Origin of the sequence: Flavobacterium sp., assembly GCF_044361015.1 — a bacterium.
Lineage (GTDB): Bacteria > Bacteroidota > Bacteroidia > Flavobacteriales > Flavobacteriaceae > Flavobacterium.
Map to the genome: position 1 here is coordinate 1 of NZ_JBIKJL010000008.1, position 57,671 is coordinate 57,671.

The 57,671-nt window shown below is 33.5% G+C and carries 55 protein-coding genes and 2 tRNA genes (1 of these 57 running past the window's edge); 27 read left to right on the forward strand and 30 right to left on the reverse strand.

What is annotated here, in order from left to right; all coding sequences use genetic code 11:
• The 8 genes from ACIQ2Z_RS03915 to ACIQ2Z_RS03950 all read right to left on the reverse strand — a co-directional run.
• Nucleotides 1–772 (reverse strand): FAD:protein FMN transferase (locus ACIQ2Z_RS03915; RefSeq protein ID WP_396182855.1); only part of this gene is annotated, 772 nt, incomplete at its 3' end.
• Nucleotides 750–1,115, reverse strand: a complete 366-nt coding sequence (locus ACIQ2Z_RS03920) for a Na(+)-translocating NADH-quinone reductase subunit F (protein WP_396172555.1) — start codon at nucleotides 1,113–1,115, stop codon at nucleotides 750–752. The genes ACIQ2Z_RS03915 and ACIQ2Z_RS03920, both read right to left, overlap by 23 nt.
• Before the next feature lie 150 nt (nucleotides 1,116–1,265).
• Nucleotides 1,266–2,561, reverse strand: coding sequence for an NADH:ubiquinone reductase (Na(+)-transporting) subunit F (gene nqrF / locus ACIQ2Z_RS03925; RefSeq protein ID WP_396182856.1), 1,296 nt, complete (start codon nucleotides 2,559–2,561; stop codon nucleotides 1,266–1,268).
• Nucleotides 2,562–2,579: 18 nt separating this feature from the next.
• Nucleotides 2,580–3,197 carry an NADH:ubiquinone reductase (Na(+)-transporting) subunit E gene (gene nqrE / locus ACIQ2Z_RS03930; protein WP_396182857.1) on the reverse strand — a complete coding sequence of 206 codons (618 nt, stop codon included), beginning with the start codon at nucleotides 3,195–3,197 and terminating at the stop codon, nucleotides 2,580–2,582.
• A 30-nt stretch (nucleotides 3,198–3,227) separates the two neighbouring features.
• Complete coding sequence (locus ACIQ2Z_RS03935; RefSeq protein WP_396182858.1) at nucleotides 3,228–3,902, reverse strand: NADH:ubiquinone reductase (Na(+)-transporting) subunit D; 675 nt, start codon at nucleotides 3,900–3,902, stop codon at nucleotides 3,228–3,230.
• A 5-nt stretch (nucleotides 3,903–3,907) separates the two neighbouring features.
• Nucleotides 3,908–4,627 carry an NADH:ubiquinone reductase (Na(+)-transporting) subunit C gene (nqrC, locus tag ACIQ2Z_RS03940; RefSeq protein ID WP_396182859.1) on the reverse strand — a complete coding sequence of 240 codons (720 nt, stop codon included), beginning with the start codon at nucleotides 4,625–4,627 and terminating at the stop codon, nucleotides 3,908–3,910.
• Nucleotides 4,628–4,629: 2 nt separating this feature from the next.
• Entirely contained in the window at nucleotides 4,630–5,787 is a 1,158-nt protein-coding gene (locus ACIQ2Z_RS03945; protein WP_396182860.1) for an NADH:ubiquinone reductase (Na(+)-transporting) subunit B, read from the reverse strand.
• Between the two features lie 11 nt (nucleotides 5,788–5,798).
• On the reverse strand, nucleotides 5,799–7,148 hold the full coding sequence (locus tag ACIQ2Z_RS03950; protein WP_396182861.1) for a Na(+)-translocating NADH-quinone reductase subunit A: 1,350 nt from the start codon (nucleotides 7,146–7,148) through the stop codon (nucleotides 5,799–5,801).
• Nucleotides 7,149–7,502: 354 nt separating this feature from the next.
• On the opposite strand from ACIQ2Z_RS03950, the gene ACIQ2Z_RS03955 reads away from it, so the two are divergent.
• The 5 genes from ACIQ2Z_RS03955 (at nucleotide 7,503) to ACIQ2Z_RS03975 (ending at nucleotide 14,397) form a co-directional block, all read left to right on the forward strand.
• Nucleotides 7,503–8,756 (forward strand): DUF5103 domain-containing protein, encoded by a 1,254-nt coding sequence (locus tag ACIQ2Z_RS03955; RefSeq protein ID WP_396182862.1) that lies wholly within the window; start codon nucleotides 7,503–7,505, stop codon nucleotides 8,754–8,756.
• Between the two features lie 7 nt (nucleotides 8,757–8,763).
• Nucleotides 8,764–9,861, forward strand: a complete 1,098-nt coding sequence (locus ACIQ2Z_RS03960; protein WP_396182863.1) for a DUF3667 domain-containing protein — start codon at nucleotides 8,764–8,766, stop codon at nucleotides 9,859–9,861.
• Between the two features lie 3 nt (nucleotides 9,862–9,864).
• Nucleotides 9,865–10,251, forward strand: coding sequence for a Co2+/Mg2+ efflux protein ApaG (gene apaG, locus ACIQ2Z_RS03965; RefSeq protein ID WP_396182864.1), 387 nt, complete (start codon nucleotides 9,865–9,867; stop codon nucleotides 10,249–10,251).
• Between the two features lie 140 nt (nucleotides 10,252–10,391).
• Nucleotides 10,392–12,017, forward strand: coding sequence for an L-glutamate gamma-semialdehyde dehydrogenase (pruA, locus tag ACIQ2Z_RS03970; protein ID WP_396182865.1), 1,626 nt, complete (start codon nucleotides 10,392–10,394; stop codon nucleotides 12,015–12,017).
• 103 nt (nucleotides 12,018–12,120) lie between these two features.
• Nucleotides 12,121–14,397: a T9SS type A sorting domain-containing protein gene (locus tag ACIQ2Z_RS03975; protein ID WP_396182866.1), complete on the forward strand. Its 2,277-nt coding sequence runs from the start codon at nucleotides 12,121–12,123 to the stop codon at nucleotides 14,395–14,397.
• Between the two features lie 57 nt (nucleotides 14,398–14,454).
• Here ACIQ2Z_RS03975 and rsmG read toward each other — a convergent pair whose 3' ends face one another.
• Nucleotides 14,455–15,084: a 16S rRNA (guanine(527)-N(7))-methyltransferase RsmG gene (rsmG, locus tag ACIQ2Z_RS03980; protein ID WP_396182867.1), complete on the reverse strand. Its 630-nt coding sequence runs from the start codon at nucleotides 15,082–15,084 to the stop codon at nucleotides 14,455–14,457.
• A 108-nt stretch (nucleotides 15,085–15,192) separates the two neighbouring features.
• On the opposite strand from rsmG, the gene ACIQ2Z_RS03985 reads away from it, so the two are divergent.
• The 7 genes from ACIQ2Z_RS03985 to ACIQ2Z_RS04015 all read left to right on the forward strand — a co-directional run bounded on the left by ACIQ2Z_RS03985 (nucleotide 15,193) and on the right by ACIQ2Z_RS04015 (nucleotide 21,741).
• Entirely contained in the window at nucleotides 15,193–16,287 is a 1,095-nt protein-coding gene (locus tag ACIQ2Z_RS03985) for a fatty acid desaturase family protein (protein ID WP_396182868.1), read from the forward strand.
• A gap of 32 nt (nucleotides 16,288–16,319) precedes the next feature.
• Complete coding sequence (locus tag ACIQ2Z_RS03990; RefSeq protein ID WP_396182869.1) at nucleotides 16,320–17,504, forward strand: pyridoxal phosphate-dependent aminotransferase; 1,185 nt, start codon at nucleotides 16,320–16,322, stop codon at nucleotides 17,502–17,504.
• Nucleotides 17,505–17,560: 56 nt separating this feature from the next.
• A complete protein-coding gene (gene purT / locus ACIQ2Z_RS03995; protein WP_396182870.1) occupies nucleotides 17,561–18,727 on the forward strand; it encodes a formate-dependent phosphoribosylglycinamide formyltransferase in 1,167 nt (388 codons plus the stop codon).
• Entirely contained in the window at nucleotides 18,727–19,302 is a 576-nt protein-coding gene (locus ACIQ2Z_RS04000; protein WP_396182871.1) for a Crp/Fnr family transcriptional regulator, read from the forward strand. The genes purT and ACIQ2Z_RS04000 overlap by 1 nt, the downstream gene beginning before the upstream one ends.
• Nucleotides 19,303–19,458: 156 nt before the next feature.
• Nucleotides 19,459–20,172 (forward strand): pirin family protein, encoded by a 714-nt coding sequence (locus tag ACIQ2Z_RS04005; RefSeq protein ID WP_396182872.1) that lies wholly within the window; start codon nucleotides 19,459–19,461, stop codon nucleotides 20,170–20,172.
• Nucleotides 20,173–20,412: 240 nt separating this feature from the next.
• A complete protein-coding gene (gene fabD / locus ACIQ2Z_RS04010; protein WP_396182873.1) occupies nucleotides 20,413–21,285 on the forward strand; it encodes an ACP S-malonyltransferase in 873 nt (290 codons plus the stop codon).
• A gap of 60 nt (nucleotides 21,286–21,345) precedes the next feature.
• A complete protein-coding gene (locus tag ACIQ2Z_RS04015) occupies nucleotides 21,346–21,741 on the forward strand; it encodes a hypothetical protein (protein WP_396182874.1) in 396 nt (131 codons plus the stop codon).
• Nucleotides 21,742–21,781: 40 nt separating this feature from the next.
• Here the strand turns inward: ACIQ2Z_RS04015 and ACIQ2Z_RS04020 are convergent, their stop codons facing one another.
• The 4 genes from ACIQ2Z_RS04020 to ACIQ2Z_RS04035 all read right to left on the reverse strand — a co-directional run bounded on the left by ACIQ2Z_RS04020 (nucleotide 21,782) and on the right by ACIQ2Z_RS04035 (nucleotide 24,509).
• Nucleotides 21,782–22,111, reverse strand: a complete 330-nt coding sequence (locus ACIQ2Z_RS04020) for a hypothetical protein (RefSeq protein ID WP_396182875.1) — start codon at nucleotides 22,109–22,111, stop codon at nucleotides 21,782–21,784.
• Nucleotides 22,096–22,275, reverse strand: coding sequence for a hypothetical protein (locus ACIQ2Z_RS04025; protein WP_396182876.1), 180 nt, complete (start codon nucleotides 22,273–22,275; stop codon nucleotides 22,096–22,098). Before ACIQ2Z_RS04025 ends, ACIQ2Z_RS04020 begins: the two co-directional genes overlap by 16 nt.
• A gap of 78 nt (nucleotides 22,276–22,353) precedes the next feature.
• Nucleotides 22,354–23,367 carry a UDP-glucose 4-epimerase GalE gene (galE, locus tag ACIQ2Z_RS04030; RefSeq protein WP_396182877.1) on the reverse strand — a complete coding sequence of 338 codons (1,014 nt, stop codon included), beginning with the start codon at nucleotides 23,365–23,367 and terminating at the stop codon, nucleotides 22,354–22,356.
• Nucleotides 23,368–23,378: 11 nt separating this feature from the next.
• Entirely contained in the window at nucleotides 23,379–24,509 is a 1,131-nt protein-coding gene (locus ACIQ2Z_RS04035) for a DegT/DnrJ/EryC1/StrS family aminotransferase (protein WP_396182878.1), read from the reverse strand.
• 138 nt (nucleotides 24,510–24,647) lie between these two features.
• Here ACIQ2Z_RS04035 and ACIQ2Z_RS04040 point away from each other — a divergent pair, with 138 nt between their 5' ends.
• From ACIQ2Z_RS04040 to ACIQ2Z_RS04055, 4 genes are all read left to right on the forward strand, one after another.
• Nucleotides 24,648–25,934, forward strand: a complete 1,287-nt coding sequence (locus ACIQ2Z_RS04040) for a 3-deoxy-D-manno-octulosonic acid transferase (protein ID WP_396182879.1) — start codon at nucleotides 24,648–24,650, stop codon at nucleotides 25,932–25,934.
• Nucleotides 25,921–26,367, forward strand: a complete 447-nt coding sequence (locus ACIQ2Z_RS04045; RefSeq protein WP_396182880.1) for a GNAT family N-acetyltransferase — start codon at nucleotides 25,921–25,923, stop codon at nucleotides 26,365–26,367. The genes ACIQ2Z_RS04040 and ACIQ2Z_RS04045 overlap by 14 nt, the downstream gene beginning before the upstream one ends.
• Before the next feature lie 24 nt (nucleotides 26,368–26,391).
• Complete coding sequence (locus ACIQ2Z_RS04050) at nucleotides 26,392–28,548, forward strand: S46 family peptidase (protein ID WP_396182881.1); 2,157 nt, start codon at nucleotides 26,392–26,394, stop codon at nucleotides 28,546–28,548.
• A gap of 191 nt (nucleotides 28,549–28,739) precedes the next feature.
• The gene (locus ACIQ2Z_RS04055) at nucleotides 28,740–28,955 is read left to right on the forward strand and encodes a hypothetical protein (RefSeq protein WP_396182882.1); all 216 of its coding nucleotides are present in this window, start codon (nucleotides 28,740–28,742) and stop codon (nucleotides 28,953–28,955) included.
• A gap of 136 nt (nucleotides 28,956–29,091) precedes the next feature.
• On the opposite strand, the gene ACIQ2Z_RS04060 is transcribed toward ACIQ2Z_RS04055, so the two are convergent.
• Entirely contained in the window at nucleotides 29,092–29,643 is a 552-nt protein-coding gene (locus ACIQ2Z_RS04060; RefSeq protein ID WP_396182883.1) for a hypothetical protein, read from the reverse strand.
• A 472-nt stretch (nucleotides 29,644–30,115) separates the two neighbouring features.
• Here ACIQ2Z_RS04060 and ACIQ2Z_RS04065 point away from each other — a divergent pair, with 472 nt between their 5' ends.
• Complete coding sequence (locus ACIQ2Z_RS04065; protein ID WP_396182884.1) at nucleotides 30,116–30,574, forward strand: hypothetical protein; 459 nt, start codon at nucleotides 30,116–30,118, stop codon at nucleotides 30,572–30,574.
• A 383-nt stretch (nucleotides 30,575–30,957) separates the two neighbouring features.
• Here the strand turns inward: ACIQ2Z_RS04065 and ACIQ2Z_RS04070 are convergent.
• From ACIQ2Z_RS04070 to mutS, 3 genes are all read right to left on the reverse strand, one after another.
• Nucleotides 30,958–31,043, reverse strand: a tRNA-Leu gene (locus ACIQ2Z_RS04070).
• A gap of 37 nt (nucleotides 31,044–31,080) precedes the next feature.
• Nucleotides 31,081–31,153: transfer RNA gene (locus tag ACIQ2Z_RS04075), tRNA-Gly, on the reverse strand.
• Nucleotides 31,154–31,288: 135 nt separating this feature from the next.
• Entirely contained in the window at nucleotides 31,289–33,859 is a 2,571-nt protein-coding gene (gene mutS, locus ACIQ2Z_RS04080; RefSeq protein WP_396182911.1) for a DNA mismatch repair protein MutS, read from the reverse strand.
• Between the two features lie 158 nt (nucleotides 33,860–34,017).
• Here mutS and ACIQ2Z_RS04085 point away from each other — a divergent pair, with 158 nt between their 5' ends.
• Both ACIQ2Z_RS04085 and ACIQ2Z_RS04090 read left to right on the forward strand, forming a co-directional pair.
• Nucleotides 34,018–34,551 (forward strand): RNA methyltransferase, encoded by a 534-nt coding sequence (locus ACIQ2Z_RS04085; RefSeq protein ID WP_396182885.1) that lies wholly within the window; start codon nucleotides 34,018–34,020, stop codon nucleotides 34,549–34,551.
• 53 nt (nucleotides 34,552–34,604) lie between these two features.
• Nucleotides 34,605–36,740 (forward strand): T9SS type B sorting domain-containing protein, encoded by a 2,136-nt coding sequence (locus ACIQ2Z_RS04090; protein ID WP_396182886.1) that lies wholly within the window; start codon nucleotides 34,605–34,607, stop codon nucleotides 36,738–36,740.
• A gap of 1 nt (nucleotide 36,741) precedes the next feature.
• On the opposite strand, the gene folK is transcribed toward ACIQ2Z_RS04090, so the two are convergent.
• A complete protein-coding gene (gene folK / locus ACIQ2Z_RS04095) occupies nucleotides 36,742–37,875 on the reverse strand; it encodes a 2-amino-4-hydroxy-6-hydroxymethyldihydropteridine diphosphokinase (RefSeq protein WP_396182887.1) in 1,134 nt (377 codons plus the stop codon).
• A 158-nt stretch (nucleotides 37,876–38,033) separates the two neighbouring features.
• On the opposite strand from folK, the gene sppA reads away from it, so the two are divergent.
• The 3 genes from sppA to ACIQ2Z_RS04110 all read left to right on the forward strand — a co-directional run bounded on the left by sppA (nucleotide 38,034) and on the right by ACIQ2Z_RS04110 (nucleotide 43,271).
• The gene (gene sppA, locus ACIQ2Z_RS04100) at nucleotides 38,034–39,803 is read left to right on the forward strand and encodes a signal peptide peptidase SppA (protein WP_396182888.1); all 1,770 of its coding nucleotides are present in this window, start codon (nucleotides 38,034–38,036) and stop codon (nucleotides 39,801–39,803) included.
• Nucleotides 39,804–39,923: 120 nt separating this feature from the next.
• Nucleotides 39,924–40,613, forward strand: coding sequence for a queuosine precursor transporter (locus tag ACIQ2Z_RS04105; RefSeq protein ID WP_396182889.1), 690 nt, complete (start codon nucleotides 39,924–39,926; stop codon nucleotides 40,611–40,613).
• Between the two features lie 69 nt (nucleotides 40,614–40,682).
• Nucleotides 40,683–43,271, forward strand: coding sequence for an AsmA-like C-terminal region-containing protein (locus tag ACIQ2Z_RS04110; protein ID WP_396182890.1), 2,589 nt, complete (start codon nucleotides 40,683–40,685; stop codon nucleotides 43,269–43,271).
• Between the two features lie 28 nt (nucleotides 43,272–43,299).
• On the opposite strand, the gene ACIQ2Z_RS04115 is transcribed toward ACIQ2Z_RS04110, so the two are convergent.
• From ACIQ2Z_RS04115 to ACIQ2Z_RS04130, 4 genes are all read right to left on the reverse strand, one after another.
• Nucleotides 43,300–44,094, reverse strand: a complete 795-nt coding sequence (locus tag ACIQ2Z_RS04115; protein ID WP_396182891.1) for a DUF2797 domain-containing protein — start codon at nucleotides 44,092–44,094, stop codon at nucleotides 43,300–43,302.
• A gap of 153 nt (nucleotides 44,095–44,247) precedes the next feature.
• Nucleotides 44,248–44,772: a hypothetical protein gene (locus tag ACIQ2Z_RS04120; protein WP_396182892.1), complete on the reverse strand. Its 525-nt coding sequence runs from the start codon at nucleotides 44,770–44,772 to the stop codon at nucleotides 44,248–44,250.
• Nucleotides 44,773–44,781: 9 nt separating this feature from the next.
• Nucleotides 44,782–46,095, reverse strand: coding sequence for a hypothetical protein (locus ACIQ2Z_RS04125; protein WP_396182893.1), 1,314 nt, complete (start codon nucleotides 46,093–46,095; stop codon nucleotides 44,782–44,784).
• Nucleotides 46,096–46,142: 47 nt separating this feature from the next.
• The gene (locus ACIQ2Z_RS04130; RefSeq protein ID WP_396182894.1) at nucleotides 46,143–46,712 is read right to left on the reverse strand and encodes a YceI family protein; all 570 of its coding nucleotides are present in this window, start codon (nucleotides 46,710–46,712) and stop codon (nucleotides 46,143–46,145) included.
• A gap of 357 nt (nucleotides 46,713–47,069) precedes the next feature.
• Between ACIQ2Z_RS04130 and ACIQ2Z_RS04135 the strand changes: the two genes are divergently transcribed.
• Together ACIQ2Z_RS04135 and ACIQ2Z_RS04140 are read left to right on the forward strand one after the other, a co-directional pair.
• A complete protein-coding gene (locus ACIQ2Z_RS04135; protein WP_396182895.1) occupies nucleotides 47,070–48,596 on the forward strand; it encodes a GH3 auxin-responsive promoter family protein in 1,527 nt (508 codons plus the stop codon).
• A 1-nt stretch (nucleotide 48,597) separates the two neighbouring features.
• On the forward strand, nucleotides 48,598–48,762 hold the full coding sequence (locus ACIQ2Z_RS04140; protein ID WP_396182896.1) for a hypothetical protein: 165 nt from the start codon (nucleotides 48,598–48,600) through the stop codon (nucleotides 48,760–48,762).
• 16 nt (nucleotides 48,763–48,778) lie between these two features.
• Here ACIQ2Z_RS04140 and clpX read toward each other — a convergent pair whose 3' ends face one another.
• The 7 genes from clpX to ACIQ2Z_RS04175 all read right to left on the reverse strand — a co-directional run bounded on the left by clpX (nucleotide 48,779) and on the right by ACIQ2Z_RS04175 (nucleotide 55,524).
• Entirely contained in the window at nucleotides 48,779–50,014 is a 1,236-nt protein-coding gene (gene clpX, locus ACIQ2Z_RS04145; protein ID WP_396182897.1) for an ATP-dependent Clp protease ATP-binding subunit ClpX, read from the reverse strand.
• Between the two features lie 65 nt (nucleotides 50,015–50,079).
• Nucleotides 50,080–50,739 carry an ATP-dependent Clp endopeptidase proteolytic subunit ClpP gene (gene clpP / locus ACIQ2Z_RS04150; protein WP_290858375.1) on the reverse strand — a complete coding sequence of 220 codons (660 nt, stop codon included), beginning with the start codon at nucleotides 50,737–50,739 and terminating at the stop codon, nucleotides 50,080–50,082.
• A gap of 92 nt (nucleotides 50,740–50,831) precedes the next feature.
• Nucleotides 50,832–52,157 carry a trigger factor gene (tig, locus tag ACIQ2Z_RS04155; RefSeq protein WP_396182898.1) on the reverse strand — a complete coding sequence of 442 codons (1,326 nt, stop codon included), beginning with the start codon at nucleotides 52,155–52,157 and terminating at the stop codon, nucleotides 50,832–50,834.
• A 101-nt stretch (nucleotides 52,158–52,258) separates the two neighbouring features.
• Nucleotides 52,259–52,603, reverse strand: a complete 345-nt coding sequence (locus ACIQ2Z_RS04160; protein ID WP_396182899.1) for a phage holin family protein — start codon at nucleotides 52,601–52,603, stop codon at nucleotides 52,259–52,261.
• Nucleotides 52,604–52,637: 34 nt separating this feature from the next.
• The gene (locus tag ACIQ2Z_RS04165; RefSeq protein ID WP_396182900.1) at nucleotides 52,638–53,402 is read right to left on the reverse strand and encodes an alpha/beta fold hydrolase; all 765 of its coding nucleotides are present in this window, start codon (nucleotides 53,400–53,402) and stop codon (nucleotides 52,638–52,640) included.
• Between the two features lie 80 nt (nucleotides 53,403–53,482).
• The gene (locus ACIQ2Z_RS04170) at nucleotides 53,483–54,565 is read right to left on the reverse strand and encodes a glycosyltransferase (protein ID WP_396182901.1); all 1,083 of its coding nucleotides are present in this window, start codon (nucleotides 54,563–54,565) and stop codon (nucleotides 53,483–53,485) included.
• On the reverse strand, nucleotides 54,565–55,524 hold the full coding sequence (locus tag ACIQ2Z_RS04175; protein WP_396182902.1) for a lysylphosphatidylglycerol synthase domain-containing protein: 960 nt from the start codon (nucleotides 55,522–55,524) through the stop codon (nucleotides 54,565–54,567). The genes ACIQ2Z_RS04170 and ACIQ2Z_RS04175 overlap by 1 nt, the downstream gene beginning before the upstream one ends.
• A 59-nt stretch (nucleotides 55,525–55,583) precedes the next feature.
• Between ACIQ2Z_RS04175 and ruvC the strand changes: the two genes are divergently transcribed.
• The gene (gene ruvC / locus ACIQ2Z_RS04180) at nucleotides 55,584–56,135 is read left to right on the forward strand and encodes a crossover junction endodeoxyribonuclease RuvC (RefSeq protein WP_396182903.1); all 552 of its coding nucleotides are present in this window, start codon (nucleotides 55,584–55,586) and stop codon (nucleotides 56,133–56,135) included.
• A gap of 87 nt (nucleotides 56,136–56,222) precedes the next feature.
• Nucleotides 56,223–56,591, forward strand: a complete 369-nt coding sequence (locus tag ACIQ2Z_RS04185; protein ID WP_396182904.1) for a four helix bundle protein — start codon at nucleotides 56,223–56,225, stop codon at nucleotides 56,589–56,591.
• A 10-nt stretch (nucleotides 56,592–56,601) separates the two neighbouring features.
• On the opposite strand, the gene ACIQ2Z_RS04190 is transcribed toward ACIQ2Z_RS04185, so the two are convergent.
• Nucleotides 56,602–56,763 carry a hypothetical protein gene (locus ACIQ2Z_RS04190; RefSeq protein WP_396182912.1) on the reverse strand — a complete coding sequence of 54 codons (162 nt, stop codon included), beginning with the start codon at nucleotides 56,761–56,763 and terminating at the stop codon, nucleotides 56,602–56,604.
• Here ACIQ2Z_RS04190 and hemW point away from each other — a divergent pair.
• Nucleotides 56,701–57,671, forward strand: the 5' portion of a protein-coding gene (gene hemW / locus ACIQ2Z_RS04195; protein ID WP_396182905.1) for a radical SAM family heme chaperone HemW. Its footprint extends 157 nt past the window's final position; 971 of the gene's 1,128 nt are visible here — the first part of the coding sequence; it begins with the start codon at nucleotides 56,701–56,703; its stop codon lies off the right edge, out of view. The two genes, ACIQ2Z_RS04190 and hemW, sit on opposite strands and share 63 nt — an antisense overlap.

Consider the following 57,671-nt stretch of genomic DNA (forward strand, 5'->3'; position numbering starts at 1 on the left):
ATTTTTGACCTGTTAAAGAATCTTCTTTCACTTTTCTATAGTTACCGGATGTTGCCATTCCAAGGTTTTCTAATTTGATTTTAGCAATTAGTGTTCGCTCTTCAGGTGATTGGGTGGGATCATCGATTCCAACCACCCAATTTTTATTTTCTAAACTATTCGAGCCAAAGGCAAAAATCTCACCTCCAATTTCCACTATGCCGTTTTGGATACCTTTTGATTTCAAAAAATCAGTAACTACATCTACCGAATAACCTTGTGCAATGGCATTGAAATCAAAATAGGTTTCCGAGTGTTTTTTGGAAATAGTCCTATTGTTATTCAACTTGACTTTGTCAAAACCTACAAATGTTAGCAAGCTATCAATTTTTGAGGAGTTTAAATCAATTTTTTCATTGGTGGGTCCAAATCCATAGGCATTAACTAAAACACCGATTGTCGGGTCGAAAAATCCATTGGTGACTTGATAGATATTTTGCGACGTTTTAAAAGTTTCAACAAAAAAGTCATCTACAACAATTGCAGAATCACCGGCATTGATTTTGGAAATTTTCGAATCTGGCCGATAGGTTGAAAGTGATAGATCAAAAGCCACTAATAGTGAATCAATAGCTGCTTTTTTTATTACTTCACTTGAATGAATATATTTTATTGCATAAGTACTTCCCTGAGCTTCCCCTTGAACAACAAAAATTTTTTCTTTCTGATTTTCGTTACATCCAATCAGAAAAAAAGCACAAACGAAAAGGCTAACTAATTTCTTTAATTCCATTGTAATTGATGATATAATCTTCGTTTTTGTTGACGGGTTTTTCATAATCTGACGCATTGGCAATTCCAACGCCTGCATAAAGGATTTTTGCTTTTAATTTGATGGCGTGTGTTTTGAATTTTTCCATCCAAATTTCGTCGTACTCCTCCGGATTATCGGGATAATTATACACAGTAACCAAAACAAAATGAAGGGTATTGGTAGGTTTGTCGACACAAACAAATTGCGGATGTCTTTTTAACTGACTATTTACCGCAAGGAACTCAAAACCCTCGCTTTCGAGTTCTTTACCCACATGATTCATAGCCAAATTGTGAAGTTCTTGTTGTGATAAAATTTCCATAGAACAAAAGTAACTAGAATTAAAAAAAACAATTCTTAATTAAATCAAAAAAGGAACATTAACTTGAAAAAATAAACCATTAAGAAATTAAGCTTGATTACTTAACTGCTTAATGGTTTAAAATAAATTAACCTTATTGTTTATAAACTATTATCCTCCGAAGTCGTCAAAACGGATGTTTTCTAATGGAATTCCAAAATCTTCGCCCATTTTTTGGACAGCAACGTTCATCATTGGTGGACCACAGAAATACAATTCAATATCTTCAGGACTTTCGTGTTTAGACATATAATTGTCGATAACAACATTATGGATAAATCCAACAAATCCATCGCCTTCACCCTCTAATCCATCTTTTACTTTCCAATTGTCCTCTGGCATCGGTTCTGACAGGGCTAAATAGAATTTAAAATTAGGAAAATCTTTTTCCAGTGCTCTAAAATGATCTACATAAAATAGTTCTCGTTTAGAACGACCACCATACCAATAGGTAACTTTTCTTCCTGTTTTCACCGTTCTGAAAAGGTGATATAAATGTGAACGCATGGGTGCCATTCCGGCTCCACCGCCCACATAAAGCATTTCTGATTCACTTTCGTTGATGAAAAACTCACCGTAAGGTCCTGAAACAGTCACGGGATCACCCGCTTTCATTGAAAAAATATATGACGATGCAACACCGGGATTAACGGCGGCCCATCCATTTTTAGCTCTATCCCAAGGCGGGGTTGCAATACGCACATTCAACATGATTTTTCTTCCTTCAGCAGGATACGAAGCCATTGAATACGCTCGTTCCACTAATTCCGGATTTTTCATTACCAACGGCCATAAATTAAATTTATCCCATTCAGCTTTGAACTTCTCAGGTTCACCCGGATGTTCTTCAGGATGTGCAGTGATATCAATATCGGAATATTTTACTTCACCTTTAGGAATTTCAATTTGAATATAACCTCCTGCTTCATAATGCATATCGTCCGGCAATTCAACAATAAATTCTTTAATGAACGAAGCTACATTGTAATTTGAATATACTTTTGCTTCGAATTTTTTAATTCCGAATACCTCTTCAGGTACTTCGATAACCATGTCATTTTTTACTTTTACTTGACAACCAAGTCTCCAACCTTGAGCAATTTCTTTTCGGGTAAAGTGCGGTTCTTCTGTTGGAAGAATAGATCCTCCTCCAGTAGTAACAATACATTTGCATTGGATACATGTTCCGCCGCCGCCGCAAGCTGATGGAAGGAAAATTTTGCTATTTCCAAGTGTAGAAAGTAAGGTGCTGCCAGATTCAACCTCGATTTCGCTTTCGCCGTTGATTTTAATTTTTACCGGACCAGAAGGTAACAATTTCGCTTTTGCACCCAATAATATTCCCACTAAAAGAAAAACTACTAAGAGAAAAACCACTACACTAGCTATAATAACTGAATACTCCATTTTTATCTGTGTGTAAAATTATATTTTAATTCCCATAAAACTCATAAACGCAATAGCCATCAAACCTGTAATTAGGAAAGTGATTCCCAATCCACGTAAGGGAGCAGGCACATGTGAGTAAGCTATTTTTTCTCTGATAGCGGCAATAGCTAAAATAGCTAAAAACCACCCCACACCTGAACCAACACCGTAGGTTACTGCTTCTGTTAGCGTTCCAAAATCTTTTTGTTGCATAAATAATGAACCTCCTAAGATCGCACAGTTTACTGCAATTAGTGGAAGAAATATACCTAAAGCCCCGTAAAGAGCCGGTGCAAATTTTTCGACAACCATTTCAACTAATTGAACCATTGAGGCAATAACAGCAATGAACATAATAAAACTTAAAAAACTCAAGTCATATCCTGCATATTCTTCACCTAACCATGACAAAGCACCCGGTTTCAATAAATAATTGTCTAATAAGTAATTGACAGGAATAGTAATCGCTTGAACGAAAACTACTGCTACACCTAACCCTACGGCAGTTTTTACTGTTTTTGACACCGCTAAATAGGAACACATCCCTAAAAAGTAGGCAAAAATCATATTTTCTATGAAAATACTTTTTACAAATAAACTAACTAATTCTTGCATTGTAATATTTTTTAAATAGCGAGGCTATGATTAGTGTTTTTCAATTAATTTTCTATTTTTCGAACGTTGTAACCAAATGATGATTCCAACCACGATTAATGCCATTGGTGATAATAACATCAAACCGTTATTTTCATAACCCATAGCATACAACCCTGTGGATTCTGCTAAAGTCACACCTTTGTGGCCCAGAACTTCCATCCCAAAAAGTTTACCAGAACCAAGCAACTCTCTAAAAAACGCAACAACTACAAGTAATATTCCATAACCTGCACCATTTCCAAGTCCGTCCAAAAAGGAAGGCCACGGTTTGTTTGCCAAAGCAAAAGCTTCTAAACGCCCCATAACAATACAATTCGTTATAATTAGACCAACGAAAACCGAAAGTTGTTTACTTACGTCATACGAATAGGCTTTTAGCACTTGGTCCACTAAAATTACCAAAGCGGCAACAACAACCAACTGAACGATAATACGTATTCTGTTCGGAATTAAATTTCGTAATAACGAAATAGCAACATTACTAAATGCAGTAACAACCATTACCGACAATGCCATTACAATTGCCGGTTTTAACTGAACAGTAATTGCCAATGCAGAACAAATTCCTAATACTTGAACAGTAATTGGGTTGTTGTCATTTAAAGGATCTGACAGCAAACTTCTATTTTTCTTCGAGAACAAAGATTCTTTTACTTCTGACATAATTTCTAGTTATTTACTGCTAACTTTTTCTGTTTAGCAAAATAATTTTTATAATTGGATAGTCTCTCTTTAATCATTGCTGTAACTCCATTACCTGTGATTGTTGATCCAGAAATAGCATCTACTTTATTATCATCTTTGGATTGGGAGGTATTTCCCTTCGCAACTTCAACGCCAACAATTTCTCCCGATGGATTCATGATTTTTTCACCAACAAAACGGTCTTGAAACCATTTTTGCGTAATCTCTGCTCCTAAACCAGGTGTTTCACCTTTGTGGTCAAATACAGTTCCTTTAATGGTGTTTAAATCTTCTTCTAAAGCAACATAACCCCAAATGGCATCCCACAAACCAGCACCACGTAAGGGTACGATATAGAATTTTTTGCCATCTTGTTCAGCCACATATAAAGGAAAACGTTGGTCTTCTACTTTTTTAGAAAGTTCACTTTTTAAATCAATAGAAAAGGCTTGTGTCGATTCATCTACCGAACCATCAACTTTAAGAGCCAACTGTTCCTTTATTACCGATGTAAATTGATTCGGAGCTTGCTCTCTTTCAACCACAACTCCAACTGAAGCTAAAATGTTTTGCATTTTTTCCTTCTTCACATTTTCATCTTGCAAATCTTTTAATGATGTTGCGGCTAAGGCCAATAAAGCTCCAACCACGGCTACCATTATGGCAGCAAACATAAACGTGTATCCGTTACTATTTCTATCCATGATTAGGCTGTTTTTAATTGTTTAGCAACTCTTTTCTTTCTTCTACTAACATTTCCTTCTACCACATAATGATCGATTGTTGGAGCAAATACGTTCATTAGTAATATTGCCAGCATTACACCTTCTGGATATGCCGGATTAAATACGCGAATCAAAATACTGAACAAACCGATTAAGAATCCGTAAATCCATTTTCCTTTATTGGTTTGGGCTGCAGAAACCGGATCGGTAGCCATAAATACAATACCAAAAGCCAATCCACCTACTAGTAAGTGCAACATTCCGAAATTCATTAATGGATTTGCACCCCACAATGAGAATAAATAGGCTGTAAACGCAGCTCCAAGAAATCCGCTTACTATAATTCTCCAACTTCCTACGCCGGTTATAACCAAAATAGCGGCACCTACCAAAATCCAAAGTACAGATGTTTCTGAAATAGAACCGGGAATCGTACCCATGAACATTTCCATAGGTGAATAATCACTATACACTTCTTTACCTGCCGCTAATTTCCCTAATATAGTTTCTCCGGAAATAGCATCCATGGTTGTTGCATTAGACACCCAAACTTTGTCACCAGACATATACGTTGGATAAGCAAAGAATGCGAATGCTCTTGCAGTTAAAGCCGGATTTAAAATATTCATTCCGGTTCCTCCGAAAGCTTCTTTACCAATAATTACAGCAAAAGCAACCGACAATGCCAGCATCCACAATGGTAAATCAATTGGCATAATCATAGGAATAAGTAATCCAGTGACCAGATAACCCTCGTTTACTTCGTGACCTCTTACAATGGCAAAATAGAATTCAATTCCTAATCCTACACCATAAGAAACTACAATCATCGGAAGAACTTTCCATAAACCGTGCATAAATGCATCCATAAATGGAACAACCTCTTGCACTTGTGACAAATTTTGGTAACCGGCATTCCAAATACCAAAAATCAAGGCAGGAACTAAGGCCAAAACTACAGTAATCATAGTTCGTTTTAAATCAACTGCATCTCTTATGTGTGCTCCATGCTTAGTGGTATGATTAGGCACATATAAAAAAGTGTCCAATGCATTTACCGCAGGTGCAAACTTTTCAAATTTTTCGCCTTTTCCGAAAGGCTTTTTTATTTGGTCAATTTTATCTCTTAAAAACTTCATAGCTATTTATTTTAACCTACTTCGTTAATCATTAAATCCAAAGCTTCTCTGATAATTACTTGTGCTTCTAATTTTGAAGTATTTGAGTAATCAATCAATGCAAAATCTTCTGGAGCCACTTCGTAAATTCCTAAATTCTCCATTTTTTCAATGTCATTTGCCAAACAAGCTTTTAGCAATTGCATTGGGTAAATATCTAAGGGCATTACTTTTTCCATTTCTCCTGTTACAACCAAAGCTCGTTCTTCACCATTCAAATTGGTATCTGCTTTGTATTTTTTGCCCGGTGTTAAAAATGATAATGCGGTACGTTGCATACTGTGTTTATCGGCACCAGCAAAAGGCATCCATCCAAACATACGGTAGTGATTTCCTTCCGGAATAACCGTTACAGTATTTGCAAAATATCCTAAATTTCCACTGGTGGTAACTTTAGCACCGGTTAAAACATCACCGGAAATAATACGTACATTGTCAGAAGCTAATTTACCGCTAACAATTTCTTTCATTTGAGCCCCAATTCTAACGGCATAATACTGAGGATTTGAGACTTCTGAACCTGCCAATGCAATTATTTTTGTTGCATCAAATTTTCCGGTTAAGAATAAATCACCAATAATGGCAACATCTTGTGGAGCAACCACCCAAACTCTTTCGCCAATATTAATCGGATTAATTTTTGCAATTTGAACACCCACGTTTCCGGAAGGATGCGGACCAAATACTTTGTGCAATTCAACACCGGAAATACCACTTAAAATTGAGTTTGATTTGCCGTTCACTGAAAGATGAACTTTCCCTGAAGTTAGTTTTCTCAAAGCGTCTACGCCTGCTTGAAAAGATGCTACTTTGTCTTTCAAAGCTACCTCAACATCAGACGATAATGGAGCAGAACTATAAGCTGAAATAAAAATTGCTTTGGGAGAATCACCTGAATGAGCCACAACATCATACGGACGTTGTTTGATAAATGGCCAACAACCCGAAGCTAATAAATGAGCTTTCACTTGGTCGGCTGACATTTCATTTGGATTGTTCTTCCAGTGTTCAACGAAAGTATCTTGAGCATCAGCTTGTATTCTGATTTCCAAAATCACACGTTTTTCACCTCTTTTGATTTCAATAATTTTGCCACTCACAGGAGATACAAACTTTACAGCCTCGTCATCTTTTGAATAAAAAATAACTTCTCCAGCTTGTACTTCTGCTCCTTCTTTAATCACCAATTTAGGTGTAACTTTGTGAAAGTCAGAAGGTTTTACGGAATAAACTTGAGAACGGGGAGCTGCAGAAACTTTCGGCTCTGCCTCTCCAACTAATTTCAAGTCTAAACCTTTCTTGATTCGAATGTCTGTAGACATATGTTATGAAGATATGATTAGTAAAAAATTTACATAATTTAAAACGGTGCAAATTTAAAAATTAAAAAACAATAGACATAAAGGATTAACAAATGTATAAACGATTTTTATTTATTTATATTAATTCTAAATAAGTTATTAATTTCACTTTCAAATTAGTATTTGTAAATGACATAATTAAAAGAAATTTAAAGACACTTTAATTATGATTTTCAGCCAAAAAAAGAAATTCGTTACTATAATATAAACTGAATTGATTTGTAAATAAAAAACATAGAACCAAATTAAAATTTGGCATCTTTTATATAAACAAATAATATTATATTTACTTTTTTGTTTTAAACAATCAACAACATGATTCAAATACGCCTTATACTTATTCTCAGTTTTATTTCATCTTTTTTGTTCGCTCAGCCCGTACAAGAAACAAACCCGCCTTTTAACATTAAAACCATTTCTTTTATTCAAAATAATCAAAATGTTATGCCCATTTTTAAATTAGGCGAACAATTTCAATTTGTTTTTGATGATTTATATGGAGATGAAGCCAATTATTATTACACCATAACCCATTGCGATTATGATTGGACTAAATCCGATTTAAATTTAAATGAATACCTAGTTGGGTTAGATAACCAACGAATAATAACATATGATAATTCTTTTAACACCTTACAAATGTATTCAAGGTACCGAATTATGTTCCCAAATAGTATTACAAAAGGTTTTAAGGTTAGTGGAAATTACATCATTACTATATTAAACAACAATCAAGAAATTGTTTTCTCTAGAAAATTCATATTATACGAAGAATTAGTTAACGTACCCATGTTGGTTAAAAATCCACGTGATGTTAGGGATTTATATTCTAAACACAATCTAGAATTTTATGTAAAACCCGCTAATATTGCCTTGCAAAACCCTATCCAAAATGTAAAAATTGTATTGTTGAAAAACAATATTTGGCACACGGCCATTACAAATATAAAGCCAATGTATACCCTTGGCCCCGATTTATATTATAAATACGATAAAGAAACACAGTTTTGGGCCGGAAATGAATTTTTATATTTTGAAAACAAAGACATTCGAAATGCCGCCAACAATGTCAGAAGTATAACCCTTACCGGAATTTATAACACTTTTTTACAAACCAATTTTCCCCGTTCCACTTTAAAATATACCTATGCACCCGATGCCAATGGTGTTTTTGTTATTCAAAATATTGATGCTCGGGATGATGTAAATGTAGAATCTGATTATTCTTGGGTGTTTTTTTCACTAAGTGCTCCGACTTTTTATGAGAATAAAGACATTTATGTAACCGGAATGTTCAACAACTACGACTTAACTTCTGAGAACAAGATGGATTATAATAAAGATAAAGGAGTTTACGAAAAAGCTATCATCATCAAACAAGGATTTACCAATTATGAATACACTGTTGCCGATTCAAATGGGAAAGTAGATTATGAAAAGGCAATTGATGGTAATTTTATTCAAACAGAAAACAATTACACTTGCTTAGTTTATTATAGAGGTAATAATGATCGATATGATCGAATTATTGGCAGAGGAATGACCAATTCAATTTACATGACAAAATAAATCAAACGTGTCAACAAAGAGACTTAAAGACTACCGTGGTATTTCTTGCCTGAATTGCAATCATCCATTGGATATTTCAGATAAATTTTGTCCAAATTGCGGACAAAAAAACACAACCAAACGATTAGCATTAAGAGATTTTATTGATGAGTTCTTGGCAAATTTTTATGCCTATGATTCTAAAGTAAAACACACCATAGTTTCTTTGTTCACAAAACCCGGAAAAGCGGCTAAAGAATTTATTTTTGGCAAAAGATTATATTATGCAAATCCTTTTCGATTTTACTTAAGTGTATCATTAATCTATTTTATTTTTAGCGGTTTAGTTGAAAAATTCGGAGAAGTTGATACTTCAATTACTATTGGAGACAATCTATCGAATAGCAAAGACAGTATTTCAAAACATCAAGAAGTTGATTATTTACAAGCAAAAATAGACTCCGCAACAGCTAAAAGAAAGAAAGAAAGAAATGATATTTTTTTTGACAGTTCATCGCAAAAGAATGACACTTTGTACACCGAAAAACAAATAAAAAGTAAAAGTATTTTTAAAAGAACTTTTCTCAAGATAGACACTTATACCACTTTTTTAGAAAAATCAAAGGAAAAAGATTATGACAAAATATTAGATTCGCTCAAACACGAAAAAAGTAATTGGAATAAATTTTTATTAAAAAAAAGTTTTCAAGTCAACGAATTTAACAGCAAAGATGATTCAGCTGTTGAAAAATTCGCAAACTATTTAGATGAAAAACTACCTTTTATCCTTTTCATTTCGCTGCCTTTTCTAACCATTGTCTTTGCTATTATTTACTTTAGAAGTAAGCTGAATTATGCAGAACACATGGTTTTTGTTTTTAGTGTCATGAGTTTTGTTTTTTTATTATTTTTTCTTGCTGAATTGATTAATTTGCTGATTAATATCGACTTATCATCCTTCATCCCTATTGTATTATTATTTTATTTGTATAAAGCTTTAAGAAATTTTTATCAACAAAGCCGTTTGAAAACAATTTTAAAATTTGTACTTTTGACCTTTATGTTGCCAACTACTGCACTTTTTGTGGCAGTAATTATGGTTTTTATTGGTTTTATTTTATATTAATTTATGGTTTCACAAATAACAAGAGGCATAAAAATTTCAGTTTCAACTAGTTTTGAAGGCACCTACTTCAAGAACTATAAACTTCATTTTGCTTTTAGTTATCACATTACCATTGAAAATCATAGTAAAGATTCTGTACAACTCATGTCTCGCCATTGGGAAATTTTCGATTCTTTAAACAATGTTGAGATTGTTGATGGAGAAGGAGTTATCGGTAAAAAACCAGTGTTGAAACCCGGTGAAAATCATACCTATAGTTCCGGTTGCTTGCTCTCTTCACCCTTCGGAGCGATGAAAGGACATTTTAATATGATTAATTTTACTACCACTAAAAATTTTAGGGTAATTGTACCAACGTTTAAATTGAGTGCTCCTTTTGCATTGAATTAATTCAACTATTTCCATATTAGCTTTGTAACTTTTGTTATCAAAAATTCAAAAAAACCTTTGTACTTTTGTGTTCTAATTTATAATTCTTAAGAATTACAGGTTTTTTTTATCAATTTGTTTAATTTTAAACACACTTTATTATGTTAAAAGGTTTTTTTCATGTTCCAAAAGCGGTCAATGAACCCGTTAAATCATATGCTCCAAATAGCCCTGAAAAGGCAGCTGTATTAGCAGCTTATAAAGAAATGTGGAATACTAAAATTGATGTTCCATTATACATAGGTAGTGAAGAAATTCGTACCGGTAACACTAGGAACATGAGTGCTCCACACGACCATAAACACATCGTTGGGACTTATCATTTAGCAGAAAAAAATCATGTAGAAAAAGCTATTTCAAATGCATTGGAATCCAGAACAGCATGGGCTGCGATGCCTTGGGAACAACGTGCTGCCATTTTCTTAAAAGCGGCTGAACTGATTGCCGGTCCATATCGTGCAAAAATAAATGCCGCAACTATGATTGCTCAATCAAAAACTATTCATCAGGCAGAAATTGATGCTTCTTGCGAATTAATTGATTTTTTGCGTTTCAATGTACAATTCATGACCCAAATTTACAACGACCAACCATCTTCTGATTCTTCTGTTTGGAATCGAGTGGAATACCGTCCGTTAGAGGGTTTTGTCTATGCCATTACACCATTTAATTTTACCGCAATTGCAGCTAACCTTCCCGCTTCTGCAGCCATGATGGGTAATGTTGTAGTTTGGAAACCAAGTGACAGCCAAGTATTTTCTGCTAAGATTATAATTGATGTTTTCAAAGAAGCCGGTGTTCCCGATGGCGTTATTAACGTTGTTTTTGGAGACCCGGTAATGATTTCAGATACCATTTTTGAACACCCATCTTTTGCAGGAATTCATTATACCGGTTCTACTTTTGTTTTTAAGGAAATTTGGAAGAAAATTGGATCCAACATTCATAAATACAAAACTTATCCACGAATTGTCGGTGAAACAGGCGGAAAAGATTTTATCATAGCTCATCCAAGTGCAAATGTGAAACAAGTTGTAGCTAATTCTATTCGAGGTGCTTTTGAATTCCAAGGTCAAAAATGTTCTGCGGCATCAAGAGCTTACTATCCGAAAAGTTTATGGCCGGCTATCAAGGAAGAAATGGCGAAAGAAATGGCAACCATAAAAATGGGTTCTCCTGAAGATTTTTCCAATTTCTTCACCGCTGTAATTCATGAAGGTTCATTTGACAAATTGGCAAAATACATCGAACAAGCAAAAAGCGATGCTGATGCAGAGATTTTATTTGGTGGTAATTATGATAAATCAAAGGGTTACTTTGTTGAGCCTACCGTTATATTAACTAAAAATCCTCATTATGTAACTATTGAAACTGAATTATTTGGTCCTGTTTTAACTGTTTATGTTTATGACGATGCAAATTGGAAAGAAACTTTAAAATTAGTTGATCAAACATCAGAATACGCTTTAACCGGTGCTGTTTTTAGTCAAGATAGATATGCTATAACTGAAGCAACTCAGGCTTTAGAAAACTGTGCCGGAAACTTTTATGTGAATGATAAACCTACCGGAGCTGTCGTAGGAATGCAACCTTTTGGTGGTGCTCGTGCTTCCGGAACCAATGACAAAGCCGGTTCTGCCCAAAATTTATTGCGTTGGGTTTCGCCAAGAACAATCAAAGAAACCTTCGTAACTCCTGAAAATTATCGTTATCCGTTTTTAGGTTAATCGATTTAAAAATAATATTTTATGAAGTCCGAGCTGTTTGTTCGGACTTTTTTTTATATTTGAAAGAAGTAAACCATTCACTATCAAAACAAACCATTGGCTAATGAAAACAAAAATTACTCTTATATCCCTTTTTACTATTTTATTTTCATTTGCTCAAAATGGAAAATACGAACTATTAAAAGACAAAACAGAAACAAACATCTTATTTGATCAAGTTTTTGAACTTTCTAAAATCACCACTGAAAAAAAAGAAATTATTTCATCTCTATATTTCAAACAGGTTTATCACGAAATTCAAAGAGCTGATTATTTAAAACGTTTACCTAAATATGACATTTTAAAAAAAGAGGCTGAGAATGCTTTTTTTTCAAAACAAATTCCTTTAGCACTTTTAATTTCAGAAGTTGAAACGATCAAAACGGAAGTTTTTGAGAACCATCAAATCACCAAAAATAATCGGGAACAACTTGTTTTAGACCCATTGGTCTCAGATGCTTTTCAAAAACATAAAATTGAATTGATGGCTCCGTTAGTTTCCAAATCAAAAAACAAAACAGTTGAATTTATTCTGAAAGACAAAAATATTTTCAACACAACTTCCAAAACTATTCAGGCAATTTACATGAGCTTTACCGAAAATGATCTTTGGTTAACTGTTTCTGTAAATCAACCCATTAAAGTCGATTTTAACACTTACGGCAAAAAATCAATTTCATTTAAAATTGAATTTACAAACGGAGAAAGTAAAGTTATCAAATCAACATTTGAAATAAAAGGAAGTTCAAATTTGGCTAATCGAAACGGAAACGAAATTTTAGCTGAAACAATTACGGCAACAATTCCTTTTCAAGGATATGGAGAAAGTGCCGCTTATTTGGGTCAAGGCGAATATGAAATTTATTTAGACAACGTTGACCAAGTTTTAGACAAACCTATTTTTCTTGTAGATGGATTTGACCCAGGCGACACAAGAGACACAAACCTCATCTATTCCTTGCTAAATTATGGAACTTCTGGCGAAAATTTAGGCGACATCGTTCGAAACGAAGGATTTGATGTTGTCGTTTTGAATTTCCCTCAATATTCGCCTGAGGATGGAGTAATTATAGATGGTGGTGCCGATTTTATCCAACGAAATGCGATGATTTTAGTGGAACTCATCAATCAGATCAATGCTCAAAAAGTAGGTAATGAACAAAATGTAGTGATTGGCCCAAGCATGGGTGGCTTGATTTCCCGTTATGCTTTGCGTTATATGGAACAAAATCAAATTGAACACGATACGCGCTTATATCTTTCTTTTGACTCCCCTCATTTAGGAGCAAATGTTCCTATTGGTTTTCAACATTTATTTAATTATATGGCTTTTGGCCCGCTTGGTGATGTAACATTGCAAGGTGTTGTAAATGAAGTTTTCAAAAGTCCGGCTGCCAAACAAATGCTTTTGGATCATTTTGAAGGACATCTTCAAAGTGGCAGTTTAACGGAATTTAATAACTCAAACCAACTTCCCACCGGTGCTCCAAATTTCAGAACTCCATTTCAAAATGAGTTAACTGCAATGGGCTTCCCTACGGAAACGAGAAATATTGCTATTTCGAATGGTAGCGGAAACGGGACAATGACCGGAACTCCCGGTATGTTTGTCTTAAATGATTATACCGTTGATGCCAGTTCAACACAACGAGCAAAATTTGATGTTCGTTTTACTCCACCTGCAGGTATTTCAAATCAACTGGTAAGTCGGTTTAGAGCACAGCAATATATTTTATTTTGGTTAACTGTTTTTTCAAGTACCGCTAATGCCGCTTCGCCCTCAACTTCTTCCGGTTTAGACTCTGCTCCCGGCGGAATGTTTAACGTAGCTGATTTTGGCACAGGCGGAAGTGGAAATCCCACTTTAGATGATTTTTTAGCGAATTTATTAATTGACAAATTTTGTTTTATCCCAACTATGAGTTCATTAGCCATAACTAATCCAAATTGGTATACGAATGTCACCGGAAGTTCAGAAACACCATTTGTAACCACTTATGTTCCAACTGAAAATGAAGCTCACGTAACCTTAACTGAGGGAAATGTTACATTCGCTTTAAATGAAATTCTAAATCCGCCTTTAACTTTAGAACAACCTGAATTATTGAAAAACATAACTGTCAAAAACCCTGTACGTAATAGTGTGGAAATTTTCAGTCCGTCTACTATTTCAAATGCTTCGATATCCATTGTTGACGCTTCAGGAAAAAAAGTTTTTGTTCAGAAAAGTGTTACTTTTGAGGGAAATTTTCAAATCCCTATTAATTTAATGAATGGTTTCTATTTTATTAAAATTGAATCCACAGAAAAAAGTATAATTCATAAATTAATTAAAAATTAATTTATGAATATTTTTTAGCTTCGAATTCACAAATAATAGATTGTGAATTCGAAGTTTTTATACCCTGAATTTTATTGGTAAATGAACCACTTTCTTGGTCTCGAAAAAATCTTCAGAGAAGTAATCCGATAAATTATATACTGTTGCTTTTGGAAAATCTTTTAATTCCTCCGTCAAATCTCCTCCTTTAAGATATAAAACACCATTTTTTACTTCGTGTTTTTGCTGCTTCTTGATTTTATCGTTTATCCAAGAGACAAAATCAGGCATATTCGTGACGGCTCTACTCACTATGAAATCAAAATCCCCTTTTACATTTTCAGCACGAATCTGTTCCGCTTTGACATTTTCTAATCCTAATGCAGTCGCTACTTCATTCACAACTTTTATTTTCTTAGCAATCACGTCTATTAAATAAAATCGTGCTTCTGGAAAAAGAATTGCCAAAGGAATTCCTGGAAAACCACCACCGGTTCCAACATCTAAAATTGTTGTTTTGGTTTGAAATTCCATCACTTTAGCAATTCCCAAAGAATGTAAAACATGTTTAATGTATAGTTCTTCGATGTCTTTTCGGGAGATAACATTTATTTTTGAGTTCCAATAGTGGTATAATTCTTCCATTTTTTTAAATTGAAGAAGCTGATTTTCAGATAGATTAGGAAAATACTTTATAATTTCTTCCATATTATGCTATTTTTAACAAAAGTAAACAATTTGGTGCTGAAATTTTAGTGTTTGTTCATCGTTAAGATTTATATTAATACTTACCTTTGAAAAAAATTTATAAAATACATGAATACCACAATTCCAACTTTTTCAAAACAAGATAATTTGAAGTTTTTCAGAACCCTTAACACTCGGGTGAACAATTATTTTAAAGAAAATAATATTCAAAAAACCGGGAATTGGAAACTTCACTTGAAAACAATCGTGATGTTTACTATTTTTTTAACGCCTTATTTTTTCCTTTTGGCAATGGATATGCCTTTTTGGACTTATTTATTGCTTAATGTCATTATTGGCATTGGAATGGCTGGTGTAGGAATGAACGTGATGCATGATGGAAATCATGGTTCGTATTCTAATAAACCATGGTTAAATAAAATTATGGGCGGAAGTATCTACATTTTAGCAGGAAATGTTTTCAACTGGCAAGTGCAGCACAATGTTTTACACCATACCTATACCAATATTGTGGGCCATGACGAAGATTTAGATGCCGGCAGAATTATTCGCTTTTCAAAGCAAGCAGACTGGAAATATTTTCATAAATTTCAACATTACTATTCTGTTTTTCTTTATGGTTTATTGACATTCAACTGGGCAATAACAACCGATTTCAAGCAGATGAGGGCTTATTTGAAACGCAAATTATCTTATGGCGAACCCAAAAGCCCTAAATTTCTTTGGACCACCTTAATTATCACTAAAGTTATTTATTTTTCTATTTGGTTAGTATTACCCATGTTAATGGGTATAACTTGGTGGAAAGTTCTTCTGGGATTCGCAGTAATGCATTATACTGCAGGTTTAATTTTAAGTATAGTATTCCAACTAGCACACGTTGTTGAAGAGACAACCAACCCTGTTCCGGACGAAAATGGCGAAATTGAAAACACATGGGCCATTCACCAATTGTTTACTACAGCTAATTTTGCACCTAAAAACTGGATTGTAAATTGGTACACCGGCGGTTTGAATCACCAAATCGAACACCACATTTTTCCTCATATCAGCCATATTCACTATGGTAAAATTGCTGATATTGTGAGAGAAACTGCCAAAGAATGTAATCTTCCGTATCATGAATTCAAAACCATGAGAGGTGCCGTTATTGCTCACTTCAAACATTTGAAAGAGCTAGGTCAAGAACCACAAATGGCATAATAAAAATTTACACAACTACAAAACATACTACAATGAGCCCGTTATCGGATAGAATTAATAATTTATCTACTTCTCAAACCTTAGCGATGGCAGCATTGGCAAGAGAATTAAAAGCACAAGGAAAAGACATTATCAGTTTAAGTTTAGGCGAACCTGATTTTAACACACCTGACTTTATTAAAGAAGCTGCAAAAAAAGCAATCGACGAGAACTACAGTACGTATTCTCCCGTTGACGGTTATGCCGAACTAAAAGAAGCTATTTGCAGAAAATTCAAAAGAGATAACAATTTAGATTATAAACAGGCAAACATTGTGGTTTCAACCGGAGCCAAACAGTCGTTGTACAACATTGCTCAAGTAATGTTAAATGATGGTGATGAAGTAATTTTACCCGCTCCTTATTGGGTGAGTTATTACGAGATTATTAAAATGTCGGGTGGAATTCCGGTAGAAGTTCCCACTTCTGTAGAAAGTGATTTTAAAATCACAGCCGAACAATTAGAAAAAGCCATTACTCCAAAAACCAAAATGATTTGGTACAGTTCTCCTTGTAACCCAAGCGGATCTGTTTACAGCCGTGAAGAATTTACAGCCATTGCTAAAGTATTAGAAAAATATCCCAATATTTATGTAGTAGCCGATGAAATCTACGAACATATCAATTTCTCCGGAACTTTTTGCAGCATTGCATCCATCCCGGGTATGTTTGAAAGAACCATCACTGTGAACGGTGTAGCCAAAGCATTTGCGATGACCGGATGGAGAATTGGTTATATCGGAGCACCTGAATTTATAGCCAAAGCATGTACAAAAATGCAAGGACAAGTTACATCTGGGGCGAATTCTATTGCTCAACAAGCAACTATTGCTGCTGTGGATGCCGACCCAAAAGTGTTAAACTATATGGTGGAAGCCTTTCACAAAAGAAGAGATTTAGTCGTAGGTTTAATCAAAGCTATTCCGGGACTGAAAATCAACGTTCCCGAAGGTGCATTTTATGTATTTCCCGATGTATCGTCATTCTTTGGAAAAACTTTACGCGGAACCTTAATCAAAGACGCTACCGATTTTTCTATGTATTTATTAGCAGAAGCCAACGTTGCAACCGTAACCGGAGATGCATTTGGAAACCCCAACTGCATTCGATTTTCCTATGCAACCAGCGAAGAGCAACTCACAGAAGCTTTGCGAAGAATCAAAGAAGTTTTAGCTTAAACATATAATGCCTCAAGGAGACTTGGGGCTTTTTTTATTCATAATTTACAAAAGAAATGTCTAAAATACTCCTACTCGGTTCCGGAGAACTCGGAAAAGAATTTGTCATCGCCGCACAACGCATCGGCCAAACCATTATTGCTGTTGATAGCTACGAAAATGCTCCTGCGATGCAAGTGGCTCATGCGTATGAAGTGATCAATATGTTAAATGGTGCCGAACTCGATCGGATTGTAGCCAAGCACCAACCCGATTTTATCGTTCCTGAAATTGAAGCCATTCGAACAGAACGCTTTTATGATTATGAGAAACAAGGTATAAACGTTGTACCCTCTGCGAAAGCAGCTAATTTTACTATGAATCGAAAAGCTATTCGCGATTTAGCTGCGAAAAAGTTAGGCTTACGAACAGCAAATTATCGCTACGCAACTTCGGCAGAAGAATTACAAAATGCAGTTGCAGAAGTTGGAATTCCATGTGTGGTAAAACCTTTAATGAGCTCATCAGGAAAAGGACAATCAACCATAAAATCAAATGAAGATATTGCGAAAGCTTGGAACTATGCTGTGGAAGGCTCTCGTGGTGATGTGGTAGAAGTAATTGTGGAAGCATTTGTTAATTTTAATTCTGAAATCACGTTATTAACCGTGACCCAAAACAATAATTTACCCACTTTATTTTGTGCTCCCATTGGTCACCGACAAGAACGTGGCGATTATCAAGAAAGTTGGCAACCCGCATTCGTTTCGGAAAAAGACATTTTGGAAGCTGAAGAAATGGCCCGAAAAGTGACTAAAGCATTGGGCGGAGCCGGATTATTTGGCGTAGAATTTTTCTTAACCAACGAAGGTGTTTATTTCTCCGAATTATCCCCCAGACCGCACGACACGGGAATGGTTACCTTAGCAGGAACACAAAATTTTAACGAATTTGAATTGCATTTACGAGCCATTTTAAGTTTACCAATTGCCGAAATCACAGCAGAAAAAGCCGGTGCGAGTGCGGTTATTTTAGCTTCTGAAAATTCAACCAACCCCACTTATTCGGGTATTGAACAAATTGCCGCATTACCCAAAACAGATTTTAGAATATTTGGAAAACCTTCGTCAAGACCTTATAGAAGAATGGGTGTTGCATTGGTGAGTGATAAACTGGAAACTCCGATGGAAGAAATTATTGAAAGAGCAAAAGCGGCTGCAAAATTAGTAGAAGTAATTGCATAATGGCTTTAATTTTAGAAAACATAGCAAAAATTATTTCCCTTACTGAAGCGGAAAAAGAATTGTTCTTATCTAAGATTGAAATACAACATTATAAAGCCAAAGCCGTATTGCACAATGCTGGAGAAATCTGTAAGCATTCTTACTTTGTCAATTCGGGATTAGTGAGAAGTTTCAACATTAATGACAACATCGTAGAACATGTAATGCATTTTGCCTGCGAAGGCTGGTGGATTGGTGACATGTACAGCCTACTTTCTCAAAAACCCGGCAATTTATTTATCGAAGTTTTAGAAGATTCGGAAGTGGTTTTATTATCTAAAGAAAATCAAGGACAATTGTATTTTGATATTCCGAAACTAGAACGCTTTTTTAGAATTTTAACCGAAAACTCATTGGTTGCTCATCAAGAACGGTTGATGGATAATTTAAGTTTATCAGCAGAAGAACGTTTTGAAAAATTTTGTAACAGATACCCATCGCTAATTCAAAGGGTTCCTCAAAAACAAATTGCCTCGTATATCGGTGTAACGCCAGAATTTTTTAGCAAAATGAAAAGTCGCATGTTGCGGAAATAGGTAGTCGCAGTTTTCAGTGGCAGTGCTCTGACTCATAAAATATTCAACCCAAACAACGCAAGACGGATAGCCTGCAACTTTCTTAACCTATATTAAGTGCTAAACCTTTCTTAGGGTTGTAAATTTGTACTATAAATAACAAAAAATCTAATAGTCATGAAAAATACAGTTTTACACAAAGCTAATGAACGTGGACATGCTGATCATGGATGGTTGAATGCCTATCATAGTTTTAGTTTTGCCAATTGGTACAATCCAGATAAAGTACAGTTTGGTGTTTTAAGAGTTTTAAACGATGATACCGTTGCTGCCGGAATGGGTTTTGGAACACATCCGCACGATAATATGGAAATCATCACCATTCCATTGGAAGGAGATTTGGCTCATAAGGACAGTATGGGAAATGAAGAAATTATCAAATTTGGCGACGTTCAAGTAATGAGTGCAGGAACCGGCATACGTCACAGTGAATTTAATCCGAATGCAGATAAACGAACAAAATTGTTACAAATTTGGTTGTTTCCAAACAAACGAAATGTGGAACCCCGTTACCAACAAATCACTTTGGATGTGAAAGATAGAGAAAACAGGCTGCAACAAATTTTATCGCCAAATCCGGAAGATGCAGGTGTTTGGATACACCAAGATGCTTGGTTTCACATGGGAAAATTTGAAAAAGGAATGACCGAAACGTATGCTGTTAAAAGAAATGGAAACGGTGTTTATGCTTTTGTGATTTCAGGTGCAGTTACTATCAACGGACAAACTTTGGAAACCAGAGATGCATTGGGAATTACAAATACAGAGAAAATGGAAATTACAGCAACTTCTGATGCAGAAATTTTGCTGATGGATATTCCGATGGAATAATTGTTTTGATTGATTGATTTTGAACCCGGCAAATTTGTCGGGTTTTTTGTTTCCAAAAAGGCAAATGGTCTTCTTTCTGCTCCCGGTGTTAGTGAAAATTCTTTTGTTTTTTTTTTGAAAAACAAAAGATTGAAACGGACAAAGGGAACTGCGATTCCAAAAAAGCCCGAACTCCGCGGCTCCAAAAAAAATAAATACTACTTTTGTTATAACTTTGATGAACTAAATTATAAAATAAATATGAAAGCATACTTATTTCCGGGGCAAGGAGCTCAGTTTACCGGTATGGGTAAAGATTTATATGAAAACTCGTCTTTGGCCAAAGAATTGTTTGAAAAAGCCAATGAAATTTTAGGTTTTAGAATTACAGACATTATGTTTGAGGGTACAGCGGAAGAATTAAAAGAAACCAAAGTGACGCAACCGGCCGTTTTTTTACACTCCGTAATTTTAGCTAAAACGTTAACTGATTTTAAACCGGATATGGTTGCCGGACATTCGTTAGGTGAATTTTCAGCTTTAGTGGCAAATGGTGCTTTATCTTTTGAAGATGGCTTGAAATTGGTTTCAAAAAGAGCATTAGCCATGCAAAAAGCATGCGAAATTACTCCTTCCACAATGGCAGCCGTATTAAATTTAGACGATGCAATTGTAGAAGATATTTGTGCTTCGGTTGCTGGTGTTGTGGTGGCGGCAAATTATAACTGTCCCGGTCAATTAGTTATTTCCGGAGAATACAAAGCAGTTGAATTGGCTTGTGAAAAAATGAAAGAAGCAGGTGCTAAACGTGCTTTGATTTTACCGGTTGGTGGAGCTTTCCATTCACCCATGATGGAACCTGCCAGAGAAGAATTAGCAGCAGCTATTGAAGCGACGATTTTTTCAAATCCTATTTGTCCGGTCTATCAAAATGTGACAGCGAATGCAGTTTCAGATGCTGAGGAAATTAAAAAGAATTTAATTATTCAATTAACGGCTCCGGTACGTTGGACACAATCTGTAAACCAAATGATTGCCGATGGTGCAACGAGTTTTACTGAAGTTGGACCTGGAAAAGTATTGGTTGGTCTTGTAAATAAAATTAACAAAGAAGTAGAAACTATTTCAGCTTAATGAAAGTTTGGCACTTGATTTGCTAAATAAGGATTTATTAACTTTTAAATATAAACAAAAATGAAAAAAGCACTTTTAGGATTAGTATTGATGGGATCATTATTCGTTATTTCTTGTAAAGAAAAAACAACAGAAGAAAAAGTACAAGACGCAGTTGAATCTGTTGGAAACGACATTGAAAACAAAGCTGAAAAAGCTAGAGACGCAATTGAAAATGCAGCAAATGAAACTGGTGAAGCGTTAGAAAATGCTGGGGATAAATCAGGAGAAGCCTTAGAAAACGCTGCGAAAGAAACAGAAGAAGCTTTACAAAAAGGGAAAGAAAAACTAAAAAACGCCACGAAAGAAACAGAAGAAGCTTTACAAAAAGGGAAAGAAAAACTAAAAAACGCCACGAAAGAAACAGAAGAAGCTTTACAAAAAGGGAAAGAAAAACTAAAAAACGCAGCAGAATAAGTTTTTAAAAAATATCCTCACCGTAAAAAGTGAGGATATTTTATTTTAAATTATTGGCTAATGGCGAATGATTGGTTAAAATTCCGGTGACGAGAATTTTGTTCTTGTGTTTTTCAAAAAAAATGTACCATGTTGTTCTTGTATTTGATTTGTAGAAAATATAATTTTTCCCAAGGAATTGAATTGTTGTTGGTGTTGATTTGTAGACTCCAGCTTTTAAATTATATTCTATTGCTTTGTAAATTTTTGAAACGTAATCCTCAGCTGATTCAATAAATCCAAAATATTCTTCTTTATATAAAACTATAACTAAATCATTAAGATAAGCAATTACAGGAGGAGAAATAATAATCTCTATTTTCCCCACCATTCTCGTATTTTTTTTATTGAAATTGCTTTAGCTTCTTCTACGGTATATCCTCTTTCAAACTCTTTTTCAAAGTCAAAATCATTTCCAATTCCTTGTGATTTGGTTTTTTCATAGAGAGAAGCTCGCGCTTCAACTTTGTCTTTTTTTGACTTTTTATTTTTCATACTGCTTTGATTTTGAACATATTTAATAAAAAAAGTCTAAATTCCACTTTAGACTTTTAATGCTTTTATTTAAAAAACTTAACTTCTAATTTTTTGTTCCCATTTCCAAGCACTCGCCAAACTTTCTTCTAACGTGGATTGCGCTTTCCAGCCTAAAACATTATTTGCTTTGTCGGTGTTAGCATAAGCCGATGTAATATCACCTTCTCTCCTACCCACAATTTTATAAGGTAATTTTTTACTGGAAACTTTTTCAAAAGTAGTAATAACTTCCAAAACAGAACTTCCTGTTCCTGTTCCAAGATTGAACGTTTCTATTTTTGATACATTTTTCTTTTCGATTAATCGTTGTAACGCAACTACGTGAGCTTTTGCCAAATCGACTACGTGAATATAATCGCGAATCGCTGTTCCGTCAGGTGTTGGATAATCATCGCCGTAAACGGATAATTCTTGACGTAGTCCAATTCCAGTTTGTGTGATGAATGGCACTAAATTTTGAGGAACACCTATTGGCAATTCGCCAATTTCTGCCGTTGGATGAGCACCAATTGGATTAAAATAACGCAGAAGAATTGAATTGATATTAGAAACTTTTACCACATCTGTAATAATTTCCTCACCAATTTGCTTTGTATTTCCATAAGGCGACCTGGCAGGTTGAACCGATGCGTATTCTGTAATTGGCATCTTTTCGGCTTGACCATAAACCGTACACGAAGAACTGAAAATAAAATGAGCTTCTGTTTTTTGTTGTAATTCTTGTAAAATATAAACCAGTGCATTGATGTTATTTTCATAATACAACAACGGATTTTCAACACTTTCACCAACTGCTTTGGAAGCAGCAAAATGAATTACACCCGATACATCGTTATGTTTTTTGAAAAAATTTTGGACCGAAGTTTTATCGCGTAAATCCATTTGTTCAAAAAGTGGTTTCTTTCCGGTAATGTTGGTAATTCGATCTAAAACTTCAATCGAAGAATTAGATAAATTATCGATAATAATAGGTTCAAAACCTACATTTTGCAATTCTACAACAGTGTGAGAACCTATAAATCCTAGGCCTCCGGTTACTAATACTTTCATTTTTTAAATGATTAGTTGAAAAATTCTAAAACAGAATCGGTTATAAATTTAATTTGTTGGTCGTCCAATTCTGTATGCATTGGTAGTGAAATTACTTCTTTCACTAATTGATTGGTGATCGGAAAATCTTCTTCTTTATATCGCGAATCGATATAAGCTTTTTGCAAATGCAAGGGAATTGGATAATAAATAGCACACGGTATTCCTTTGCTAAGTAAATAATCCATTAAACCATTACGGTCGCCGTCAATAATTCTCAACGTATATTGATGAAAAACATGACAATCACAAACATCACAAATAGTTGGAGCAATAATATTTTTATGCCCTTCAAATGCTTTTGAATATTTTCGGGCTGCATTTTGACGGGCTGCATTATACCCGTCTAATAAAAATAATTTTGTGTTCAATACTGCCGCTTGAATACTATCTAATCTTGAATTTACACCTACTACATCATGATGATATCGAACATACATGCCATGATTAACAATTCCGCGTATGGTATGAGCTAACGCATCATCGTTTGTAAAAATTGCTCCTCCATCACCATAACAACCTAAATTTTTTGATGGAAAAAAAGAAGTAGCTCCAACATGACCAATCGTTCCTGCTTTCTTTTTAGTTCCATCAGAAAAACGGCAATTAGCTCCAATCGCTTGAGCATTATCTTCAATAACATATAAATTATGTTCATTTGCAATTTGCATAATGGCTTCCATGTTGGCGGCTCTTCCAAATAAATGAACAGGAACAATTGCTTTTGTTTTTGGAGTAATTGCTTTTCTAATTCCCTCAAGCGATATATTCATATTCACTAAGTCAACATCTACCAAAACAGGTGTTAATTGTAATAACGCAATCACTTCCGCGGTTGCTGCAAAAGTAAAATCAGCCGTAATTACTTCATCATCGGGTTGCAAACCCAATCCCATCATAGCAATTTGAAGTGCATCGGTTCCGTTTGCACAAGGAATTACGTGCTTTACGTCTAAATATTCTTCTAAATTTTTTTGAAATTCGTGAACCTTAGGACCGTTAATATAGGTTGTTGTATCCAAAACTTCTTGAATTGAAGCATCAACGGTGGTTTTAATTTTATCGTATTGACTTTTTAAGTCAACCATTTGAAGTTTTCTCATATCAGTATCAATTAATGTTTTATCTAATCAGGAGTAAACCTACCTGACTCATTTCAACTAACAAAAGTAATTATTTGCGGGTGGATAACAATGGAAATTCTAGAAAGTAATGTATTTTAGCCTCACAATTTTTTACACATGTTTGATATTTATTCTTTCTTGGTTTCAGTAGCCGGATTTTTTCTAAAAATCGTAGCTCTTTTCAGCCCAAAAATAAAACTGTTTGTTGATGGAAGAAAAACTGTTTTTGAAACACTTTCACAAAGCATTTCAAAACAAGAGGCTAGCATTTGGTTTCATGCGGCTTCTTTGGGAGAATTTGAGCAAGGATTGCCTGTGATGGAAAAAATTAAAGTTTTATATCCGAAGCATAAAATTATTGTGACCTTTTTTTCTCCTTCAGGATATGAAATTCGAAAAAATAATACCATTGCCGACGTTACCGTTTACCTACCCCTTGACACAAGGAAAAATGCTAAATTATTTATCGATTTAGTCCATCCGGAATTAGTATTCTTTATTAAATATGAATTTTGGCCGAATTACTTAAACGAATTAAAATCCCGAAACATCAAAACGTATTTAATTTCAGGCATTTTTAGAGAAGATCAAGCTTTTTTCAAATGGTACGGGGGTTTTTATCTAAATGCATTAAAATCGTTTGATCATTTTTTTGTTCAGAATGAAAAATCAAAAAAATTAGTACAGCAATTGGGTTTTCAAAATGTAAAAATTTCAGGAGACACACGTTTTGATCGCGTGGTTTCGATTTTGAAAAGAGACAATACACTAGATTTTATCAAAGAATTCAAAGACAACACAACCACTATTGTCATTGGAAGTTCTTGGCCAAAAGACGAAGAATTATTGGTGAATTTCATTAATAATTCAACTGAAAAGATAAAATTTATTATTGCACCACATACTATCAAACCAGAACAAATTGTGGAATTGCAAAAATCGATTACGAAAAAATCAATTTTATATACCGATTTATTTCCCGCACAGACGTTGCATGTAACGCATTCCGCAGAGACGTTGCATGCAACGTCTCTACAAGAATACGATGTATTCATCATCGACATCATTGGCATCTTAACCAAAATCTATAGTTACGCTGATATTGCATATGTTGGCGGAGGATTTGGAAACCCTGGTGTTCACAATATTTTGGAACCGGCCACTTTTGGCATTCCAATTGTAATCGGGCCAAATTATGCTCACTTTGCTGAAGCAACAGCTTTAGTGGATTTAGAAGGCTGTGTTTCTATTTCAAGTCAAAATGAGTTAAATGATGCCTTCTCAAATTTAATTTTGAATCGTGACATTCGTAATGAAAAAGGACATATTTGTAGCACTTTTGTACAAATGAATAAAGGAGCAACTGCCGTTATTTTGAAGCTTATTGAAAATGACCACTTATAATCCAATCTCTATTTCCGATATTGAAAACATCATCCAATTGATGGGCGAATTCTATCGAATTGACAATTACCCATTTGACATGAAAATTTCCAGAGAACTCTTTAATCAATTCCTTACAGACGAAAATCTGGGAAAAGCTTGGCTGATTTTATATCAAAATGAAATTGTTGGTTATGTAATTCTAACCTATGTTTTCAGTTTTGAATACCAGGGTAAAATTGCCTTTTTAGATGAAATATACATCAGAGAAAACGCTCGTGGCAAAGGAATTGGAAAAGAAACAATTGCGTTTATTCAACAAGAAGCTCCTAAATTATCGTTAAAAATCATCTATTTGGAAGTTGAATCACATAATGATGCGGCTCAAAAATTGTATATTGCAAACGATTTCGCCATTCACAAGCGAAAATTACTCAAATACACAGTCAATTAACAGATTATCTAAAATTTAAGCATTATGAAATTTTTTCGCATACTCTTATTATTCCTTTCTGTTTCTGCATTTGCCCAACAGGGAGGCATGTGGATTCCCTCTTTATTAGAAGGAATGAACGAAAAAGAAATGAAATCACTTGGCATGAAAATGTCGGCCAAAGACATTTATGATGTTAACAAATCTAGTATGAAAGATGCTGTACCTCAATTTAATGGAGGTTGTACATCAGAAGTAATTTCATCCAAAGGACTCATATTAACGAATCATCATTGTGGATATGGTCAAATTCAATCCCATTCAACCGTAGAAAATGATTATTTGGAAAAAGGATTTTGGGCGATGAGTTTGGAGGAAGAATTACCTAATCCGGGTTTAGTGGTCACCTTTATTGTAAAAATTGAGGATGTCACTTCTAAAGTTTTAGAAAATACGCAAACTATTTCCAATGAAGCCAACAAACAAAAGAAAATCCAGGAAAATATCGCTTCTTTAACCAATTCATTACCCAAAGAAAGCTGGCAAGAAAACAGAATCAGAGCTTTTTTTGACGGCAATCAATACATTTGGTATGTGGTAGAGACTTTTAAAGATGTTCGTTTAGTGGGTGCTCCGCCGTCATCGATTGGAAAATTTGGATCAGATACAGACAATTGGGTTTGGCCGCGTCATACAGGAGATTTTTCTTTATTTAGAATTTATGCAGACAAAAACAACCGCCCGGCTGAGTATTCAAAAGACAATGTTCCTTACACTCCTAAACATTATTTTCCTGTTTCCATAAGTGGTGTTCAAGAAAATGATTTTACCATGGTTTTTGGTTATCCGGGAAGAACGCAGGAATATTTACCTGCCGTTGCCGTGGAACAACTTGTAAACGAATTAAATCCTGCCAAAATTGAAGTCCGCGATGCTGCCCTGAAAGTACAAGATGGTTTTATGCGAAAAGACAAAGCCATTAAAATTCAATATGCCGCAAAATATGCATCAGTTGCCAATTATTGGAAAAAATGGATTGGGGAAACGAGAGGTTTAAAGAAATCAAATGCCGTTCAAATTAAAAGAGATTTTGAAAAAGATTTCATGACCAAAGTAACTAATGCCGGCAAACAAGCGGAATACGGAAATGTACTTTCAGAATTTGAGGCTAACTATAAAGCGATTACCCCTTATGCTTTAAGTCGTGATTATTTTATAGAGGTAGTAATGCGAAATACTGAATTATTGAGTTTTGGGTATCGATTATACCAATTAGAAACCATTTATACAACTCGCGGTGAAAAAGCATTTAATGACCGAAAAGCAAATTTGATAGAAGGTTTTGATGAATTATATAAAGATTTCAATGCCAATGTAGATGAAAAAGTAATGGAGCAACTTCTTGAAATTTATGCCACCAAATCACCAAAAGAATTTTTACCGCAGGAATTCGTGAACCAAGATTTAAAAGCTAAAACTGACGAAATTTTTAAAACATCAAAATTGACCAATTACAATGGACTGAAAGAATTATTAAGTGGTGATGCAAAAACGGTATTGGAGTCTATGAATAAAGACAGTGGATTTGTTTTTGTGAAAATGTTAGCTGAAGCTTACACTAAAAATGTTGTTCCAAAATATGAGGAATTAAATTTGAAAAATACTGCTTTGCAACGCACGTATATGAAAGGAATTTTGGAATTAAGCCCAAAAGAAGCCAGAATATTTCCAGATGCCAATTCAACTTTGCGATTAACTTATGGAAAAGTAAAGGGTTATGCCCCGAGTGATGCTGTATATTATAGTCCGGTTACTTATTTAGAAGGAGTAATGGAAAAATATATTCCGGGCGATTATGAATTTGATGTTTCTCCAAAGTTAATCGAGCTATACGCTAAAAAAGACTATGGCCCATATGCCGAAAATGGAAAATTACCGGTAAATTTTATTGGAACAAATCATACTACAGGTGGAAACTCAGGTAGCCCGGCTATCGATGCATATGGAAATTTAATTGGATTAAATTTTGACCGCGTTTGGGAAGGAACCATGAGCGATGTTTATTATGACCCTGCCATTTGCAGAAACATTATGGTAGACGTTCGTTATATTCTTTTTGTAATAGATAAATATGCAGGAGCCAAGTATTTAGTTGATGAAATGAAAGTAGTACAGCCAAAAAAGAAGAAAAAATCAAAGTAAAAAGTAATATTGATTTTTCAAACGCTAAAACGTCAATTTTTAAATCAGAATTATCTTAGATTGACTTACTCAAACGTTTGAAAAACAAATAGTTTATTTTTTTTTAAAATATTTTACTAAAATATTTTGTTGAACCAAAAAATTTATATCTTTGCCCTGAATTAATAATTAACCTTTTATAATTTAGTAAGATGAAAAAAGTAATTTTAAGTTTAGTATTTGTTGCTGCTTTAACTGTAGTATCTTGTAAAGAAAAAGAAGCTGAAGTAGTTGAAGAAGTTGTAACTGAAGAAGTTGTTGCTCCTGTTGTAGAAGAAGTTGCTCCTGTAGTTGATTCTGCTGCTGCTGCTGTTGAAGCTGCTGCTGCAACTGCTGTTGACGCTGCTACTGAAGCTGTAACTAAGTAATTAGTTGTAAACTAAGACAAAAAAATCAATCCTGAACGTTGTTCAGGATTTTTTTGTTTAAAAATTTACCAATTAAAAAAAGCTCCGATAGAAAATTATCTACCGGAGCTTTTTATATTACTTGAATTGCTTCTAATTAAAAAGTATAACCTACTTTAATTCCAAAACGTCCGGCCCACTCGTCTACATTTTTGTTATCCACAAATCCGGATCCTTTCATTTGAATGACCCATTGAACTCCAACACTAGGGTCGATTGATAAATTTTCCCCAAATTTAAATTTGTAACCTACCGTTGGACTAAAAAAGCTAAAATAAGAATAAGTCCCCTTTTGTCCACTTTCTTCAAACTTAATATTACCGTAAGCCAACGTATTTTGAGAATAAACGCCTGAATCTTTTTTATTAAAATAACCTCTACTGCCTAATTCAATTACATAACCGTCACCGTCAACCTCATTTATTCCTGGAGCGTCGTAAGTCATCGTTCCATAACCTACATTTAAAATAGAGGAAGAACCTTCTAAACCGGCTATTCCCGAATAATTCAACTCAAAACTGAGTCCATACTGAGTCGGTTCTGACCATAAATAATAGGGTGATACGGTGATGTTTGGTTTTTTATCATCATCCTGTGCAAATCCTATCGCACACAAAAGCAGCAAAGCAGCTGTAGAAATTTTTTTCATTTGATTGAGATTTAAATTGATATTCAAATGTATGAAAATATCTCCACTATCAAAAAATGGATCACTTTTTTAATTGTTTGTGTAGAAATAAAAAAGCTCCATCTGTAAAACAAATGAAGCTTTTGTTCCTAAGTTTCGGAATCAAGGCGGTCCCGAAGCTTCGGGATTGAACCCTCACTAATTTATAATTTCAATAATATATCTTCTAAAATTGAAGGATAAACAATAACTTTTTCAAGAAATTTTCGAGATTTCATTCGCTTGATAAAGCGTTCTAATACGTAAGCTTTTTTACTATTCTCACACTCAAATTTCAATTTTAATTTCCAAGGAATATCTAATATAACGAATAATGTATGGTAGTTTCTTTTTTCGCATTTATCAAAAGTATTAAAATTTAATGTGTTACAGAAATCCGTAAAAGGATATGAATTGAATTAATTACCTTTGAGTAACTTCAAAAATCAACAAAATGAAAAAAATTAGTTTTATTTTAATTGCGTTACTCTTTACAAATTTTTTCTATGCTCAAAAGAAACGAGTTACTATTTCAGAATCTAAAATTGGAGGACTATCAAATAGTTATACTAAATCCATTAATTTGGAAACAAAAGATACAATTTATTCAGTATTTAGTGGTTTTCAAAACGAAGAGTATAAAACAATAACTGATATTAAATACATAGCGTTTTCAAATAATGAAAATTTACAAGAATTTATCAAAGATTTAAAAAATGTGTTAATTGAAATGGAATCAAAAGTTAGTATAAGTTGGAAAAGAGAATATTATAAATTGGATTTGTATGACTTTAGCAATGAATTATATCTTCAAGAAGCTCCTAAAAAAGGAAAAGGATATACACTTCTAACAAAAAATCAAGTTTCAGAATACATTGTATGGCTTGAAACAATTGATTTTGGCAAAGGATAATAACTAATTATGTATTTTTAAATAACAAAAGGCGAACCATAACGGAACGCCTTTTTTTGTTAAAACTAATTTGAATTTTAATACAAAAGATATTTTCAAAAATTAATATTTCCCTATCTCATCGCGTATATAAAATCATTATTGATTTTTTTTGATTTTTATTGATTTTATTAATCAACTTTTTTTAAATAATATCTCACTATCTGTTCGCGTGTATAATTATTTAAAATACAACGAATCGAACACCCCTAAAAAAGGAATCCTTTTAACTTGAAAGTAAGTAAAAAATAGGGCGGTTTTGAAATTGTTTGGCAAATGTTTGGCAAAAGGGAAATAAAAAAACCGCAAACACTTATTTTATAAAGGTTTACGGTTTTTCTGTGTACTCAAGGCGGGACTTGAACCCGCACGAACATTACTGTTCACTGGATTTTAAGTCCAGCGTGTCTACCAATTCCACCACTCGAGCTTGATACAAGTAAACTACTTGCACTATTAGATAGAAGAGCGAAAAACGGGATTCGAACCCGCGACCTCCACCTTGGCAAGGTGGCGCTCTACCAACTGAGCTATTTTCGCATTCAAATTTTTATAAGAACAGCACCACTTATTCAGTAATGCGGATGCAAATGTACTATAATTATTTACTTTTACAAGTGTTTTTTTGAAAAAAATCAAACTGTAAAAGTAACTTTTTGAATGCTAATTCAATAGCTATTGCTTTTTAATCAACATTCGTTTAATTTCGTTCAATTTCATCAAGGCCTCTACCGGAGTTAAGGTATTGATGTCAATGTTTAAAATTTCCTCTTTGATTTCCTCTAATAAAGGATCGTCTAAATTAAAAAAGCTGAGTTGTAATTCATCTTTACTAGATTTTATACCGGATAATTCCTCACTAGAATGATTTTTTTCTAATTTCTTTAATATTTTCTGAGCCTTTTGGATAACCGTTTGGGGCATTCCGGCCATCTTTGCTACATGAATTCCAAAACTGTGAGCGGTACCTCCTTTTACTAATTTTCTAATAAAAAGCACCGTATCTTTTAATTCCTTTACAGAAACATTGAAATTATGCACCCGTTCAAATGTCACTTCCATTTCATTTAATTCGTGATAATGAGTTGCAAATAACGTTTTTGGTCGATTAGGATGCTCATGCAAATATTCAGCAATAGCCCACGCAATTGAAATACCGTCATATGTACTGGTTCCTCGCCCGATTTCATCCAATAAAACCAAACTTCGTTCAGAAATATTGTTCAAAATCGAAGCGGTTTCATTCATCTCCACCATAAAAGTTGATTCGCCCATCGAAATATTATCGCTTGCTCCTACTCGGGTAAAAATCTTATCAACAATCCCCATGCATACAGCTTCTGCAGGAACAAAACTTCCCATTTGGGCTAATAACACAATTAAAGCCGTTTGGCGTAAAATAGCCGACTTACCGGACATATTAGGCCCGGTAATCATAATAATTTGTTGAGAATCTCTGTCTAAAAAAACATCATTGGCAATGTAAGGAATACCAACTGGCAATTGTTTTTCAATCACTGGATGTCTACCATTGGTAATCACTAACTCATATGAATCATCCAAAATAGGTCGAACATACTTATTCTCTATGGCCAGTTGCGTGAAAGAATTCAAACAATCCAATTGAGCTATCAAACCGGCATTTAACTGAACAGGTTTTATGTATGTCCCAATCCAAATGACCAATTCTTCAAATAATTGTGTTTCTATGAGATGAATTTTATCTTCAGCCCCAAGAATTTTTGTTTCGTATTCCTTTAATTCTTCGGTGATATATCGTTCTGCATTAACCAAAGTTTGTTTTCTGATCCATTCGGGTGGGACTTTATCTTTGTGTGTGTTTCGAACTTCAATATAGTATCCAAAAACATTATTAAACGATATTTTTAAGGAAGAAATTCCGGTTCTTTGTGATTCTCTAGTCTCTATTCCTTCTAAATACACTTTCCCGGAGGTAGAAATAGTTCTTAACTCATCTAATTCAGTGTTAATCCCTTTTGCAATAGCATTCCCTTTGTTGATGGAAACCGGTGCTTCGGAGTTTAAGGTGGTTTTAATTTTTTCCCGCAATAAATCACAGCTGTGCAAGCTATCGCCTATAGCTCTCAAGGATTCATTTGAACTAGCTAGGGCCAAAGTTTTAATTGGAATAATTGCGTCCAACGAATAACACAAATTCATCACTTCCCGAGGAGATACTTTTCCAGTTGCAACTTTTGATATCAATCGTTCTAAATCAGAAATTTGCTTAATTTGACTTTGAATTTGCTGTAGGACTTCTGAATTTTCTTTTAAAAAAGAGACTACTTCATGTCGGGATTGTATTTTGATTATATCTTTTAATGGCAAAGCAAGCCATCGCTTTAAAAGTCGGGACCCCATTGGCGAAAGCGTTTTGTCAATGACATCCAACAATGTTACCGCATTGGGATTTGTACTATGGTATAATTCTAAATTTCTTATTGTAAAACGATCCATCCAAACATAAGCATCTTCTGCAATACGCTGAATTGACGTAATGTGTTGAATTTTATTATGTTGTGTTTCTGACAAGTAATACAAAACAGCTCCTGATGCCACAATACCTTCTTGTAAATCTTCGATACCAAATCCTTTTAAAGAATTTGTTTGAAAATGTTTTGCCAATACTTCCTTGCCATAATCTTCATTATAAACCCAATCTTCAAGAAAAAAAGTATGGTAATCTTCCCCGAAAACCTCTCTGAAATGTTGTTTATGATTTTTGGTGACTAAAATTTCGCTGGGTATAAAATTTTGCAATAATTTATCGATGTATTCCTCATTTCCTTGTGCCGTTAAAAATTCTCCTGTAGAAACATCTAAAAAAGAAATTCCAATTTGCTTTTTTCCAAAATAAACCGAGGCCAAAAAATTATTTGATTTAGACTGTAAAACTTCATCGTTCATTGAAACTCCGGGTGTAACCAATTCAGTTACGCCTCGTTTCACAATTGTTTTAGTCATTTTTGGATCCTCTAATTGATCACAAATGGCCACTCGAAGACCTGCTTTAACTAATTTAGGCAAATAGGTATTTAGAGAATGATGAGGAAAACCAGCCAAAGCTGTTTCAGTTTCGGAACCTGCTCCACGTTTCGTTAAGACGATGCCTAATATTTGCGAGGCTCTAACCGCATCTTCTCCAAAAGTTTCATAGAAATCCCCTACTCGAAACAACAAACAAGCATCCGGATACTTTCGTTTTATTTCGTTGTATTGTTTCATTAAAGGAGTTTCCTTAGGCTCTTTGACGATAGTGACTTTGGCTGACAAGTTGATTGGTTTTAGGTTTGGATTCAAAAATACGGAAATAAAGTTTCAATGGCAAAAATCAATATCAATATCAAATATTGAATTTCAAATTCATTTCTTAATTTTGTCCAATGAGAAAATTAGCTAATTCCGAACTAGAGCGAAAAAACATAAATGAGTTTAAAGACGCAAAAAAAACGCCCATTATTATAATTTTAGACGACATAAGAAGTCTGCATAACATTGGTTCCGTTTTTAGAACGTCAGATGCTTTTTTGATTGAAAAAATTTACTTGTGTGGAATTACTGCAACTCCTCCTAATAAAGAAATTCACAAGACTGCTTTAGGGGCAACAGAAACTGTGGAATGGGAATATCAGAAAAATATTTTAGATGTTATTACAAAATTAAAAGCACTTAAAGTTGCTATTTACGCCATAGAACAAGTAGAAAATTCTACACTACTGCAAGATTTTAAGGTGGATTTGAACAAAAAATATGCTTTGGTTTTTGGCAATGAAGTAAAAGGTGTTTCACAAGAAGCTATTCAACTTTGTAAAGGAGTAATAGAAATTCCGCAACTTGGAACCAAACACTCCTTAAACATCTCCGTAAGTGCTGGGATTGTGGTTTGGGATTTGTTTCAAAAATTATCTAATACCTAATTAAATTCGATTTTATAAACTAAAATCTTGTAATAATTTCTTACTTTTACAGTATGAATAGTCTGTCGACAAAACTTTTAATATTAATTCCACTCTTTTTTATTTTTTTAAAAGTTTTTCCTTCTTTTACTGGTTTTGAGTTTGCTTATTCCAAAAAAGCATTACCTCGAAGTTCCCTTTTAAATAGTGCTCCAATTTTAACCGCAACAGGAAATCAGGTTTATTGTCCTGGAACACAAATGAAAATTGTAACAGACATGACCATTGTTGACCCTGATGATAACGGAATTGATGCTATCTATATTCAAATTTCTTCCGGATATGTGAGTGGTCAGGATTTATTGAGTCTTACCGGAAATCACCCAACACTTACCAGCAGTTGGAATACCCTCACAGGGAAATTAACTTTAGCCAGTGCTTCTACGCAACCTACTTACAATAACTTAATTGCAGCTATAAAAGATGTTGTCTTTTCAAATTCTTCAGCTAATCCTCCCGGAATAAGAACTTTTTCAATCACTGTAGGTCAAGCCAATTATTTACCCTCAAATGGTCACTATTATCAATATGTCCCAAATATTGGAATTACTTGGTCAAGTGCAAAATCAGCCGCACAAGCAAGTACATATTATGGGTTACAAGGTTATTTAGCGACCATTACTGCGGCTGACGAAGCTCAACTTTCGGGAGAGCAAGCAGCCGGTGCAGGATGGATTGGCGGTAGTGATGAACAAACAGAAGGCGTATGGCGTTGGATGACCGGTCCTGAAATTGGTTCAGTTTTTTGGAACGGTGGTGTCAATGGTTCCTCTCCAAATTTTGCTTTTTGGAATAGCGGAGAACCTAATAATCTAGGTGATGAAAATTATGCCCATGTCACTGCTCCGGGAGTTGGCATTAATGGTTCTTGGAACGATTTATCAAACTCAGGAGGTACTAGTGGCAATTACCAACCCAAAGGCTATATCGTAGAATATGGCGGAATGCCCGGAGATCCTGTTTTACAAATTTCCACTAGCTCGACCATTGTGATTCCATCGATTACTTCAACAGTAGCACAAAGCAGATGTGGAAATGGAACAGTTAACTTAAGTGCAACTGCATCAAACGGCACTGTAAAATGGTATACAAATCCAACAGGAGGAACACCCATTGCAACCGGAAACAATTTTACAACGCCGGTAGTTTTATCAACCACATCCTATTATGTTGACGCTTTTGAATCGAACTGCACTACAGCAACGAGAGCAGTAGTTAACGCCACAATTATTCCAATTCCAATTATAACAGTCACTCCACCCGCAACAGTTTGTGGAAATAATTCAACCGTGCTTGTTGCATCAACCTCAGCTGGTGCAATAAGTTGGTATGATAGCGCTTTTGGAGGGACATCACTTGTAACCGGAACTAATTTCACTACACCAAATCTTACTCAGAATACTACTTACTATGTAGAGGCAACAAATAATGGCTGCTCATCCGGAAACAGACTCCCGGTTGTAGTAACTATTTTTGACATTCCTGAGGTTTCAGACGAAAATAAAATTCTTTGTGAAGGCATTCCGTTAACGTTAGATGCCGGAATTTTAAATGTTTCCTATCTCTGGTCAACTGGAGAAACCACACAAACTATTCAAATTACAGATGAGTCTGATTATTCCGTCATTGTCACTTCCCTGCCTCCGGAGAATTGTCCGAACACAAAACATTTTTTTATCACAACACATACTGCCCCAATTATTGAAGAAATTTTAGTAACAAACCAAACGGCTACTATACTTATTTCCGGCATAGGGGAATTTGAATATTCAATTGATGGCTACAGCTATCAAGATTCAAACGTATTTGCCGTAGAAGAAGGAGGATTATATACCGTTTATGTCAGAGAAAAATATGATTGTGGTGAAGACACTGATCAATTTGTAGTAATCAATATTCCTAAATTTTTCACCCCGAACAATGATGGTTTTAATGATGTTTTAACCATTAAAGGAATTGAATACTTTCCAAATGCTTCACTGACTATTTTTGATCGGTATGGTAAATTTATTAAAAAAATTGACCAAACAAACCCAGATTGGAATGGCACTTTAAATGGTGAAAAATTACCGTCAAATGATTATTGGTATGTTTTAAAAACAGGTGATGGTAGACCTGATAGAAAAGGTCACTTTTCAATAATTAGATAAATTACTGTATTTTCTGTTGAATTTCATCAAGAATACTGACATAGTCAATCTGATTTTCTACGAAATCTTTATTTGAAATATCAATAATTAACACCTTTAAATCGGTTTGGGTTTTAATATAATCCAAATAACCTCGATTAATTTTATCTAAATATTCAGCCGGAATTTGCTGTTCGTAACTTCTTCCTCTACTTTTTATATTCTTCAAAAGTTGTTCGGTATTTTGATACAAATAAACATACAAATCCGGTTTGGGCATTTCTTTATGAATAATGTCAAACATGGTTTTATACAACCTGTATTCATCTTCTGCCAACGTAACTTTGGCAAAAATCAATGATTTAAAAATATGATAATCGGTAACAATAAAATCCTTAAATAAGTCAAACTGAGCTAAATCATCCGATAATTGTTGGTACCTGTCGGCCAAAAATGACATTTCCAACGGGAATGCATAGCGACTTTGATCCTCATAAAATTTTGGCAAAAACGGATTATCTGCAAAACGTTCCAAAACCAATTTTGCATTAAAGTCTTCTGAAATCTTTGTTGCCAATGTTGTTTTCCCAGCACCAATATTTCCTTCAATAGCGATATAATTGTATTTTTGTAAGTCAATTTTTTCGAGAGGGGATTTTAATTTTTGTACAACTTTACAATTGCTTTTATCCTCTGAAAGCTGAACCAATTCCGGTAAATATTTTTGCAAAATAGGATGACGCCAATCTAAATTCAAATCCCGCATGGGCAACAAAACAAAAAGGCGATTTTGCATTTGTGGGTGTGGCACTTGTAATTTTTCGGTTTCAACGATCTCTTCGTTATAAGTGATTACATCAATGTCAATAACTCTTGCTTGATAACCTTTAGGATCATTTCGAACCCGTCCTAATTTAATTTCTAAGATTAAAATTTCATCTAAAATTTGCGGAGCCGATTTTAAGGTTTGCAATACCAAAGCACAATTATAGAATGAATTACTTTCAAAACCCCAAGCCGGCGTTTCATAAAGTGATGAGACTTTTACCACGGTAGCTACTGTATAATGAATAGCATCAATAGCCAATTGGATGTTTTCCAAACGGTTACCTAAATTGCTGCCTAACGATAAAATAACTTGGCTTTGATTATTCATAGAAGAGCAAAATAACTAAAACTATTTTAGAAATAAAGTATCTTTGCCGAGTCTGTTAATAAGTTTCTGTATTATTAAAAGCTTTTCTAATAATGTGTAACATAATGCAATGAAAAACTACTAATTAGGAAAACAATATTCAATTAAATAAATATAAAATGAGATTTTTTGGAAATGTATTGGCCACCATCATAGGATTATTTGTATTCTTTATGATTATATTTTTTGGTCTAATGATTGTTGGAGCAATTGCCGGAAGCGGTTCTGATGTTGCTAGAGTAGAATCTAACTCCGTTATGGTTTTAGATATGGAAAATGTGTCATTAGATTATACCGGAAAATTCACCGATCCTTGGGTTACTATCTTAAATGAAGAAGCATCGGTTGGTTTAATTGATGTGCTAAACGCAGTTGATAATGCCAAAACCGATGACAAGATAAAAGGAATTTCTATCTTAAACAGCAACAGCAGTTTAGGATTAGCTCAATCCAAGGCGTTGCGAAACAAATTAAATGAATTTAAAAAATCAGGAAAATTTATAGTTTCTTATGCCGATTTTTTTACACAAAAAGAATATTATATAAATTCTGTGGCTGATACTATTTATATGAATCCGGTAGGAGAAATGGATTTTAAAGGTCTTTCTACAGAAGTCATGTTTTTTAAAGAAATTCAGGAAAAAACCGGCGTAAAAATGGAAGTCATTCGTCACGGAAAATATAAAAGTGCCGTTGAACCATTTTTAGAAAATGAAATGAGTGAGGCAAACCGTGAACAAATTTCGGCTTTAATAAATTCCGCTTGGGGTTCTATTGTTGCTGATATTTCTTTAAGCAGAAACATTCCTGTGGATTCATTAAACAACATTGCCAATCAGCTAAGTGCCCGAACTCCTGAAATGGCCTTGTCAAAAAAATTAATAGATAAAATTGGTTATGAAGACCAATATCATAATGGCATTCGAAAAGCATTAAAAGTTGATAAAGACGAAGATTATAACAGTGTGAGCATAATGGATTATGCAAAAAATGTTGCTAAGTCACCACAAAAAATAGATTCAAAAGACAAAATCGCCATTATTTATGCGCAAGGCGAAATCATGGGCGGCGACGGCGATGTAAATGTAATTGGCGAAGGTGCGATGAGAACTTCTCTGCAAGAAGCCAGAAAAGATGAAAAAGTAAAAGCCATAGTAATTCGTGTTGATAGCCCGGGCGGAAGTGCTTTGACCTCTGAATTAATTTGGAGAGAAATTGAATTGACCAAAAAAGTAAAACCGGTTGTGGTTTCTATGGGTAATTTAGCCGCTTCCGGTGGTTACTATATTGCCTGTAATGCAAATAAAATTATTGCAGAACCTAGTACAATAACCGGTTCTATTGGTGTTTTTGGTATTCTGCCAAACATGACTGAACTCTCTAAAAAAATTGGCATTAATACTTCAGAGGTAAAAACACATGATCATTCTGCTGAGTATAGTCCTTTTCGCCCAATAGACGAAAAATTTAAAGAAGTGACCACCGAAAGTGTGGAACAAATTTATGCAATATTTGTACAACGTGTAGCGGCCGGGAGAAAAATGACTGTTGAACAAGTAGAAGCTGTTGCTCAAGGCCGCGTCTGGACGGGGTCAGAAGCATTTAAGCTTGGTTTGGTAGATCAATTAGGTGGCTTAGATTTAGCTTTAAAAGAAGCGGCTACATTGGCAAAAATTAAAAAATTTAAAACACAAAATTATCCCGAATTTGATAAATCAATCATGGATTTTATCAATGATCAAAATAAATTACCTTTTGCTAAGTCAAAAGAAACAATCATAAAAGAAGAAATTGGTATAGAAGCTTATGAGACTTTAAAACAGGTCAAAAAAATAACAGCTTACAAGGGCATCCAAATGGTAATGCCATTTGAATTGAAAATTAAATAAAAATAAATTTATCTACTAAAAGTCCGACTGAGTAATCAATCGGATTTTTTTTCGTCTAAAGATTTTATTTTTCATTAACAACTGTTTACAAACGAATGTTTATTTTTGTTAAAAAAAGCATTGGAAACAAAAGACAAACTATTGGCCTACAAAATCTATTTTGCCTTAGGAGCCTTATTTATAGCCTCATTGGTTGTCTCAAATTTAATTTTTCAGAAATTTTTTTATTGGGATTTCTTTGGTATTTATCGATTTGAAATTTCAGTTGGCATTTTACCATACCCCTTAACTTTTCTAATTACAGATATCATTTCTGAAATATATGGTAGAAAAAAAGCCAATCAAGTCGTAACCTCCGGTATTTTTGCTTCTATTTTTTCGTTGCTGATTATTTATGTTGCCAACTCGGTTCCGGCAATTGAAAATTCGCCTGTCAATGACGAACTGTTTTCAAAGGTTTTTGGTCAAACTGCTTTAGCCGTTTTAGCCTCTATGATTGCCTATTTAACCGCTCAATATATTGATATTTACATCTTCCACTTTTGGAAAAAAGTAACCAAAGGAAAGATGCTTTGGCTAAGAAATAATTTTTCTACTTTCACTTCACAATTCGTGGATACATTTGCGGTATTGTTTTTGCTCTGTAGTTTTAAAATATTACCTTGGGATTTATTTCCTAAGTTAATGCTGAGTGGATTTTTGTTTAAAGTAATTTTTGCTCTTTTAGATACACCTCTTTTATATACCGCTGTATATTTATTTCAAAAACGATTTAACCTGAAAAGAGGCGAAGAATTAGTATTAGATTAACACCATAATAACAACAAAAAAGAATAACTTTTCGTTTTAGGCAGAAACTCCAAATTATATCATAAGCAGATGTTCCAGAAAATTTTAAAAGGATTTGGTATATTTTTAGCAATCGTAATTATCGCTTTAGCAATTACTCCCTTTTTATTTAAGGATAAAATTAAAGAATTGGTTTTAAAATCAATAAATGGAAAAGTAGATGCTACAGTTGCCTTTGAAGATGTCAGTTTAAGTTTATTTAAAAATTTTCCGAAAGCAAATATTACGATTGATAAATTAAGCATCCTCAACAAAGCACCCTTTGAAGGTGATACACTTTTTTATTCCGGTGAATTGAACCTGAAAATGTCTGTCAAGCAACTTTTCAAAGCTGATGGTGAAGCAATGGAATTAGAATCATTTTCAAGTAAAAACGGCTTAGTAAATATCATTTTTAACAAAGAGGGTATTGGGAATTTCGACATTGCCCAAAAAGACCAGAAAGACGATACTTCATCCAAAAGCAAACCTTTCAAACTCAATATTCAAAACTATTCAATTAGTAATTTAAAATTCAAATATCTTGACGAGGCATCAACAATGAATGTAATTATTAATGATATTCAACACAATGGAAAAGGAAATTTTGCCGCCTCTAAATTAGATTTAATAACAAATTCATCAGGAAATTTAAGTGTATACTATAACAAAATCAATCACATGAACAAGGTTGCCATTACACTTGATGCGGTCTTAGGTCTTGATTTAGAAAAAAGTAAATATGAATTTAAAAACAACAAAGCCCTGGTAAATCAATTACCGCTTGAATTTAAAGGATTTATCCAATTGGTTGAAAACGGACAGTTATTTGATTTAATGTTTCACACCCCTAGTTCTTCATTTAAAAATTTTTTAGGGCTAATCCCATCTGCCTATAAAGGAGACTTGGATAAAATTAAAACATCGGGTGATTTTGTAGTTTCAGGTTTCGCAAAAGGATTGTATACCGATTCAACCATTCCGAAATTTGAGTTGGTTATCGCGTCAGCCAATGCCTCCATAAAATATCCCTATTTACCAAAATCTGTTGAGAACATTGCAATTGATACCAAAATCATAAACGAAACCGGTCTGATGAATGATACCTACGTAGCTATCGATAATCTTTCGTTTAAAATTGATCAAGACATTTTTAATGCAAAAGCTTCTATAAAAAACATAACTGAAAATGCTTTAATTGATGCCACTTTAAAAGGAACAATTAATTTGAGTAATTTATCGCAAGCCTATCCTATAAAAGTAGACAAACCGCTTTCCGGAATTTTAAAAGCCGATGTAACGACAAAATTTGATATGCAATCGGTGGAAAAAGAACAATATCAAAACATTCAAAATGCAGGTTTAGTAAGTGTAACCGGATTTAAATATACCGACGAAAACGGAAAAGGAATGAATATTAGCGAAGCGATTGTTCAGTTTAATCCAAGTACGTTGAACTTGCAGAAATTTGCGGCACAAACCGGAAAAAGTGACATTAATGTGAATGGAGTTTTGGAAAATTTCTATGGATATTTGTTTAACGATCAAAATTTGAAAGGAAATTTCAACATGAGTTCCAATCAATTAACAGTAAGTGATTTCATGACTACGGAAGAACCAACAAAAGAAGGTCAGAAAAAAAGTGAAGCCATGAAGATTCCGGCATTTTTAGACGTTACGTTAAACGCAAAAGCCAATACGGTTTTATACGATAATTTAACCTTGAAAGACGTTTCAGGTAAATTAATCGTAAAAGATGAAAATGTAACGCTTGAAAATGTAAAAACAAACATTTTTGGGGGTAAGATTGGGTTAAACGGAAATGTTTCAACGAAAACTAAAGTGCCCACATTTGCAATGAATTTAGATTTAAATTCCGTAAACATTAGTGAGACCTTTACGCAGTTGGATATGATGAAAAGCATTGCTCCAATTGCCAATTTAATTAACGGGAAATTAAATTCTACCATCAGAGTTTCCGGAAATTTAGATGCTAAAGAAATGACTCCTGATTTAAAATCTATTTCAGGAGATTTAATGGGGCAATTACTTTCTACAACAATAAATGCTTCCAATTCAACATTGTTGAATGCTTTAGACAATCAAGTGAGTTTTATTGATTTAAAAAAATTGAACCTGAATGACTTAAAAACTTATTTGTCTTTTAAAGATGGAAAAGTAAACGTGAAACCTTTTGATATAAAATACCAAGACATCACTGTAAACGTTGGTGGAACGCATGGTTTTGATCAATCGATGAATTATAATGTAAAATTTGATGTTCCAACAAAATATTTAGGTCCCGAAATAAATAATTTAATAGCAAAATTATCTCCGGCTGATGCTGCCAAACTTCAAAATATACCAATAACTGCTTTGATGAGTGGCAATTTTACAAATCCAAAAATAACAACGGATATAAAACAAGCCACGACGAAATTAGCCATTCAACTTGTGGAACAACAAAAACAAAAACTTATCAATCAAGGAACTTCTGCTCTTAAAAATTTGATAAATCAAAACACAAAACCGACTGATACTACTAAAACAAAGACGCCTGTTACTAAAGAACAAGAAATAAAAGATAAAGTAAAAGAAGGTCTAAACAGTTTATTAAAACCTAAGAAAAAAGACAACTAAAAATTTCCCCACCGATTGGTAGGTTTTTTTATAATGAGAACTTTACCACATATCCCTCAAAAGTTCGAACATTAAAAACCGTTCCGTCTTGAAAAAGTAAATATTGCCCTTTTATTCCGGAAAGTTTGCCTTGAAAAAAAGGTGTTTTATCTAAACTTAAACTGGCTACTTTTTTTGGATAAGTTAACACGGGATAATGAAACTCATATAGAAGGCTATTATTTTCAGCATAATAATCTCTAACTTCGTTTGGTAGAAAGTTTCCCGCTTTTATTCTTTCCTGTATTAAATCAACTTGCGGAACTTCGTTTTTGAGCATTTTTTGCCAATTCGTTTTATCTGCATAGTTGTCTTTTAAAGCTACTTCCGTTATTCCGGCAAGATAACGATTAGGTAGCTCCAGAATTGGAATAGCCTGTACTGCTCCTTGATCAATCCATCGGGTAGGAATTTGTGTACCTCTAGTAACACCAACTTTCACTTCACTTGAAAGAGCCAGATAAACAATATGTGGTTGTAATTGCACTTTTCTTTCATAGTCCAAATCACGGTCTTCAATATCCAAATGGGCCGTACTCAATTCCGGTTTCATAATCCAATCTCCAACTGAAGCACTTGACATGTAACAATCATAACAATAGCCTTGACGGAAAATTTTCTTTTTCTTACCACAATGCAAACATTGATAACCTTGAAAACTGATTTCCAGTTCTTTATCTAACAATTGATTTAGGTTTAAAAAACTGTTTTCAAACACTAAATAATATTGAATGGGATTAGCCAATTCTGTTTGCATTTTAGTGAGAACACCTTCGTAAGTCATTTATAAAACTATTAAAATTTATAATCTTCTTAATTAATTCTAAAAGGTAAAATTAATGTATTCCTTTCATTACTTTACCATATTACTATCCTATAAATAAAAAAACTCAGAGTTGAAAAAAATCAATTCCGAGTGATTATATAACTTACAAATCTAATGTGTTTCTAATGAAACTGATATTCTTATTAGTTCATCAACTTTTACCATACCTCCTATTTTTTTTGGAGACTTAAGTTCAAAATCACTAAAGTTGAGTAAAACATCTCCATAAATATTATTTTTACTTGACTTTAATTTGAGGTTTTTATAGATTTTCTGTTTCCCAACAAGGAATAATCCAAGATCACAATAAAAGTATTCATTTATTTTTTTGAAATTTGACAACTCAATATTAATTTTAGGATACTCCTTTGCTTTAAGTGTTTTTCTAAAATCTGAATTCAGTATAAAATTGCCACACCCAAATTCTTTTACAGGAATACTGTGAGTGACCCTTGAGATTTTATGTTTATTATTAAAAAAAAGCGTGTCTTTAGTTTTTAAATCATACGTACATTCAAAACCTCCAATTGAAGTAGTGCCATGAACAGTAAACTGTTTTGAACTTACCAATAAATATTCTTTTGGTGTTGAAAATAGCATTACTGCCATTGTGATTGTGATACTAAAAACACGCATCTTGTTATATTAGAATGAAATAGTCGCTTCAAAAACAAATCCGTTGAATCCACCACCATTTAAAATATTAGTGTTTCTATATCCGTCGTATTTTTGATTAACATATTCAAGTTTTGTTAATATATTTTTGGTCATAAACCAACCGGCTGCAAAATTATATCTTGAAACATCTATATCATCACCTGCAGCAAGTGAAGTTCCACTTCCGGTTGAAGCTGTTTCGCCTGAAACGGAATTATATCTACCACCCACATAAAACTGTTCTGTTTTTCCAAAACGATATAAAAGCTCAGCTCCAAGTTGTGTAAAAGTTCTTTTGTCAACTTCATTGTTATTTTTACCTGTCGAAGTTTCAAACAAACCAAAAAATTCAAATCCATTATATTTTACAAAAGGATTAATCATAATAGCAGTTAATTCATTGTTTAACCCAGGATTAATTCTACCAGAAGTATAATTTGCAGAAGCACTAGCCAATGCATTTTCCATCACAAAATAATATCTTGAACCCCCTCTATCACCAGCATACAAATAATTTCTTGCTGATTGTGCTGTATGGTATACAGAACCTGTAATTCTTGTTCTTAATTGCTCATTCAATTGTTTGTCGTATCCTATTTTTATCAACGTTGAAGGACTTGTTGCACCTGGATTATTTACACCTTGATTTAATTTACCATTGGTTGCTCCAAGCATCGCTATAAAACCATTTTTTCTAAAATACAATTCGGCACCAACTTCTGTTGTAAAAGAATCCATCAAATAACTTTCAACAAATGGATTGTACAAAGCTAATGCATTATCAGTTCTTCTGAAATGGGCATCACCATAATTATTTTCCATATGACCTATTTTTAAAGTAAGGTATTTCATAGCATTTGCCATAAAACCTTTACTGATAAATTCTAATTTATCAATTTGAATATAACCACCTTTAACATAAGGTTCGGGATGATGACGAGAAGATAAATAAGTTCTTAAATGCATGTTCACACCATCATACAATTCAACGTCTAAATCTAAATTGGCAGTTGGCAAGTTAAAATTATTTCCAATTTCAATTAATTGGTTAAGATTTACAGGTGGAGTACTGGTATTCATAACTGGAACAGCAGTATTCTCATGATCTAATGCTTGATATTGTAACGCAAATGCACCACCAACTTTTACTCTTACTTTATCAAACGTAGTTGCAGTATCTTTTGGAGCTTCAAAAACATTAATTCCATTCTTGTCGTAAGGTCTCCAATTTGGAAGGTCTTGAGCTTGTCCTATGGTTATTGATGTTAAAAGTACAATAACGCTTGTAAATAATTTTTTCATAATTAAAAATGTTTGAGGTTATTTATTGATTGTTTTTAATTGATTACTTATTTAAATTTTACTTTGAAGTTAACAACAACGGCATCTGTGGTTTTAATTGTACCCAATAATGCAGTTGGAGGTGTGATTTTGTAATCTGTCAGTTTAAAAGAATAGCTACCTTCAAAAGTATACTGTCCAATTGTTGATGTTTCTTTTACTTTGAGTGTAACTTGTTTAGAAACTCCGGCTATTGTGAAAACACCAGTAAAATTCCAAGTACCATCAGTCTGTTTTGAAGAAGATTTAAGGTCAAATTTTATTATTTTGAATTTATCTGTTTTTAATGCTCTGTAAGCATTTTTATCTAAACCACTTTTTTCACTTTTAAGACTCTCTGCTTGCAGTTCAACAACAAGCGATTTAATAGTTGTCAGTTTATTATTTTCAACAACAGCAACAAGATTTCCACTTGCTGTCTCAGAAATCATGTCCCAATCATGTATATTGGAAGTTCCTATTATTTTTAATTGTGGTTTTGCATCTAAAGTATATGTTTTTTGAGCAAAACCAGTAACAGTTATGATCAATAAAAACATATAAAATGCTTTTAAAATCATTTTTACTAAATTTTTCATATTTTGGAGGTTTTAAATTATAGCACAAATTTCCATTGGAAAAAAAATAAAAAAGATGACATATGTCAGTTTATATGTATTATTTTTTTAAATAAATATCTAATTAATTAATAAAAAAGAGTCATTTCATTTAAAAGTGTTAATAAAATCAATAAAAACATCTTGATGTCACTGTTTAATTATTATTTGTTCAGCCTTTAAAAAATTAGTCAAATACCTTTTATTAAAACTATTTATTAGAATTCAAAATCTATATAATATTTTTAGAATTTTAGTATTCAAAAAAATGTTACTTTTGATAAAATTGGAAACGCAACAGAAAAATTATTGAATGTTGATTTTAAAAAAAATTTAACAATGCCATTACCTATAATCAATTCCATTGCCAGTTGGATATTAAAAAAACGAATTCACCAAATTGAATTGTTTATCAAATACCCAAATGAAGTCCAGGAGGAATTGTTGTTAACATTGTTAAAAACAGCTGAAAACACAGTTGTTGGTAGGCAATATGATTTTAATTCCATTACACATTATAGCCAATTTTCCAAACGCATTCCAATCTCGAGTTACGAAGACTTAGAACCGATGATCGAACAAACCCGAAAAGGAATGCAAAATATTTTTTGGCCCACTTCTATTAAATGGTTTGCAAAATCGAGCGGAACAACAAACGCTAAAAGTAAATTTATTCCAGTAAGCAATGAAGCTTTGGAAAATTGTCACTATAAAGCCAGTAAAGATTTACTGAGTTTGTACTTAAACAACAACGAAGATTCACAATTGTTTGTAGGTAAAAGTTTACGCCTAGGAGGCAGTAAAGAATTATATGAAGATAATAATACTTTCTTTGGTGATTTATCTGCAATTTTAATTGATAATATGCCTATTTGGGCTGAATTTAGTTCTACGCCAAGCAATCGCGTTTCCTTAATGGGCGATTGGGAAATAAAATTAATGGCTATAGTTCAAGAAACCATTTATGAAGATGTGACTAGTTTAGCAGGAGTACCGTCATGGATGATGGTTTTACTGAATAAAGTTTTGGAAGAAACCGGCAAAACTAATTTGTTAGAAATTTGGCCAAATGCCGAAGTATATTTTCATGGAGGAGTTAGTTTTGACCCCTATCGTGAACAATACAAAAAGCTATTTCCAAAAAGTGATTTCAATTATTATGAAATCTACAATGCTTCAGAAGGTTTTTTTGCAATTCAAGATTTAAACAATTCTAATGACTTATTGTTGATGTTGGATTATGGAATATTTTATGAATTTATTCCAATGGAAACCTTCGGAACTACAAATCAAAAAGTAGTTCGTTTAGCAGATGTTGAATTGTTTAAAAATTATGCCGTTGTTATAACAACAAACTCAGGATTATGGCGGTATTTAATTGGTGACACCGTCCGATTTACTTCCTTAAATCCACATCGAATTCGAGTTACCGGCAGAACTAAGCATTTTATCAATGTCTTTGGCGAAGAATTAATTGTTGAAAACACAGATAAGGCTATTGCCAAAGCATGTTTAGAAACCGAATCAGAAATTGTTGATTATACTGTTGCTCCGGTTTTTATGGAAGGTAAGAAAAAAGGAGCTCACGAGTGGGTAATAGAATTTAAAAAACCCCCGGAAAACATTGGTTTTTTTAGAAAAATAGTAGACGACACGTTGCAAGCCTTAAATTCTGATTATGAAGCTAAAAGACGCAATAACATGACATTAAATCCCTTAATAATCAATGTTGCCCGTCCACAATTATTTTATGATTGGTTAAAAGAAAAAGATAAATTAGGTGGTCAAAATAAAATTCCACGGTTATCAAATGAACGCACCTATTTAGAGCAACTTTTACGAATGCAATATGTTGAACAAGTTTAAAATGAAAAAAATAATTCTTTTCTTAATTTGTATCTTTTTATATTCTTGTGGACCAAAACGTTTAGGTTGCGGTCCGGGAAAACGATGTGAAATAAACATTAAAAAAGAGAATTTTCAACTTATTCCACAAAAAAATCCTGAAGTAAAAACTTCAGGACTAGTATAATTTTTCTATCTACTTTTTAGGATACTGCTTTCAAACGTTGTAACATGTTTTTATTTAACGTGTGTTCAGCGTAACTTTTTTCGATGTGCAATATTTTTTCGTCTGAACTAGGCAAATCGTACATAGCATCCGTTAATATAGCTTCACAAAGTGAACGTAATCCACGTGCTCCTAATTTGTATTCTAAGGCTTTATCGACAATATAATCTAAGGCTTCTTCAGAAATTGAAAATGCTACACCATCCATTTCAAACAATTTCTTATATTGTTTTATTAATGCATTTTTAGGTTCTGTCAAAATAGTTCGAAGTGTTTCTCTATCCAAAGGATTCATATAAGACAATACCGGTAAACGCCCGATAATTTCAGGAATTAACCCAAAATCTTTAATGTCTTTTGGAATAATGTATTGCATTAAATTATCTTTATCTACATTGTCAACTTTAGCTGAAGCACTATAGCCTAATGCCTGACGATTTAATCTTTTGGAAATTATTCTTTCGATTCCATCAAAAGCTCCACCGGCAATAAACAATATGTTTTGTGTATTTACTTCAATAAATTTTTGATCGGGATGCTTTCTGCCTCCTTTTGGTGGAACATTCACTACTGTTCCTTCTAATAATTTCAACAAAGCCTGTTGAACACCTTCTCCGGAAACATCACGCGTAATAGATGGATTATCACTTTTACGGGCAATTTTATCGATTTCATCAATGAAAACTATACCTCTTTCTGCTTTAGCTACATCATAATCAGCTACCTGAAGTAATCGTGTCAAAATACTTTCCACATCTTCACCCACATAACCGGCTTCTGTTAAAACGGTTGCATCTACAATTGTAAGCGGAACACCTAACATTCGAGCAATTGTTTTAGCTACTAATGTTTTTCCTGTACCGGTTTGTCCTACCATAATGATATTGCTTTTTTCAATTTCAACGTCATCATCACTATTTTTCTGCATTAACCGTTTGTAATGATTGTAAACAGCAACCGACATCACTTTTTTGGTTTGGTCCTGCCCAATAACATACTGATCTAAAAATTCTCGAATTTCTTTGGGTTTTTTTAGCACTAAATCATTACCTAGACCCTGTGCGTGTTTGCTTTGTTTCAGTTCTTCTAAAACAATACCATGTGCTTGTTCAATGCATTTATCACAAATGTGTGCATCAATTCCGGCGATTAACAAATTCGTTTCGGGTTTCTTTCTTCCACAGAAAGAACATTCCATCATTTCTTTTGCCATTTTATTTGGGTAAAAGGTTATAAGTAATTGTTAATTTGGCTTGTGAGCCATACAAATAACCAAAACTATTTTCTTCTTAATACTTCGTCAATCATACCATATTCTCTGGCTTCGTCAGCAATCATCCAATAATCGCGTTCACTGTCTTTGTGGACTCTTTCAAAAGTTTGACCGGAATGAGTAGAGATAATTTGATATAATTCATCTTTCAACTTCAACATTTCACGAAGATTGATTTCCATATCTGTTGCAACACCTTGTGCTCCTCCAGAAGGTTGGTGAATCATTACTCTTGAATGTGGTAAAGCAGAACGTTTTCCTGCTGCTCCGGCACATAATAAAACAGCTCCCATCGAAGCAGCCATACCGGTACAAATTGTCGCTACGTCAGGTTTTATGTATTGCATTGTATCATAAATTCCTAATCCTGCATAAACGCTTCCTCCCGGAGAGTTAATGTAAATTTGAACGTCTTTAGAAGCATCAACACTTTCTAAGAACAACAATTGTGCTTGAATAATATTGGCTACATAATCATCAACTCCTGTTCCCAAAAAGATAATTCTGTCCATCATCAAACGCGAAAAAACGTCAAGTTGAGAAATATTCATCTGACGTTCTTCGATTATGTAAGGCGTCATTCCACTTACAATTTTATCATAATACATACTATTTACACCATGGTGTTTAGTAGCAAATTTTTTAAATTCTTTTCCTATATTCATTTTAAAAAAACAATTTTAAGTGCACATTTTTAAATGTAAATGAGCGTCAAATATACATTCGAAGCCCAAAGATACTAATTTTTTTGAAATTATTATTCTCCGTACATTTCTTTAACGAACTGATCGTAAGAAACTTCTTTTGTTTTAGCTTTTACTTTCTCTTTAAAAAGCCCAAGCATTTTTTCATTCATGACTTGCCCCGACAGTCTTTTCACTTCATCTTGGTTAGAAAGCACACGAGCTACAATGCCATCAATATCCTCCTGAGTTGGATTCATTTGACCAAATTGTGCCATTTGTTTCTTAATTAATTCAGAGGTGAACGCTTTCAAATCTTCAAAAGTGATTTGCAAATTGTTTTCCGTCATTATTTTCCCTTCAATTAATTGGTAACGAAGGCCTTTTTCTGATTTTAAAAACTCTTCTCTGGCTTCTGCATCCGTTAAGTGTTTTTCACCCGAATGTTGCAACCATTTAATTAAAAATTCAGCCGGCAAATCAAATTTTGTGCTTTCCAACAAAAACTCAGTCACATCATTTAAAAACTTTTGATCTGCTTGTTGAACAAATTGTTTTTCAGCGTCTTCTTTGATTTTAGCTTTCACTCCGTCGACTGAAGTTACGTTGCCTTCGCCAAATAATTTATCGAATAATTCCTGATTCAATTCTGCTTTTTCACTGGTTGTAATTCCTTCAATTGTAGCAGAAACATCAACATCTAAACCATGCACTAAATCATGATCAACTTTAAGAAAATCCATCAATTTATGGTCGTCATCAAATAAACCTTTGGTACTTAATTCTACACTTTCACCAACTTTTTTTCCAATGAATTTTTTTGCAGCTTTTTTATCTTTAAAAACATCTAACGAAATAGACGTTGTATTATTGATTCCGTTAGCTTCATTTGTAAAGGTTACATTCAAGTCATCTTCTTCTTCAACCGTATCTTTAGAAATTAATTTTCCATATTGCTTTTGGATTCTTTCCACTTGGTCTTTTAACATTTTATCGTCAGCAATAATCTTGAAGCTGGTAATGTTATTTTTTGCAGCTAAATCAACTGAAAACTCAGGAGCTAATCCCAATTCGAAATCAAAAGAAAAATCTTCTTTATCCCAATCGAAATCTTCTGTTACTTTTGGAAGTGGATTTCCTAAAATATCTAATTTTTCATCTACTAAATATTTATTTAAATTTTCTTGCAAAACTTTATTTACTTCTTCTAATAATACTGCTTTTCTGTATTGTTTATGAATTAAACTTATTGGCACAGCACCTTTTCTAAAACCTGGAATAGAAGCATTTTTGCGATAATCAGCTAATACTTTTTCTACTTTTGAAGCATAATCATTTTTGGAAACCGCTACGGTAACCACCGCATTCAAAGCATCCACATTGGTTCTTGTAATATTCATTTCTTGTGATTTATAAACTAAAATTGGGTTGCAAAAGTATAACTTTTTTGCAACCCAACCAAGTTTTTAAATGATTGTATTTTAGCTCATCATCCGTAAAATTACTCTTCCCCGCCTGTTAGTTTATAAACAATAGATTGCAAAACAGATAAGATGATACTAAAAAACAAAGCTGTCCAAAATGATTCAACATGAAAACCACCTACAATATTGCTGCACAAGAGGACAATAATTGCATTAATTACAAGTAAAAACAGCCCTAACGTTAGTATCGTTACCGGCAAAGTAAACAAGATAATAATTGGTTTGATAAACAAATTAAGTAATCCTAAAATAATGGCTACATAAATCGATTGAACAAAACTCTCCACTTTTACACCCGGAAGAAAATTAGCTATTAATAAAACTAAACCGGCTGTGATTAAAATTCGAATAAGTAAATTCATAAGGTATATTTTTAATAAAAATACAAAAAAAATATTATGTATTCAAAAAACCAATTACAATTTCAAAAAATAGTTGAGGGTCCTCGGCATGCAACCAATGTCCAACATTTGGAATTGTTTCAACTTTTGAATTATGAAAATGAGACTGAATAGTTTGAAAATCGTCGTCCAAAATGTATTTCGAATTTCCTCCTCTTATAAACAAAGTAGGCTTATCAAATCGTTGACTATCTGTTAATGCTGTTCCGATTTGTTCAATTTCTTTTTTAAAAACCTCCAAATTAAATCGGAAAGCCAATTGACCCGGTTCTTTCCAAAACAAACTTTTCATTAAAAATTGGCGGATACCAAAATCGGGGATGTTTTTTTGTAAGACTTCCTCTACTTGATTTCGATCCGGTTTATGTGAAAAATCTACAGCGTCCAATCCTGCTAAAATATCCTGATGATGAGACGGATAATATTTAGGACCAATATCAGCGACAACTAGCTTTTCAACTAATTCAGGGTACTCAACCGCTAAAAGCATAGCTACTTTACCGCCCATGGAATGACCAATGATATCAATTTTTGTCAATTGGTGAAAACGACAATATTCTGCCACATCACTCATCATGACCTTATAATTAAATGCATCTGAATGAAAACTTCGTCCGTGATTTCTTAAATCAAGCATATGAACTTGAAATCCGTTTGCTGCAAATTGAGTTCCGAGGGTTTTCCAATTATCAGACATCCCTAGAAATCCATGCAGAATTATGAGTGGTTTACCTTTACCTTCTATTTTTGAATACAACATAAATTTTGATTTTAAAAGCAAAGTCAATTGTAATAATATGTCGCAAGTTACTTATTTGATTTGCTAACCACAAGTTCCGGTTATATCTTTCGGTCTTTCCATTCATATTTTCCAAACAAAGAATAAAGAGCAACTGCTGAGCTAAAAAAAGGATAAAACAATGCTGTTAAAAGCCTATTATTCATTCTTATTTGATAAAATGCTGACGTTTGATTAGCCAAAAACAAATCAACTAAAATTTTGAAGATAAAAATTGGTATCAGTTTAAAAAAACCCATACAAAGAAAAGATATTGCCATGATAAAGGCTAAATTTCCAAACAAGATGACTAAAGCAACAAACTTTCCAAAGAAAATGGAATAAGCTGTTGATTTACCCGCCCAACGAACGCGTTGATAAAAAAGTTCTTTCCATGATTGGGCCGAATTTGTTTCAACAACATAATTTGAATTTAACAAAAACCCAACTTTTTCAGGAAATTGGACGACAACTTTTTGCAATAAAAAAACATCATCACCACTGGCAATAGTCGAATTACCTTCAAAACCATTGACTTCATGAAATATTTTTTTGGTGTAGGCAAGATTAGCACCATTACACATAAACGGCTTTTTCAATCCAAAACTACTAATCGTAACAGACTGTAGACTCAGCATTTCAATTTGTTGAAAATCAAATAAAAAATTATTTTGCTTTTTAAACAAAACCGGACCACAAACCATTTCATTTTTTTCGGTTTGAATAAAAATATCTAAATCAAGTAACCAATTTTTCGAGACCACACAATCAGCATCGGTTATAATGATCCAATCAAAATTTGAACCGGTAATCGCAGTTTGAATAGCATCTTTCTTTGGAGAATTTGAATTTCGTATGCTTTTCAATTCAACAACTCGAAACCCGTAACTCGAAACCCGATAGCCATCTGAAGATTCATCATCAACTAAAATCACTTCAAATTTTTCAATCGGATAAGTTAACTGTTCAATTGATCTTAAAAGTTGCGGCAAATTATGAGCTTCATTTCGAAAAGGAACAACAATTGAAAAAGAATGTTTAGGTTCTTTTGAAGAAGGTGAAAATCGCTTTACTTTTTTAAATGCTACACAAAATAGGAATAATAAAATCACATAAATTGTAATAGATACATAAATAAACATCATTACAAATCCAATTTTGGTTTAAACTTCAACACAAAAAAACTCCCTAATAGTAACGGAATAACTAAATTAAAGAACCACATAATTATCGTAATCGAAGCAATTACCCATTCATTAACGCCTAATTTTCCAAATAAAAATAACGCTACACTACCTTTTATAATTACATCCATCAAATGAATACTAGGTATAACAGAAGCTAAAAAATACATGGTAAAAATGGTAAGAATAGCATCTGAATAAGGAATGTCTATTTGGAAAATCAATAACAAAAAATAAAATTGATGCGAAAAAATAATATACCTAAGCAACGAATATTGAACATTTACAAAGTGTTTTCGAGCAGGAAATAATTGCATTTTAACCATTATTTTCTCCACTGAATAACCATAAAAATTGATTTTTTTATAATAAAAAAGCAAAACAGAGAGAAGTATAACTAAAAGAATTGGAAGCCAGAAAATCAAACCCTTTTCATTTGCGTTGTATTCAATATCAAAAGAAAAAGGAGAGAAAATAAAATAAAAAAGCACACCAAAAACTCCAAAAAAAACAGTTACCATCATCTGAGTAATATTGCCTAAAAAATTCAAAAAAATTATCCGCTTTGTTTTTTCTTTTGAATAATACAAACATTTGGCCACATATTCCCCAACCCGATTAGGCGTAAAAATGGAAGCCGTCAATGAGCCCAACGATTGTTCAACGGATTGTTTGAAAGTTATTTTATGGAAACTGGAAACTAAATTTTTCCATTTCAAAAATTCAAATAACCAATTCAAAACACTTAATAATATAATACCCAGCAAACTGAAAGCAGAAAAATTAGACACAATTCCATCAAAATTTGAAAAGCTTTTTTGTTGCAATTGTTGGAACAGATAATAAAGTGATCCACCCACAAGCAAAAGTTTTGCGAGAACCAATGAGAATTGTTTAGCTTTGTGAGATAATGTAACCATCAGTACAAAGTAAAGCAAAACTTTACACTTTTAAATAGTAATCTTTTAAACTCTTATTTTTGGCAAACGAACGCATCATCTTAGGCATCGACCCCGGAACGACAATTATGGGATTTGGTTTAATAAGAGTCGTCAATAAAAAAATGGAATTCATTCAGTTGAACGAATTAATTTTGAGTAAATATAACGATCATTACACCAAGTTGAAAGTCATTTTCGAACGTACGATTGAGTTGATTGAAACCCATCATCCCGATGAAATTGCCATTGAAGCTCCGTTTTTCGGCAAAAACGTGCAATCCATGCTCAAACTTGGAAGAGCTCAAGGTGTGGCGATGGCAGCAGGTTTGTCAAGACAAATTCCAATTACCGAATATGAACCTAAAAAAATCAAAATGGCCATCACCGGAAATGGAAACGCCAGTAAAGAACAAGTAGCCAAAATGTTGCAACAATTATTAGGTTTGAAAGAATTGCCAAAAAATTTGGATTCTACGGATGGATTGGCGGCAGCAGTTTGTCATTTTTTTAATTCGGGGAAAGTGATTGGAGAGAAAAGTTATACTGGTTGGGACGCGTTTGTGAAGAATAATGAGAATCGAGTGAAGTAGTAGTGGTCAGTGGTCAGTTTTTAGTGGTCAGTGAATTAGTGCCTCTATGTTTTCTTAAAACATTTAGAATTTATAAATTTTTTAAATATGAAATTTCAAGATTTATTAGCTTATAAAAAGTCATTTTCCTTGGCAATGAATATTTTTGAATTATCGAAATCATTTCCAAAGGAAGAGATTTACTCATTGACTGACCAAATCAGGCGAAGTTCTAGAAGTGTTTCTATAACCATAGCTGAAGCTTACAGAAAAAGAGAATATCCCAAACATTTTCATAGTAAATTGACAGATTCCGATGCTGAAAATTCAGAGACGCAAGGATGGCTAGAATACTGTGTGGCATGCAAATACATTTCTAACGAAAAATTTAGCGAGTTAACAGAACAAAGCCTTGAAGTTGGCAAACTGATAAATTATATGTTATTGAATCCTGAAAAATTTGGAGTGAAAAAATAGTGGTCAGTGGTCAGTTTTTAGTGTTCAGTCCATTTGTGCATAATTGTACTTTTACTAAAATCTGATTACTAAAAGTCTGAACGCTAAAAACTGAATACTGAACACTAAAATGAGCGGCATCTACATACATATCCCTTTCTGCAAAAAAGCTTGTCATTACTGCGACTTCCATTTTTCTACTTCCATGAAAAAGAAAGACGAGATGGTTTTGGCTTTAGCGAAAGAAATTCAGCTGCGGAAAGAAGAATTCAAAAATGTTGTGGTTGAAACCATTTATTTCGGCGGTGGAACGCCTTCTGTTCTATCTATTGAAGATTTACGATTGCTGATTGAGGAAGTTTTTAAAAACTATAATATAGTTGAAAATCCTGAAATAACAGTTGAAGCGAATCCTGATGATTTGGATAATGAGACCATTCGTCAATTAGCCAATTCGTCAATTAATCGATTATCTATCGGCATTCAATCTTTTTTTGAAGAGGATTTAAAGATGATGAATCGGGCTCACAATTCCAATGAAGCTAAGAAGTGCTTGGAAGAAGCGGCGAAACATTTTGACAATATTTCCCTCGATTTGATTTACGGAATTCCGGGAATGAGCAATGAAAAATGGATTCAGAATATCGAAACCGCTTTGTCTTTTGGCATTCCGCATATTTCTAGTTATGCGTTAACTGTAGAGCCAAAAACAGCTTTACACTCATTTATTCAAAAAGGAATAATTCCTGCACCGGAAGACGAAGTCGCTCAGGAACATTTTGAAATTTTGGTTGAAAAACTGGAAGAAGCCGGATTCATTCATTACGAATTATCCAATTTTGGGAAGGAAAACTACTTTTCTAAAAACAATTCGAGTTATTGGTTGGGTAAAAAATACATTGGTATTGGTCCGTCAGCTCATAGTTATGATGGCGAAAAACGCGGTTGGAATGTGTCGAATAACACTTTATATATCAAATCAATTGAGGAAGGAAAATTACCTATTGAAACGGAAACTTTATCCAAAACCGATCGGTATAATGAATATGTGATGACGGGATTGCGAACGATTTGGGGGATTTCACTCGACCGAGTTCAAAC

Bases quoted from the DNA above. Each gene is read 5' to 3' on its own strand.
- ACIQ2Z_RS03920 (WP_396172555.1), bottom strand. From the start codon at position 1,115: ATGGAAATTTTATCACAACAAGAACTTCACAATTTGGCTATGAATCAT.
- nqrF (WP_396182856.1), bottom strand. From the start codon at position 2,561: ATGGAGTATTCAGTTATTATAGCTAGTGTAGTGGTTTTTCTCTTAGTA.
- nqrE (WP_396182857.1), bottom strand. From the start codon at position 3,197: ATGCAAGAATTAGTTAGTTTATTTGTAAAAAGTATTTTCATAGAAAAT.
- ACIQ2Z_RS03935 (WP_396182858.1), bottom strand. From the start codon at position 3,902: ATGTCAGAAGTAAAAGAATCTTTGTTCTCGAAGAAAAATAGAAGTTTG.
- nqrC (WP_396182859.1), bottom strand. From the start codon at position 4,627: ATGGATAGAAATAGTAACGGATACACGTTTATGTTTGCTGCCATAATG.
- ACIQ2Z_RS03945 (WP_396182860.1), bottom strand. From the start codon at position 5,787: ATGAAGTTTTTAAGAGATAAAATTGACCAAATAAAAAAGCCTTTCGGA.
- ACIQ2Z_RS03950 (WP_396182861.1), bottom strand. From the start codon at position 7,148: ATGTCTACAGACATTCGAATCAAGAAAGGTTTAGACTTGAAATTAGTT.
- ACIQ2Z_RS03955 (WP_396182862.1), top strand. From the start codon at position 7,503: ATGATTCAAATACGCCTTATACTTATTCTCAGTTTTATTTCATCTTTT.
- apaG (WP_396182864.1), top strand. From the start codon at position 9,865: ATGGTTTCACAAATAACAAGAGGCATAAAAATTTCAGTTTCAACTAGT.
- pruA (WP_396182865.1), top strand. From the start codon at position 10,392: ATGTTAAAAGGTTTTTTTCATGTTCCAAAAGCGGTCAATGAACCCGTT.
- ACIQ2Z_RS03975 (WP_396182866.1), top strand. From the start codon at position 12,121: ATGAAAACAAAAATTACTCTTATATCCCTTTTTACTATTTTATTTTCA.
- rsmG (WP_396182867.1), bottom strand. From the start codon at position 15,084: ATGGAAGAAATTATAAAGTATTTTCCTAATCTATCTGAAAATCAGCTT.
- ACIQ2Z_RS03985 (WP_396182868.1), top strand. From the start codon at position 15,193: ATGAATACCACAATTCCAACTTTTTCAAAACAAGATAATTTGAAGTTT.
- ACIQ2Z_RS03990 (WP_396182869.1), top strand. From the start codon at position 16,320: ATGAGCCCGTTATCGGATAGAATTAATAATTTATCTACTTCTCAAACC.
- purT (WP_396182870.1), top strand. From the start codon at position 17,561: ATGTCTAAAATACTCCTACTCGGTTCCGGAGAACTCGGAAAAGAATTT.
- ACIQ2Z_RS04000 (WP_396182871.1), top strand. From the start codon at position 18,727: ATGGCTTTAATTTTAGAAAACATAGCAAAAATTATTTCCCTTACTGAA.
- ACIQ2Z_RS04005 (WP_396182872.1), top strand. From the start codon at position 19,459: ATGAAAAATACAGTTTTACACAAAGCTAATGAACGTGGACATGCTGAT.
- fabD (WP_396182873.1), top strand. From the start codon at position 20,413: ATGAAAGCATACTTATTTCCGGGGCAAGGAGCTCAGTTTACCGGTATG.
- ACIQ2Z_RS04015 (WP_396182874.1), top strand. From the start codon at position 21,346: ATGAAAAAAGCACTTTTAGGATTAGTATTGATGGGATCATTATTCGTT.
- ACIQ2Z_RS04020 (WP_396182875.1), bottom strand. From the start codon at position 22,111: ATGGTGGGGAAAATAGAGATTATTATTTCTCCTCCTGTAATTGCTTAT.
- ACIQ2Z_RS04025 (WP_396182876.1), bottom strand. From the start codon at position 22,275: ATGAAAAATAAAAAGTCAAAAAAAGACAAAGTTGAAGCGCGAGCTTCT.
- galE (WP_396182877.1), bottom strand. From the start codon at position 23,367: ATGAAAGTATTAGTAACCGGAGGCCTAGGATTTATAGGTTCTCACACT.
- ACIQ2Z_RS04035 (WP_396182878.1), bottom strand. From the start codon at position 24,509: ATGAGAAAACTTCAAATGGTTGACTTAAAAAGTCAATACGATAAAATT.
- ACIQ2Z_RS04040 (WP_396182879.1), top strand. From the start codon at position 24,648: ATGTTTGATATTTATTCTTTCTTGGTTTCAGTAGCCGGATTTTTTCTA.
- ACIQ2Z_RS04045 (WP_396182880.1), top strand. From the start codon at position 25,921: ATGACCACTTATAATCCAATCTCTATTTCCGATATTGAAAACATCATC.
- ACIQ2Z_RS04050 (WP_396182881.1), top strand. From the start codon at position 26,392: ATGAAATTTTTTCGCATACTCTTATTATTCCTTTCTGTTTCTGCATTT.
- ACIQ2Z_RS04055 (WP_396182882.1), top strand. From the start codon at position 28,740: ATGAAAAAAGTAATTTTAAGTTTAGTATTTGTTGCTGCTTTAACTGTA.
- ACIQ2Z_RS04060 (WP_396182883.1), bottom strand. From the start codon at position 29,643: ATGAAAAAAATTTCTACAGCTGCTTTGCTGCTTTTGTGTGCGATAGGA.
- ACIQ2Z_RS04065 (WP_396182884.1), top strand. From the start codon at position 30,116: ATGAAAAAAATTAGTTTTATTTTAATTGCGTTACTCTTTACAAATTTT.
- mutS (WP_396182911.1), bottom strand. From the start codon at position 33,859: ATGAAACAATACAACGAAATAAAACGAAAGTATCCGGATGCTTGTTTG.
- ACIQ2Z_RS04085 (WP_396182885.1), top strand. From the start codon at position 34,018: ATGAGAAAATTAGCTAATTCCGAACTAGAGCGAAAAAACATAAATGAG.
- ACIQ2Z_RS04090 (WP_396182886.1), top strand. From the start codon at position 34,605: ATGAATAGTCTGTCGACAAAACTTTTAATATTAATTCCACTCTTTTTT.
- folK (WP_396182887.1), bottom strand. From the start codon at position 37,875: ATGAATAATCAAAGCCAAGTTATTTTATCGTTAGGCAGCAATTTAGGT.
- sppA (WP_396182888.1), top strand. From the start codon at position 38,034: ATGAGATTTTTTGGAAATGTATTGGCCACCATCATAGGATTATTTGTA.
- ACIQ2Z_RS04110 (WP_396182890.1), top strand. From the start codon at position 40,683: ATGTTCCAGAAAATTTTAAAAGGATTTGGTATATTTTTAGCAATCGTA.
- ACIQ2Z_RS04115 (WP_396182891.1), bottom strand. From the start codon at position 44,094: ATGACTTACGAAGGTGTTCTCACTAAAATGCAAACAGAATTGGCTAAT.
- ACIQ2Z_RS04120 (WP_396182892.1), bottom strand. From the start codon at position 44,772: ATGCGTGTTTTTAGTATCACAATCACAATGGCAGTAATGCTATTTTCA.
- ACIQ2Z_RS04125 (WP_396182893.1), bottom strand. From the start codon at position 46,095: ATGAAAAAATTATTTACAAGCGTTATTGTACTTTTAACATCAATAACC.
- ACIQ2Z_RS04130 (WP_396182894.1), bottom strand. From the start codon at position 46,712: ATGAAAAATTTAGTAAAAATGATTTTAAAAGCATTTTATATGTTTTTA.
- ACIQ2Z_RS04135 (WP_396182895.1), top strand. From the start codon at position 47,070: ATGCCATTACCTATAATCAATTCCATTGCCAGTTGGATATTAAAAAAA.
- ACIQ2Z_RS04140 (WP_396182896.1), top strand. From the start codon at position 48,598: ATGAAAAAAATAATTCTTTTCTTAATTTGTATCTTTTTATATTCTTGT.
- clpX (WP_396182897.1), bottom strand. From the start codon at position 50,014: ATGGCAAAAGAAATGATGGAATGTTCTTTCTGTGGAAGAAAGAAACCC.
- clpP (WP_290858375.1), bottom strand. From the start codon at position 50,739: ATGAATATAGGAAAAGAATTTAAAAAATTTGCTACTAAACACCATGGT.
- tig (WP_396182898.1), bottom strand. From the start codon at position 52,157: ATGAATATTACAAGAACCAATGTGGATGCTTTGAATGCGGTGGTTACC.
- ACIQ2Z_RS04160 (WP_396182899.1), bottom strand. From the start codon at position 52,603: ATGAATTTACTTATTCGAATTTTAATCACAGCCGGTTTAGTTTTATTA.
- ACIQ2Z_RS04165 (WP_396182900.1), bottom strand. From the start codon at position 53,402: ATGTTGTATTCAAAAATAGAAGGTAAAGGTAAACCACTCATAATTCTG.
- ACIQ2Z_RS04170 (WP_396182901.1), bottom strand. From the start codon at position 54,565: ATGATGTTTATTTATGTATCTATTACAATTTATGTGATTTTATTATTC.
- ACIQ2Z_RS04175 (WP_396182902.1), bottom strand. From the start codon at position 55,524: ATGGTTACATTATCTCACAAAGCTAAACAATTCTCATTGGTTCTCGCA.
- ACIQ2Z_RS04185 (WP_396182904.1), top strand. From the start codon at position 56,223: ATGAAATTTCAAGATTTATTAGCTTATAAAAAGTCATTTTCCTTGGCA.
- ACIQ2Z_RS04190 (WP_396182912.1), bottom strand. From the start codon at position 56,763: ATGGAAGTCGCAGTAATGACAAGCTTTTTTGCAGAAAGGGATATGTAT.